Raw genomic sequence first — 51,568 nt, forward strand, 5'->3', positions numbered from 1 at the left:
GAAAAAAGTACCTGGCTGGTTCAGACGAATCTTTTTTTAAGAAAAATAGACAATCAAATCTTATTAGTTCCAAGTCTGGATCGTAATAATATCTATCAGAATGTATTTGCATCTACTTCTAAAGGAATTGAAGTGGCCGGAAGCTGGACTTCTAAAAACGACAGACTTTCATTTCACGCAAACAGTACGTACCAGCATTTTTATAATGACTCAAACGAAGGAATATTTGCCGCTTATAAAGGAGACAGAGTACCAAATCAGCCTTATTTTTTTGCTAACGGAGGCGCAGCTTATTCTTTTCATAACCTAATTGGCAAGTCTGATAAATTATCCTTTTTCCTTGATGCAAGATATGTATATGAATTTTTCAGAAGCTGGGAAAGTGCTTCTGTAAATCCGTTTGTAATCCCGAGCCAGAAGACTTTTGATTTTGGATCAACGTATCATAACAGCTTTAACGGAGTTAAATATGCCTTAACCGCAGAAATACAAAACTTAAGCAATGAAAAAAATTATGACTTTTTTGGAGTACAAAAACCGGGAAGATCATTCAATATAAAATTAGTAACCCAATTTTAATTTAATTATATAACCAATCAGTATGAAAACAAATCGATTTTTTATAAAAAATGCTGCATTAGCCATAATGTGTTCTTTATTTGCATTAACATCGTGCAGCTCAGATGATAACAAGACAGATGACGAAGGTCAGGGTAATAATCCTGCAGTTATTGCATCAGTTCGTGTAAAAAGTCCTAGTGGAGAAACTATTTTTTATTTAGGAGCATATGACAAATTCCCTTCAAATCTTGATTATAAAACAATGACAGAGATTGGTCCGGGTGCTACAATATATTCGTATGGCGAACATCCTTACGTATGGAACGGCGCGGCTTCAACCTTAACCAAATACAATGTAAGCAATGAAATGAAAATTTCGAACGCCGATGCTTTAAGTTTAGCAGGAACAGGAGTTAGCGGGACCTTTGGACCTCCAGCTTTTGTATCTGAAACGGAAGCTTATTTTTTCGCCTTAAATGATGGAAAAATTATCAGGTTCAACCCAACAAGTATGACAATAACTGAAACTATATCAGTTACTCCATTACCTTTAAGTAACGATGCTGGTGTAAAAACATCAACTTATATGAGTTACGTTACTTCAGCTAAAAAAATCATTTTACCAGTAGCAGCAACTCCTACTGATTTTAATAAGTTTCCGCAATATGCTCAAATTGCAGTTTTTGATATAGCATCAAAAGTAGTTACTTATGTTAATGATTCTCGTATGTCAATGGGGTATGATACTTTTGCTAAAGGGAATGATGGTAGTTTATACTATAGACCTTCACGTGCTACAGCCCTTTCATTGGATTATAGTACCGTAACTGGTAATCCGACACCAGGAGGAATGTTAAAGGTAAATTCTAATGGAACATTTGATCCTAATTTTTTTGTAGATTTAAAAGCAGTTCTAAATGCGCATTCAGTAAATGTGGTTTCATATGTTCATGATAACAAAGCACTTGCTCAATACTTTGATAATACTTTTACTCCACCTGCAAAACCTGCTGATTGGTATAAAGTTCCAACCAAATATGCACTTGTAGATTTAAAAACTGGAGAAATAGTGCCATTTACATCATTTGAACAATACGGAACAGTATATACAGTAGGAACAATTGATGGTGTTGAATATTATGGAAACATTCCTACTGATAATAATAATTTCAAATATAGACTTTTGAAGCAAAAAGGAGCTGCAGAATTTGAAGCAATTTCAGAGGCTAGCGGTAGTTTGATATTTGTTGGAAGATTAAGATAATATAATTTAACAACATTATTTTTGAAATAAATTTTTCTTCTAACAAAATGCTATCTTAGTTAATTTACTTATAGTTTAAAACGGGTTAAAATAATCATGATAATTATTTTAACCCGTTTTTTAATTAATCTGAATCAATTAATAACTTAAATAAAATATATTTCGAAAAACAAACTTCTTATTAATTTACAATCATCGAATTATTATTTTACCTGATTTAACTTTTTTATTTCCTGAAAGAATCTTATAGTAATAAAGCCCTTTTTGATAACCTGCGGGAATATTCCAGTTGACAACTTGATTAGGCTCTACAACTCCTCTAAATACTGATTTTTCATTTTGCAATTTATCTGAGTAAACTACAATATCAATTTCTTTGTCTGTAGAAAAATTACTTGTAAAATTAACGAATTCTGATGTTGGGTTTGGATATACAGTCATAATTTCATCTACAAGTAATTCATTTTGTAAGTTTGTTTCATTAAGAGATATTCTATTACTATTTAAAAGTGGAATCTCTACCCAGTTACTCTCTGAAGTTTTATTTCCAGATGTAACTCGTCTGTAAATATACATTGGCCACTTAATATTTTCTGCTTCCCAATATTCATTGTGCAGCCAAGAAGGAATTTCTAAATTTTGTCCACTCCCTTCTATAATAAATCCATCAGGCGCTGGTATTTCATCAATATACACTGCCCAAGAATACACGTAGGCACCATTTCCTCCTGTTGGCAAACTACCCGAAATAGTATTACCATTTAGAGTAATTAAATTATTTTCTATAGCTGGAGCAGAAATTACTGTAACAGTTTCTTCATTACTGGTACTGGTAATTGTACCTGCTGCTGATGAAACAATTCTTCTGTATGATGTTGTTGAAGTAAGTATCCCTGGTGAATAATTAATGCTATTAGTACCTGAAATAGTAGTCCATGAACCATTTCCAACTTTTTTTTGCCATGTGTAAATAAAAGTTCCGTCACCTCCAGAAGGAATAGAGCCGCTTATTGTACTTGCAGATTGCCCCTCATTAATTGTTTGATTTCCTGAAATAACATTGTTACCAATTGGATCTGAAAGCTTAGTAACAATTATACTACTGCTTTTATAATTTAACAAACTATTCCCTGGAGTATCATATTGAACATACACCTGACCTCCAGTATTATCAAAATCAGATCTATATAAAGTAATTTTAAAAGTTTTAGATTGAGTTGTACCATTTATCATTTGAAAACTTCCATCAAATCCATTTGTAGGAATTATAGGTGATGCGTTTCCATTTCGTTTATAATAAACCGCAATTTTTCCTTGAGCAGCAGGGTCTGGATTATAGGATGTAGTAACACTTGCTGTTATAGATACATTAACAGATTGAACATTTGTGCCAAAGTTTATTGTTGTGGCATTTACATTTAAAACTTTTAATTCTGTTACAATGACCGAAACAGATTGCCCAAATGAGACCATGCTTAAAAAAAATAAAATACCTAAAGTAATTTTTTTCATAACTAATTTAATTAATGATTAATATTCTTACAAAGAAATACATTGTTTTTATTAATTCCAAATAAAAACAATGTGTTTTATTATTTTTTTATTAAGAAAATTATTTTAAAAAATATTGCCTTAGATTAGTTTTCTTAGTTAGATGGTGTTGAGTATTATGGAAATATTCCAACTGACAGTAATAATTTTAAATACAGACTTTTAAAACAAAAAGGAGCTGCAGAATTTGAAGCAATTTCTGAAGCTCTGGGCGGTAGTTTAATCTTTGTTGGAAAATTAAGATAAGCATTCTTCCCTAATTTTGTTTTTTTAGAATATAAATGGTGTTTTCAATTATAAAATTTAAACACAGATAATTCATTGAAAAAAAGAATCTGCCCGAGAAAGGACAGATTCTTTTTTTTTTTTAAACTTAAATGAATGATTTTTGATTTAAATTACTAAATTACAATTATTTAATTTTATCTCATCATCATCTATAAAGAATCATTTACTCTAATTAAATAATAGAAATAATGGCAAACATCAAGCCTTTCCTTACAGTGAATAACGGAATAAAAGCGGTTGAATTTTACATTGAAGCTTTTGGAGCTGTCGAATCACAAAGATTTGAACTGGAAAACAACAAAATATCTTCAGTAATACAAATTGAGGATGCTGAATTTTATCTTAGCGATGAAGAAGCATGTGATGGGAGTCAAATTATAAATCAGACACATAATACGCTCATTAGGATAATTCTGGAAACTAAAAATGCAGATAAGATATTTGAAAATGCAGTAAAATTTGGTGCAACAGTAATTTGCCCCATAGCAACTGAAGAAGACTGGAGAATTGGAAAGCTAAAAGATCCGTTTGGGCATATTTGGGAAATTGGCTATCCCTTGTAAACCAACCTTCAAAATAAAACATAAACAAATTTTAAAAACTTTAAAGTCTTTTGTTTCTTAGGTTCGTTTTTTTTCAATCTGATATACAAAATTCAATTTCGGACTTTCGCCAAAGTAAGCTACTACTTCTTCATCAATCTTCTCGGCATTCAATCTTGAAATTGCTATTTGTGATCTAATATTTTCTGAGCCAATGTGAAATTTTACTTTTGAAACATAATCAAAAACATAATCCAGCATTGTATTTTTTACACTTTGATTAAAGCCTTTTCCCCAGCAGGATACAGCATAAAAAGTATATCCAATAAAAATACTATCGTCAGCCTCGCTGTAATCATAAAATCGTGTGCTTCCAATAACTTTTTCGGTTTGTTTGTCTATAATTTTAAAAGCGCCCCGGCTTTTTATGGCACCTTCAAAAAACTTTTCAAAAACCTCTTTTTTCCATCGGTCTTTATTAGGGTGCTGTTCCCAAATTTTCGGATCTGAAGCCGCTTCGTATAGAGCATCAAAATCTTTTTCCTCTAAAGGATATAGAACACAAAGATCATTTTCTAAAATGGGTTGTAAATTAAAAGTCATAATGTATAATTTTAATTCCTAAAATTAAATTCTTTAATACTGAGTATTTCCAACAATTCTCTTTAACAAATCAACAACAATCGATATTCTCCATCATTTTCAACTGGCGCCCTATGGATACAAGGCAGTACTTTTTGTTTTGGATGATCTACAGCCAGACGCCACAGATGCATCAATCCTAAATTAATAGGTTCTGCATCGGTATTTACCTGATAATGCAAATCAAAATAATTCTCTTTTAAAAACTCTTCAAATTCTTCTTCTGGTCCATCATGAAGTTCTTTTAGCTTTGCTCTGATTTCTGGAATTAAAATTTTCTGCTCTGCCTGAGAATTAGAAACAATATCACTTGCTGCTCCGTGATAGGTGCATAAAAAAGTATCTGTTGCAACAGGCGAACGATCAACATGAAATGAATATACATCAGTAGAGATAAAATCAAATTCATCATCACGCTCATAACATTTCAATAAATTAAGAGAAGGCGAAGCTCCAAAATCAGTTAATAACTGCAAATCATTTAAGATTATTTCTCGAGCTGTACTGCCTTTTTCTGATAGCTGGAGCGCAAGTAAATCTTTTGGAAAAACTTCTGTAATATTTTCTTTTAAACGCAGTTTGGTTACAATCTCATTAAAATCGCCATCCAAATTTCTGTACCAGCATAATGCATTTATTTCTCCCTTGAAATCTGTATGTACAAGTTCAGAGAAAGTAGAAACGATTCCTATTTGACTGCTGGAAGAAAATGTATTACTCATAGTGAAATCAGTTAATTTATGTGCAAAAATATAGAATCATAATCAGCTGACGCATTCTTAACAGCTTAATTTTTGGTGTTATTCTTATGCTGCCTTCATTGCATATTTCAATACTGCAATTAGTAACGATTCATCATAAATTATTACTTTTAAAACAATTAACTAATAATCAAAGAACTAAAATGACGCAGACTGAAAATTTAGAAATCCCAAAAATCAATTTTGATGCAGATGGAGAATTAATAATTACCGCCTCTCCCACTTCATCTAAAAATGATTTTGATTTTTTTGAAGGAAAATGGAAACTCCGTAATAAAAAACTCAATTCCAGATTGTTTAATTGTACAGAATGGACAGAATTTGAATCGACACAGGAAATGTACAAAGTTCTAAATGGAATTGGCAATATCGATAATTTTCTTGCCTCTTTTGACGGACAGCCATTTGAAGGAATGACGGTAAGATTATTTAATCCGAAAAGCAGATTATGGAGCATTTATTGGGCAGATTCTAATGAAGGAAAATTAGATCCTCCGGTATTAGGTTCTTTTGAAAATAATGTAGGTCATTTTGTTACTAAAGACATCTTTAATGGAAAAGATATTCTGGTAATTTTTCGCTGGGATGCAAGAGACAAAAATAATCCGGTATGGAGTCAGGCATTTTCTGCAGACAATGGAAAATCCTGGGAATGGAACTGGTATATGTATATGTCAAAGTTTGAGCAGGAAGACTAAATTAAAGAACTGCACATATCATGTTTGTAAAATTGTAAAGCAGAAATTGAAATACTTATTCTACTTTTTTAATCATTTTGATATAAAAAAATTTATCGATAAAAGGAAAGTCGTGTCAAATTTTATAATGACACGGCTTCGCTTTTTATTATATTTCTTTTAAATTCACTTCCTTTTTTTCTCCGTCTTTATCAATCGTTACACGCTTTTCAATATTGGCCTTATCAGTATAAGATTGTCTTGCTGTTCCGTAATTTGTTGTAGAACCTTGATAGCCAAAATAATTATAATAATTTGTATAACCAGATACATATGAATAATTATAAGAATTAGAAAAATCGAAGCTTACCATAACAACGTAAGTACCCGGCATAAGATCAGCAAACTCAAAATGTCCTTCATCGTCATAAACTTTCGCTTTTTTAATAGAGTATCCAAAATCGCTGTTTAAAGGAACTTCAGGCATTTTTTTCTGTTTACGGATTTTTTTATTCACTTCCAGCCACTCTTCATAATAAGCAGAACTTGGAAAAAGTGTAATCTCTGTACCTCTTGGAGCATACTGTTTTTTGGCAGTATTAACTAAACCGCCCAATCTCTTACCTGAGTCTGATCGTGCATAGGCTGTACCAATAATTACACTATTACCACTGCTAATCTGACGTGCAGCATCTTCTTTATTAAATTTGTTTTTAATAGGCTGATAGTCTAGCTCTTCGTTAACTGTAATTTCCCACATTCCGTTAGCCATAGACATTTCGCGCTGCCACAGGCGACGGTCTTTTTTGTCAATGATATAATTGTAAAAAGCACCAGTGCTTTCTTCTAAAACGGATACAATCCATGTTTCATGTTTACCGGTTCTTGGAGAATTGTAAACATAACTTTTTACCTCTTTAATGGTATAATATTCAACAAGTACATTTGACTCATCATTATAATAAAACTGTGGAAAACGAGCTTTATATCCTACATCTAGCGGTAATGTTCCAATTAAGTGATCAGTCCAGTTAAAGTCAAAATATTCTACCTTAGGATTCAGTTTTAGTTTTTTATCTTTTTTGGTTTTCTTCGAATAGAAATTACCTGTAATAGTTTCACCAAAGTTAAGATTTAGTTTTGCGTTCTTCGTTTCGTCAGTATAGCTGATGGCTTTAAGCGTTTGAGCATCTGCAGTACTTATACGCGTAGTAGGTTTTCCATTGTCTTTTGGAGTAAAAGTATTGTCTAAAGTCAATTGGTTATTAGCAGCAACAATATCATAAGTCAATGCGCCCATATTTTTCCATTCTGTACCTTTAACATAATATACGGTATAGAGTGACTTTTCTGGTTTAATATACTTGGTATTAATATCCTTATTGCCGGGAGCTATTTCTTTTTGGCTGAATGCAGTAAATGGCAGCAGAATCAGTGTGAGAACGAGTGCATATAATTTCATATTTCTAATACTATAATTGGGAAACAAATTGGTTTTTATCATTTTGGAATACTTTGTCTTTATGGGTTGATTACGTCTTTATAAGATTAAAAACTAATACATGAAAAAGCTTAAAAAAACGATTTCATTACCAGAATAGCTGTCTGAAATGTTAACTTCCTTTAGAATTTATTTCGTTAGTAGCAAATTTACTGACGTAAAACACAAAAAACAATACCTGATATCATGGTACTTTGCTATCAAAAAACAGCTTTTTAGAATCGAAAACTCTTTAAATAGTAACCAAATTAATACCTAAAACTTATTCAGAAAAGATTATTTAATTGTATCTCTTTTTCTTGAATTTGAAGAAGAATGGCCTAAAGAATCTCTTTCTCTTGATCTTCGACGTTCTTCGGGCTTCAAATTTTTAAGTTCACTTTCTTCAGAAAAAGTTGTGTCTTCTTTGAATTTTCCAGTAGAAATTTCGAAATCGTCTGCTGTACCCGTAATTTTCATAGGGATATTGATAAGACCCATTGGCGGTAAACCTAACCTGAAACCAACATTTATTTTACCATCCATTGTAACCTGCCCTTCCAGTTTTCCTCTAAAACCAGCCATTTTCATAGTTGTAGGCGTTATAGTCATTACATTATTTTTTATGACAGAATGTATTGCAATTTTATTAAATGAAGCCTTTTCTAAGTCGGCGGCATCTGCTTTTTTGGCTACATGATTTAAAAGCTTAAAGTTTTTAAATTTAATATCTTCAAGAGTCAGTGTTCCTTCTCCGTCAATAGATTTAAAATCAATATTCATATTTTGGTCAATACTTCCGCCAAGCTGATAATCAACAGATACCAGACCATAAGCATCTTTAGCCATACTGACTAATTCTGCAAAAATTGGAATTTCTGCGTAAGCACGCTGAATATCAAAATTGCTGGCTTTAAAATTTGCATTGTATTTAGCTAAAAGACGATGCTGGGCTTTATAATCACCTGTCATCTCTATTTTGGTTCCCGCCATATTAAAAGCGGCCTGATTGACCTGAACTTTTCGGTCATTAACCGTCAGGATTCCATTAAAATCATTAATCTTATAAGTATCAAATTGAAGATTATTGACTTTTGCCGTAATTTTCAAATCGGCTGTACTTGGAATTCTTATAACGTAATTTTTATTTTTAGCACCAGTATTTTTGACAGCTGTATTTACAGACACAGAATCTGTTTTCTGCAATGCTTCCTCCTCTGCTTTTTGGTCTGTATATTTAGCAATCATGTCAAAAAACTCGTTTGCATTAATATGATTACTAGAAAGTTCAATGTCGGCCTTAAGCTTTTCATTAGATTGGCGTAAATACTTTCGGTTAAAAAGGTATCGCAAAACATTATGAATGTAACCGTTTAATACAATATCAGATTTGCCATATGTAGCATTAAAATCTTCAAATCGCATTTTATCTTTAAAAAACTTAAATGTTCCTTTAGAAATTTGAAACGTTTCCGGAAACATGGCGCTCTTGATTACTACGTTTTTAGCTTCAAGCTTTCCGCCATTTTTGATATTGTCGTAATTTTTGGCATCTAAATCTTTTTTAGAACCTTTAGCGATAAGATTGGTCTGAATTATTCCGGAAACAGTAACATCCTTAATTGGGAAAATCTGAGTTAATTTACCAACATCTAAAGTTCCCTGAGTTTTGATATTATAAACTAAATCATAAAGATTATTGACTTCTCCCTGTACTTTAAAAGGTGATCCTGCCAAAACAAATTCAGCTGGCTGTAATTTTACATTTAAATCTTCTCCTGTTCCTTTATTACTGGTTAAAGCAGCACTAACATTTATATTCTCAATAGGAATATTAGGAAACTTAAGCGATCTTAAATATCCGTTTTTAATATTTACTATTGTTTTTGATGATGGATATTTTTTCTGCTTACGGTTTAAAATTCCGTGCATGCTTACTTTTAAATTTAAATCACCTTTTACTTCCAGACTGTCTAAAGGATAAAATTTATGTATCGCAGCTAAGTCAATTTTTGATTCTAATTCTGTATCTACGGTAAATGGATACAATTTATGAAGTTCAAAACGTCCGCGGACAAAATTATCAAGGGCTTCTACATTCAAATTGGTTATTTTACCCGTAATATTTCGTAAAATACTGTCTTTAGCCGTTAAGCTTAGATTTAGACTTACATTTTTTACAGCGTCTATTTTTTTGATATTTTTTAAATACCCATTTTTTAAACTTACGTTTAGCTGAAATTTTGGAATACTTTTAATGATTGTATCTATTTTATTTAAGCGCTGGCTGAAACCTAAATCGCGCAAAAATATTCCATCGGCTTTTAAGTCAAGAGCAATATCACCACGAATATCATTCTTGTTGAGATTTAAGGCTTCTTTAAATTTAGCTGCATCTAGATCTGCTTTTACAGCAGTTTTAATTTTTAGCTTTTTAAAACCTTCTGAATGAAAACTGGCTGTTGTTTTCTTTTTATCCAGATTAAAAGACAGGTTGTCTAAATCAAATTTTAATTTATTGATATCTAAATCCCTAACCTGTGCTTTGGCAGAGATATTAATATCTTTTAGCGGTTCTTTAATTTTTTTATACGCAATGGTACCGTTATTAATTTGCAAATCTGCCGAAACAACTGGCTTTTCAGATTGATCCTGCATGTATTTACCGCGTGCAAAAATTCTAAAATCAATATTACCGGTAATTGTCATTTGTTCACGCCATTGGTCATAAGCCGGAGGTACAAGTGAAAGCATTTCTTCTAATGTAGAATTTTTAGACTGCATGCGTAAATCAAAATCATATCCGCCTTTTATAAAGGCAAAATGGCCATTAAACGAGAACGGAAAATTTTTAATGCGAATAACATTTCTCTCAAACTTAAACTTAAGTGCCTTTGCATCTATATATGTTACAATTTCAGCATTTATTGGTTTGCTGCGGACATAATCAACTCCATTTAAGCTAAAATCGAATGTTTTTATTTTTACATTAGAATTAAGATCAAAAATATCGGCACTTAAATCTCCTGTTCCTTTATAGTTAAGATCCTGAACTTTAAATTTTAAAAGCGCACTTTTATCATTGTAAGATATATTGGTTTTGTTTACCACGACCTTTTTAATTTTAAATTCGGTTTGGGTGGTATCAGAAGATTTAGAGGGTTTTATAATATTAAAATTTGCATTTCCTTTAGGATCTATTTCCAGGTTTAAATCTGCATCATCCAAATAAACAGCATCCAAAATAATTTTACCTTTTAATAAACTATAAAAATTAACTCCAACAGCAGCTGTTTCGGCCTTTACAATATTTGAAGAAGTAAATTGAACTTTTTTGTTCACTATATTGACATTTTTGGCATATACAATTAATGCCGGAAAATGTTTAAAAACAGAAAGTCCAATTTCATCAAAACGCACTTCTGCATTCAGGTTTTCATTAGCGATACTTTCTATTTTATCTGTTATTTCATCTTTAAAAATATAGGGAACAATTGTCAGGACTAATATTAAAAGTAAAAATAGTGCTGCAAAAACAATTGCAGCTTTTTTTAAAAACTTCTTAATCATTATTTGGGGGCGTATCTGTTAAAAATTTAAAAATAGAGATTTAATAATAAAGGATAAATATTGACTATAATATTAACTCAAATATAACAATTCTCAATTACTACCTACTGAATAAAGCTCGTTAAGCAGCTTAAAAAAATCGTTTAAATGCAGGGATTGGATTTTTACGTACGTAAAAACGGACTTTATTACTCCTTATGTAAATTATTATTAATCAATTTTACATTAGCAAATTAATCGCAAAAAAAACGTACAAAAATAACAGGACTATCTGCGGTTAAATATTCATAATAAAATTTTTGAAAATTAGAAAACGCTCTCTTTTTCAACACGATAATAACCACAATTTATTAACTATTAATTATTTACTAACCTTTAAAATTAAAACAATGAAAAGAATCTTCAAATTAGCAAGTATGCTGTTTATTACGGCTTTAGTGTTTAATTCCTGCGAAAAGGAACAAGATCCAGATGCGTCACAAGCTCTTAACAAAGAAATTGCTGAAGCGGTAAAGGATGAAGCTCCAATTGTGAACAACGTATCTGAAAACGCTTCTACGGCAAAAGGCAGTACCGGTGCCAGAACTATCACTCTGCAAACCAACACATTATCGTGTCCTGGCGGTTTGTGCACATCGTACGGCGTTTGGTCAACAGGCGTTTACACGGTTTGGTTTACAATGAAATTTAATAATGGATTTTATTGGAGCCGAGGCGGTAAATGCGGCTACGGTATATTAATTGGTGACCAGAATACGGGAGGCGATCCGGGATGGGATGGTAATGGCGGAAGTGCCAGATTTATGTGGTACTGCCCTAATGGATCTAACAGCGCTAAAGGAAGCGGAGCTTATTTACAGCCTTATGTTTATTACAAAGACCAGCCGGGACAATATGGTAACGATTTTGGGAAAAAATACTACATTCAGGAAGGAGTTACATACAACTGTCAAATATCTGTTAAGTTAAATACAGGATCAAATACAGACGGATACGTTAAGTATTATGTCAATGGTACTGAAATCTTAAATGAAAAAATCCGCTGGGTGACTAACGATGCTAAGCGAAATGTTAATGCAGTAAGTCTTCATACTTTTAGAGGCGGCAGCCAGGAATACTGGAAAGCTCCTGTAACAAGTTCTATTTACTACCCTAGTGCATCTTGGGACGCTTTGTAAATTATAATATATTTTTAATTCTATATGCCCGTTTCTTAAAGGAACGGGCATTTTTATTATAAAATCATCTAATAAAAAAATGACAATTAATTAACGCAACTATGTTTCATTAATTCCAAATTAAAAACTAAATTGCTGAAAATTTAAATGAAGCAAAATGAACAGACGCAGATTTCTTAAAGGCTCAACTTTATTAAGCGGATTGGCAGTTATGAGCCCAACGGTTATCTTTTCAAATGATTTGGAATCCATTTCAAAGAAAAATAAAAAAGCCAAAAATATTATATTTCTAATCAGTGACGGAATGAGCACTGGAACTCTGCAAATGGCGAATTTATATTCGCAGAATATTTTAAATAAAAATGGAAACTGGATGAATCTTTATGCAGAAAATAAAGTTTCCAGAGCCTTAATGGATACAGCTTCTGCAAGCTCGGCAGTAACTGATTCTGCTGCGGCAAGTTCTTCTTTTGGAGGCGGATATCGTGTTCGAAATGGTGTTTTAAATGTTGGACCAAATGGCGAAAAATACCTTCCAATCTGGCAGAAATTCAAAAATGCAGGAAAAAAAGCAGGCTGTGTTACCACAGTTACTATTACACATGCAACTCCGGCAGGATTCTGCGTGAACTCTGACAGCAGGAATGCTGAAAACGAAATTGCAGAAATGTACGCTGGTTTAGGATTAGATGTACTGATGGGCGGCGGAGATGAATTTTTTAATCCCGATAAAAGATCTGATAAAAAAGATATTTATAAAATCTATCAGGAGAAAGGGTATCAAGTAGTAAAAGATAAAGCTGAACTGGGAAATTTGAAAAAAGGCGCAAAAACTCTTGGAGTATTTTCTACAGGCGCATTACCTTATTCTATTGACAGAACCAATATTCCGGAATTACAGCATACACCAACGCTTGCCGAAATGAGCAAAGCTGCAATTGACCAAATGAAAGATCACAAAGACGGTTTTGTTTTACTTATAGAAGGCGGAAAAGTAGACTGGGCAGCACATGCAAATGATATTGCAGCACTAATACACGATCAGCTGGCATTTGATGAAGCTGTAAAAACGGCCATTGATTTTGCTGAAAAAGATACAGAAACGCTTGTTATTATAACTACAGACCACGGTAATGCCAATCCGGGGCTTATTTATGGCACAGATGCAACAAAAAAGTTTAACAGCATTGCCGATTATAAATACACTAATGAATACATTTTGAATGCTATTCACAGTAATTTTAATTTACAACAGATAAAAGACTGGATTTACCAAACCAACAAAATAAGTCTAAGCGATCAGGAAGCACAGCATTTACTTGATTTTTATTCAGGTTTGGAAAAAATGGAAGACGGATTGTACAATTACAAAAAACTTCCTTTTAAAGCTTACTCAGAAATACAAAAAAAGCATAATAACATTGGATGGATCAGCATGGATCATTCTGGTGATTATGTAGAGTTAGCTGCTTTTGGTCCCGGAAGTGAACTTTTAAAACCTTTCGTAAAAAATACCGATATGCATTATTTAATGCTCGAAGCCGCAATGCAGGATAAATTATAAAAGATTAATTTCGAGATATAAAACAAACAGCCGGACAAGTTTTACGGCTGTTTTTTTATTTATCAAAAAAACGAAAAATCTTTTTTTGTTTAATAACCTTATCCAAAATTGTATTTTAGCTTTTATTTCTAATTAAAATGACAATTTATAATGTCATTGAATCTATATTAAACAGCAGATAATGGAACTTAAATTCAGCCACATCGATATCTTGGTTAAAGACCTTCAAACCGCTTGTGATTATTACCAAAAAACTTTGAACGCCCAGATTTCAAAGACATTTACATGGATGAGAGATGATCTGCATGTTATGTATGCTGTTGTAAAAATGAATACAGAGCATTTTATGCTGGTGCAGCCTTTTTCCGGAAACCTTAAAAACCTGCTGGATACAAAAGGAGAAGGCACAATTTATAGACACTGCTACTCTACTCCTGATATTGAAAAAGCTTTTGACGAATTAACTGCCAATGGTGTTCAGCCTGAAGATGAAAATGGAAATCTCATTTTAAGAGAAAATCTAAATTCTCCAAGCGGCATACGCATTATCTGGCTTCCAAAACGTTTTGGAGAATTTTCAATTGAAATACTGGAAGAACAAGGTTTAAAAGAATTTATGCACGAGGCTTTTCAATAAAAAACAGTATTTTATTTTTACTTCATTTCTTTTAAAATGCTTTCAGCAACTTTAGCATAATCATTATTATAGTGATGTGAGCCTGGTATTTGTATCGTTTTTATATCCGATTCTGCAAAACGCTTACGGGTTTCAGGATCTTCTTCGGTTCCAAAAAAACAAACAGGATTATACGCCTTAATTTTTTTAATTTCAGAAATCACATCGTAGTTGTCTTTTGAACTTCCCAGACTCAGCATATCGGCAATATGAATTTCAAAATCGGCTTTTACATCTGGCGATAAGGAATACACACCTTTTAATTTTTCTTTTAAAGGTTCAGGAAAATTAGCTGCCGCAAATGGAACAACAGAAGCTCCAAACGAATAACCGGCAAGTATAAACGTCTTTTTATTCCATTGCTGTAAATAATGTTCTACAGCTTTAGAAATTGCCGCAGAAGTTTCTAAAGGCGTTTTGGCAGTCCAAAAATATTTCTGAGCGTCGAGTCCTATTACAGAAATTCCTTTCTCTGCCAAGGCTTCACCAACCGACTGATCAAAGCTTGTCCATCCGCCATCGCCTGAAATTAAAAAAGCAATAGGCAGATTTTCATCTTTATTTTTTGCAGGAATTAAAGTTAAAGGCATTTCAAACGGAAGCGGCGCCAGGTTCTGCTCTTTCAATACAGGATTTTGTTCTGCTTTTTGTCTGGCGTAATTAGGCGTATTTAGAATTTCTTTGTAAGCCTCAATAAACTGCGGCAGCCAGTTTTTGGTAACAGAAAAACCATGCCCAACTTTTGAAAGTGTAATTAATTTTCCTTCTTTCAGCCCGTCCATATATTTTTTAGTATCTGCATAATTGCAAACCTGATCTGTTGCGCCCTGCAAAACGATAAAAGGTGCAGTTAGTTTTTTTGTTTTATCAAGATAATACGCTTTTCCTTCTTTTAAAACATGAGAAGTCAATCCGGAACCATCACATAAAGTTCGGTCAGTTTCTATGTCAGGACAAAATCCTAAAGCCACCGCACCGCTAAACGTATTGGCAGGAGCTTGTGCCAGCATTCCGTATACAAGAGTTGCTCCGGAAGAATACCCAATTAAAACTGGTTTAAAATATTGTTTCAGCTTTAATTTCTTTTGCAAAATAAGACTCAATTCTTCAAAATCTCCTGCCGGATAATAGCATTTGGTTTTTTCTTTTTTAATAGCTTTAAAATAATGCTGAATATCAATACCTGCAACCAAAGCACCCTGATCGACTATGTTTTTAGCCATTTCGACAACGCCGCTGTTCCATCCTCCATCACCGGAAATAAACAAAACAACAGCATTTGGAGCTGTTTTAGGTTTATAAAGAGTTACTTTTCCAAATGCTCCCACACGAATAGTGTCTTGCACAGAAGCAAAAACAGCCGTGCTGCAAATAAAAATCGACAAGATTAATATTATCTTTTTATTCATCTTACTTGGTTTTAAATATTGAACAATTAAATGCTGTTATTTAAAAAATTATGGTTTGACTACTTTGTTTAAAACCAAAGGAGCCTGCAGTAAATCATAATCATGAGAATACACTAAATATTTATTATACCATACGGGAGAGAATTTTTCTTTGTAATCTCTTAATCCTTTGTAATGTGAGAAATATTTAATTCGTTCGTAGGCAAATTTCATTGATTTTTCGGGAAAAGTATTTGCTTCTTCAATGCCGCTCATAGCTGCTAATCCTAAATTTACAGCAGTACATTCCTGAGATTTTAAATACGTAAATAACTCTATCAAAATAAAATCGATGATTCCGTTTGGTGCATCGTCAGTTTTACGAATTAAGTCGTATGTTCCTTCGTTTTTGACATAATCCGGAATTACGTTTAAAAAAGCGACAATTTTTTCTTCGGGATTTTCAACTGTAATAATGGTCTGGTTTTTTAATTCTTCCCATTCAAATCTGCCTTGCGAAAAAACAAGCTCACTTCTTTCTGTACTTTTAAGCCATTCATCACTCACAGCTTTTATTTTTTGCAGCAGTCCGTCTTTTATTGGCGCAGTATAAACGGTGGTTTTAAACCCTTTTTCTTTCACTTTGTTTATGGCGTTACGCAGTGTTTTTTTTGCGCTTCCTTCTAAAGTAAATGCTGCTAAGTCAACAACACCCTCCTGCCCTATAAACAAACTTTTCTTTTGCAGAGAAGTAAATACATCCAGGTTTTCTTCGGGAACACGATAATATATACTTCTTAATCCGTTGTTATAACAGTATCTATCAAATTCTATAATACATTCCTTCATTTCAGCAGCAGATTCTGCAACCGGATTTTCTAATACTACAGCAAAATTATCGGCGGTACGATAAGCTAAAAATGCTTTTCGGTTTTGAGTAATAAAAATAGTTTTGTCGTCGTAGGTTTTAAAATAATCTAAAGCAGAAGCTCCGTATTGTTCTAAAATAGCATTTGCGGTCATGAAGTCATCTTCAACCGCTTCTTTTTTAATTGTATACGGACGAACTAAAGCATAAACCAAAAACCCTAAAGATAAAAACCCGCAGATGTTTATAGAAAGTAAAAAACGTTTGGCAAAACGATCTAAAGGAACTAAATCTGAGTTTCCCATTAAAAAGTAATTCTGCAGTCCGTATTTTATAGATTGAAGCCAGTCAAAATCAATATTAAAGTGTTTTTTATCCAGAAAATAAAACCCTAAAATACTGTAGATTAAAACAGCTGCAATGCTTATTAAAACTGTTTTTAAACCTATGCTCTGCAAATGTGCATTGCTTTTTATGTAATATTCTTTTCTTGTTACGATTAGACTAACCAAAACCATAAGCGCAATTAATGCCTCTTCATAATCGATTGCTTTTGTTATATTTCCCACAACAGAAATACTTGTCAGTAAAATAGCAGACCACCAGGCAGTTCGTAATCCTTTGAGCAAAAAAGCAGCATTAACAAGCATGAATAATCCGGCGGTTATTACAAAATAATTGGATACTTTGATAGCCGAGATTGGTATTATATTTTCTAAAACATGCAGACGTTCAGAGATTGCGGGTGTTAAAACCGAAATAATATTAATTAATCCTAAAGCAAAAAGAAGAAATGACGGTACTATACGCATTAACAGCTTATTGGCACTGAATATAAAAAGCGATGCTCCGGCAAGAAGCGGAATCCAAAATTCAAAAAAACGATATAAAAAAGTAATGGCTATAGCATTAACGTTTGTAAAACCAAACTGTATCAAGATAAAACTCATCGATATTTCTATAGCGCCTAAGCCGCGAAGAAATGGCGAAACAATCAGGAAAATAACAGAAATAATATAGCCCATTATCGCTGCAGTTAAAGACGGTGTAAATCCCAGAGCAATCATTGCCACATACAAATGCGCTATTCCAACAAACTCAATCAGCACCGAATTAAAAACAACCTGCAGAAATTTACTTTTTACAATTCTGTTGTTTCTTAAGTCCTCCATAAATACTTCTGCAGATGGAAAAAACTTAATGATAAATCTGTAGATGGATCCTTTCTTTAAAACAGAATCATAAATAAAATACAGTATAAGACTTAATCCTGCAACGGCCCCAAATGCATACCATTCTCCTGATCCGGTGGTTCCTTCAAAAAGTGAATACAACAAAGCCGGAATTGCCACTATTATTACAGACAGAATTCCAACGAAACCGTATACAATTGACGCAAAATGAATTTGAGTGGGTTTAACACCCTTCTTTTCGATAGGTTTGGTAAAAAAAGCTAAGGAAGAAATTCCTCCTGCCGGAAGAAAAACGCTTATAAAATTTCGTTTCAGAAACAAAATCACAGCATCTTTAAAAGAAATTTTACTTTGTACAGCCTTAAATGATGCATAATACATGAATGCCTGAAGCAGTATATAAACAGCAGCAAGTATAACACCGCATAAAACCCAGAAACTGCCGGCATTTGCAATTACATTTTTTACTTCTTTTAATTCTGAATTTTCGTGTTTGATAAACCAAATTCCAATTCCGATAAAAAAAATAGTAAAAATAAATTGTCTGATAATTTTATCATTTTCGCGAAGAAAAGAAATGCCTTTTCTTTCTTTAAAAAAAACAAGAAACCGATTCGAAATGGCTTGTACCTTCATATAAATACTAATAAAATAAGCGAATGAAAATCAAATCTTAAGGTATATAAATGTACGATAATTATTGCATCGGTTTCTTCTTTTTACAAAATATTAAGAGCTTTTACAAAAGTCTGCCAGCCGCGCATGGTATCAATAAAACGTTCACAGCTCTACAGAGATACAATAGGTTTTAACAGAGGCGCATCCTGATTTAAAGTTAAAAAGCCAGACGTTATGTACGCTGGCTTTTTAAAACTGATAAAATTGAATGGGTCAATTATTTCTGATCTACAAAAACGTATAATTTCTGTACTTTTCCGTTTTCAATTACAAACAAATCCATACCGCTTACAACAGCTGGTTTTTCTTTTGAACCAAACTGCCAGTACAATCGAACAATGTTATGATTTGTCTCTACTGATTTTGCAGTAAACCTGAAATCCGGATTTTTAGTTTGAAGTTCTACAATAAACTTACTGATATCTTCAATTCCTTCTGCAATAAAATGACGGTCGACCATTTCAACATTAACCGCATACACTTGATTTAATAGAGCTTTGCGTTTTGTTTCGTCTTTTTCATTCCAAATTTTAAGATGATTTTCTACTATTGCCGTGTTCTTTTTAGAATCGAAATCGTCTGGAGAAACTTTTTTCACTGACACATTTTTTGGCGACCATAATATAGTTTTAGGATGTGATTTTTCATATCCTTTTCCGTTTGGATATGAAACCAGTTCCATTTTAGACCCCCAAGGTGTTTCAAAATAAACCCAGGTTTCTCCTGCTGTATCTCCAGAAGGCATTGTAAAAGGTTCTCCTAAGATTTTTACGTCTTTACTTTTTAAATACTGCACTGCGGCATTAATATCATTTACATAAAAAGCAATATGCGATGCTCCAATATCATCTGTATTAGGATGCGTTTTACTTCCTTTATTATCTGCATATTCAAACACTTCGATGCTTGCTCCGTTTCCTGCATTGATCATTTTTATGGTAACGGCTCCAGTATTAGGATTTATATGATTTAATTTTTTCCAGTCGGCATCAAGCGGAATTGGTCCTAATTGTGTTACGGGTGTAAAACCCAGTACATCGTTAAAAAATGTAACGGCTTTATTGAGATCCGGCACATTAATGCCGACATGATCAATTCCAACGATTCCTGCAGTAGTTTGTGCGGCTGTTTTTTCTGAAGCAGAAAAAAGCAGTATTAAATTAAGTATTGCCGCTGCTGAAGTCTGTACTTTTTTATTTGATTTTTTATGAGTTGTTTTCATGATTATTTAAATGTCTTGTAAATTATTAAATGTGTTTAAAAGGAAAATTAATTAGTGTAAGCAGCTACCCATTTTGCTTTAATAGCAGCACGGGCTTCTATAAATTCTTTATCAGTTCCCTGAGCAATGGCATCAAGCGGAAAACGAAGCGGTCTCTCTCCTTTTTTCATACTTACCAATTCCAGAATACCATCGGCAATAGTCTGCGGATTCATATCGAACTGTGCCATTTTGCCAAATAATGCTGTGCCCAATGCGTTGAATTTTTCTGTTGCAGCTTCGCCGTATTGTTCTATAATTTCTGTTTTATCAGCATAAATACCCGCTTTCGATCCGTTATTCATTTCTGTTGGATAAACTCCAGGCTGGATGCTTACATTTTCAATTCCGTAATCAGCAAGTTCGTCTTGCAATCCTTCTGTAAAACTTTCTACTACAAGTTTTGATGCGATATACGGAACCATAAAAGGAAGTGTGTGTCCGCTTGCTCCGGTTGTAATATTAATGACAAGTCCGTTTCTTTCTTTTCTCATAGAAGGAAGCACCGCCTGATACATACGAAGTACGCTGTAAACGTTTACATCGAACATTTTACGAACCTGATCGATCGAATAACCTTCAAGCAGACCAAAACCGCTTACTGCTGCATTGTTAATCAATACATCAATTTTGCCGTATTTAGTAATTACTTTTTCGATGGCTTTGTTAACTGATGCATCATCAGTAACATCGATATCTACTACTTCAATGTTTTCTACTGCTCCCAGTTCTTTTGCGGCTGCGGCATTTTTATCATTTGTGTTGCGCATTCCTGCAATTACTGAATGACCAGCGTTTGCTAATGTTAAAGCTGTTAATTTTCCAAAGCCTGTACTTGTTCCTGTAATGAAAATTGTTTTTGACATGATTTCTAATTTTTAAATGTTTATAATGTTTGTTTCTTTTGAACATTACAAAGTTGCGACGAATGCAAAACCTGTACATTGATTAGAAATAAGTAAAAACTTGATCTAGATCAAGAGTTTGAAGCAGGCATAAAAAAAGGAGCTTTAAAAGCTCCTGATGATATTATTTTTTTGCGGTTTGTTTTCGAATACGGCTTAGCGTTTCTGGTGTCATGCCCAGATATGAGGCAATCATGGTCTGCGGAATCCTCGAAGCAAATCCCGGATATTTATTTATAAAATTCAAATACTTTTCTTCCGCCGTTAAAGTCAGTGAAGCCTGAATTCTGTTTTGAGCGGCTATAAAACTTCTTTGCAAAATAGTATTGACCATATTATTAAATGCCGGAATTTCTCTGCACAGCAGTTCAAAATTCTCGTGAGTAAAAAGAACAAGCTCGGTATCTTCTATAGCATCTATATTAAAACGTGACGGCTGCTGCATCATTAAACTCTCCCGGTCGCCTGTCCACCAGTTTTCTATACTAAAACTGTTTACATGCTCGCTTCCTTTATCATCAACAGTATAAGTTCTAACACAGCCCTGAGTAATAAAGGCGTCATATTTCCAGACATCTCCTTCCTGAAGCAGATATTGTCTTTTACGAAGTTTTTTAATAATAGCAAATGATTGTATACGTTCTGATTCTGCCTGTGTCAGTTCAGTTTTATCTTCAAGGTATTTTTGGAATATTTCATACATAGCATGTAAAATTATATAAAAGAGTCTTTATCGGCAAATTTGATTTTATGAGAAGAAGAGATATTGCAAGAAAGTTAATTCTAGGAATTTTCGGCACAATAAAAACCTTTACTCATCGTTAAATATCTGTAGTGCTAATTAAAAAAAATGTGCTGTATTAAATTTACTGCAGCAAATGTTAAATATCAGTAAAATCAAGGTCTATGTAAACCTTTTTGATTATATTTGTGTATAACACTGCAGAAAAACCTACTCTGATATTTTTTTAAAAGTTCTATTTAAAATAAATGTTCACTTAACGGTTGCCGAAGGTCAAAAACAGCTGTATTGAATAAAAGCTTCGTTCTGAGATGTTTAAAAATTGTATAATACCTAAATAGCCCCCAAGACTATGAAAAAAATTACTCTAATGATTTGTTTACTGCTGACAGCTGCCGGCGTAAACGCACAACAAGAAAAAGGAATTATTGGTTACAACAACTGGCTGGACAACTGGACAGAATTTAAACCTCACAAGTCCGAATCTAAAGATGCAAATCAAATTTTAGCTGGAAACATTACTGAAAACACAAAACTGATGAAAAGAAACGTATACATTCTTCAGGGAAATGTTTATGTAACAAACAATGCAGTTTTGACTATTGAGCCAGGTACAACGATTATTGGCGATGTAAGTACTAAAGGTGCTTTAATCATCACTAAAGGTGCTAAAATAATGGCAGAAGGACAAGAAACTGATCCAATTGTGTTTACCTCAAACAGCAGCATGAAAAAAGCTGGAGACTGGGGAGGTTTAGTAATTCTTGGTGATGCTCCAATTAACAAATTTGGAAGCGTTGGCTCTTACAACATGGATCTTGATCCATCTCTTACTGTGTATGGTGGAAATAATACAGCATCAAACTCAGGAGTTTTAAAGTTTGTAAGAATTGAATTTGCTGGTAAAAGAGTAAAAGGTGCTGATACTTTTAACGCATTGACTATCGCAGGTGTAGGTAACAAAACCGTTATAGAAAATATCATGGTAAGTTACTCAGGCGGTGATTCGTTTGCTTTTTACGGCGGAGATGTAAATGCTTCTCAGTTAGTTTCATACAAATCAATCAATGATGATTTTAAATTTACACAAGGTATACAGTGTCGTTTGTTTAATTCGTTAGCAGTAAGATCTTCTTACTTATCAAGTAACAAAGACGGATCTAGATGTTTAGAGGTTAAAGCATACGAAAAGAAAAGCGAAACTGACTTTACTAAAAAATCTACATTTGTTTCTGCTACAAACATTACAATGCTGAATGACAGCGAAAAAATTAAAGCTGATATTCAGGCTGGTTTAGTAAAAGAAGCTGTTTATGTTGCTGAAAATGCTTCTTTAGAATTAAAAAGGAGTGTAGTTTCTGGATTTAATCCTGCGGTTTTAATTGACAGCAAAACTGAAATCAATGCTGAAAACCTAAAGAAAATCAAATTTGAAGAAATGTTTTTCAACCAATGCAGCGGTAACATTTTTGCAGAAAACAAAAGCGACAATTCAGATTTAGAAAACTGGTATGGAAACAGCGTTTTCTTTAACGTTTATTCACAAACGGATAATAAAGAAACTTTTGTTGACGTATACAATGCAAAAAGACCAGATTTTAGACTTCAATTAGGAAAAATTACTGCTTCAAGCGGAAAATAATAAAGCTTTTTAAAAAGCAATAAAAAAGGAACTGAAATATCAGTTCCTTTTTTTTATTTACTACTTTCCTGCTCCTCTTTAATCCTTTCGATTCCCTTTTTATAATTTGTTATTTCAAAATCCGGAAAACGCTTTCTAAATTTCGAATCATCAAAAATATTATCATGTTCATATCTCGGCAGCAGTTCCTGTAACTCTTTCATTCTTTTATTAAAAAGCGACCCTATTTTAAATACAAACTTAGGAATAACAGTATATTTTAATTCTCTGCCATAAATATTAGAAGCCAATGCGATGAACTCTTTATAACTAAGATGACTTTCATCGACAGGCAAATGCCAGGTTTGATAAAAAGCATCTGGAGTATTTCCTATTAATGCTGTCGCCCTGCTTGCATCAGGCGTCCAAATAAGGCTTCTTTTCTTCGCATCGCTCAAAGGTACTTTTAGCTTTTTATGTTCCTTAACTGCCTTGAAAATTAATGTGTTCGTGATACTTTGTGTTTTATCAGGTCCATAAAATTCAGGTGCACGGCAAATTACAGCTTCTAACTGACCTGACTGCATTTCACTTAAAACCATTTCAGCCATCTCTTTTCTAATTTTCCCTTTCCTTCCCACAGGATCAAAAACTGTTTCTTCTGTAAGGACTCTGTCATCCTGCGGATACATATATGTATTATCAAAAAATACGAGTTTTGTTTTGTTTATTTTACAAGCTTCAATTGTATTTTTTAAAATCAGCAAAAATTGTTTTTCCCATAAATCAGAATCCATAGGAAGTCCCAATGTAAAATAAGCAATTTCACTTCCCTTAACAGCTTCAACAGCCTCTTCCCGATTGATTAAATCTGCTGAAAAAACAGTATCTGTATCATTAACTTTTTGAGCTTTTCGACTTACAATTCTAATATCTGAAGTAAAATTCCTTTTTAGTTCTCTTGCAAGTTCTTCTCCTATCTGCCCGCTGGCACCTAATATCGTCTGCATCTTATATAGTCTGTTTTATTTATGTTAATTCAGTATTGCAATCAATTCCGTAATAGTCCGTTTATATCCAAATCTAACGAGCTTATCAATATTTTTTGGAAATTAAATGTCAAATTTTAAGCAGCATATAAAATAAAAGCCCTCATTTAAATAGAGGGCTTTTTACTTTATTTTTATAAAACTATCTCCAGCCTAATGCAGGAGCAATATGTTCTAAAATTGAAGACAAAATATGTACATTATAATCTACACCCAAAGTATTAGGAATTGTAAGCAGTAATGTATCTGCTTCCTTAATCGCTTCGTCCTGACTCAGTTCTTCGATTAGTTTGTCTGGTTCGGCTGCGTAGCTTTTTCCAAAAACAGCTCTTTTATCACGTTCGATATAACCAAAACTGTCAGCTCCTTTGCTTTGTCCGCCAAAGTAATACCTGTCCTGTTCATTAACTATTGCAAAAATGGAACGGCTTACCGAAACTCTTGCTTCACGCTGATGTCCTGCTTTTTCCCAGGCTTCCTTATACAATCTAATCTGTTCTGCCTGTTGAACATGAAAGGGTTTACCGTTTTCATCGTACTTAAGGGTAGAACTTTGAAGATGCATACCATTTTCAGCAGCCCAAACGGCAGTTGCATTCGATGCAGCTCCCCACCAAATTCGTTCTCTTAATCCTTCAGAATGCGGTTCAACACGTAACAATCCCGGCGGATTTGGAAACATTGGATATGGATTAGGTTCTGCAAATCCTTCACCTTTAAGTCCTTCTAAAAAATCCAATGCTTTTTTTCGTCCCATATCGGCATCAGTTTCACCAGCCATTGGTTCGTAACCAAAATAATGCCATCCATCAATAACCTGTTCCGGTGAACCTCTGCTTATTCCCAGTTGTAAACGTCCCCCTGATATCAAATCGGCCGCGCCAGCATCTTCCACCATATACAATGGATTTTCGTACCGCATATCGATTACTCCTGTTCCTATCTCAATTTTGCTTGTTTTTGCACCAATTGCAGAAAGCAAAGGAAAAGGCGATGCCAGCTGCTGCGCAAAATGATGCACACGAAAATAAGCTCCGTCTAAACCAATTTGTTCTGCAGCTACCGCTAAATCGATAGATTGAAGCAGTGTATCAGCAGCTGTACGAGATTGATATGATGGATTATTTGACCAATGCCCAAATGATAAAAATCCTAGCTTTTTCATAAATGCTTCCTTTTTTTACTATATCAAATATACGCATCAAAAATCAATTTTGTTACTAATTTTTACAGCAAACACGGAGTCTGTTTTATATTTGAAAATTTTTTGGATCATAAAGCATTGCAGTGCATAAACAGTTTTTTCTGTCCTTACTTTTTAAAATAGGACAATTGACACAGGTTTTGCAATTATCCCAAAATTCTTCGTCACTGGGGAGTTCTGAATATGTTACAGGTTCAAACCCCAGTTCATGATTCATTTTCATTACCGCAAGACCAGTTGTAAGGCTGAATATTTTAGCATTAGGATATTTTTGAATACTAAGTTCAAAAATCTTTCTTTTAATTTTTTTCGCTAATCCGGTATGCCTGAAATCTGGCGCAACAATCAAACCAGAATTTGAAACATAACGGCCGTTTTCCCAAGAAGAAATAAAGGAAAAACCTGCCCATCTTCCGTCTGCTGTAAATGCAATAACAGCTTCTCCCTTTTTCATTTTTTGTTCAAGAAGTTCCGGCGAACGTCCGGATATACCCGTACCACGTGCTATGGCCGATAGTAATGTTACTTCACAAATTTCATTTATCCATAAAATATGAGCAGGTCCGGCAGTTTCAATACTAAAATCAACTGCTTCTTTAGATACCGTATAAGGCAAAATTGCAACGGTTTCTTTTTTACGCTTTATAGTTTTCATATCAGTTTAGAAAATTTCTATTTGTAATACTACTCTATCGAAATTCAAATGCGAAACTCAAAACAGCTAAACTATTTGTGAGATCAGCAAAAGAGCGATAAAGAAAACTATCGTAAATACCATTAAATTGATAATTCTGTTTTTATGCTGCAGAGATTTATTAGATAGATACGCTTTTGTGATCTCTTTACTTCTGGTTTTATTCCCTTTCATAGTACTATTATTTTGCTTTTATTTTTAAAATAAAAAACAAATGATATGCCAAAACATTTTAGGGTAACAAAATACATTGATTATCAATATAATAAAAAAGACAGTTTATTTTCTATTTATAAAAGCCTATCAAAATGATAAAACAGCTGCTCAAAATGAAAAGATAATTGAAAACAAAAAGTAATTTATTAATTTTCACAACATGAAAAATACCATTTTACCCTTACTTATTATCGCTTTAATTTTTAGTTCATGCAATACAAAACAGAAACCAGATACTGATATTTCAATTTTATTTAAATATGAAAAATGTGTTGCTTTTGATTTTAAAAATAAAACAGTTAGAACATTTTACCGCGGACAAGAAAATCTGGACACTATTTTATTTACTAAAAACGACAGTATTAAACTGCTCAGTTCTATCTCTAAAAACAAAATAGATGAAATTAGAGGTGATTACAGTTATCCTGAATGTTATTGGCTTATGCCGAGTTCTGAAGATCAAATTGAATTTTTTAAAGAAGGCAAAATCTTAAATACTATTAGAATTAATTACAGACCGAATTGTTCTGATACTAAAGCACTGTCAAATAAGGAAATGAGAAATAGAGCTTTTGGAATTGATATCAGAAATTTAGTTTTAAACAAACCTTGTTTTAAAAGAGCGATGGATACTTTAAAAGTATATCGAATTAGAAAAAAAGGAATAATTTAATTTTCAAAAATGACGCGGAATGATGTATAAAAAAAGAGAGCTGTATAAGCTCCCTTTGTATTTGATATTTTGTTTTAGCAGTTTCTGCTAAAAATTGCATTCTGATTTTTAATAATAAACTGAAAGCATGATTTTAGAATCTGAGCTGTCAATTATTTTTTCAAGTCTTTTAAAGAAAAGTTCACTTACCATTGGGCAGCCGTGACTGTTTATTATGTAGTATTCTTTTTCATCGTCTGGAACTTCTTTGTAGCAATGCAGTACGATAGCTCTTTTTAAAGCATTGCTGTTCGTTTCATCCATACCGCTCAATCTGAATGCTTTTCCGAAAACACCTTTATAAGGTTTTTCTACACAATAACGGCCTAATGATGTGCAGTTAGAATTTGGGGCATTGCTAAATTGAAGAATATCACCTTTTATTCCGGTTTCTGACCCTGAACCATGTGCAACTAGTCCTTGATCGATAATTTGGTTATTTTGTAAGTCGTATACAAAAAAACGATTTTTACCTGATTTGATTTTCATATCTACAAGAAAAGCAATTTTCTTATTGTAGCCATGATTTGAAGCAGTAAATGTTTTGATTTCATTTACATGCTCTGTAAGTCTTATCATTTCCAGTTCAGATAAAATTTCTTTATTGTCCGCAGTCTTGTAAGTGGTAAACGAACTTAAAGAAAAAAGCAGTGCCATAAAAAATATTCTCATATTAAGACAGTAAAATTAAAGTTAAAAGCAGTTTGGGACTCCTATCAAGTTTTTTGACATTGCAAAATTATGCACAAATTTTACAGAATTCCCATGTTTGCAGTGTTAAATATATTATAAATATTTGAAAACTTGACGTTTACAGCAACTTTTAACACTTTTTATGTGATATTTTGAAATTTTGAATCAAAAAATCTTATAAAATATTCTTCAAAAAACATTTTTTATATCAAATTCTAATTACTTCATACACATAGACATATCAAAAAAATCAATCTTCTTTTGGCTTAAAACTGCCTTCTCCAGGGTATTTAATACTGTCTTTTATTTCTTCAACACGTTTAGGATCAAATTTAGGCAGCTGCAACTCATTTTTTTCTTTCCATTTTTTAACAGTTTCTGCAACTGCAGCGGCTTTTTCATTTGAAGGTGAACTATCTTGAGCCATATACAATGTTTGAGACGGATAGGCTAATGATGTTCCGCTTGCTTCTATAATATCCATCATTCTAAGCAAGATATCTTCTTGTACTTCTTGAGAGATATCAAAATTTAATGCTTCTATATATGCCGTAATTTCAACTTTTAAAGCATCTGCTGTTATTCCTGTAAAACGAACTATAGGCGGAGAATTTAAAACTGCAGGATGAGCATACAGCAAAGATCTTAGTTCTACTAAAAGATAACGCATTTGGTCAGGAGTTGTTTCCATCCTAAAGGTAAATACCGGATTAAATATAAAACGGTCGCGATGGGCAAAATTTTCTATTTTACTAGCCGATAATTGTCCGTTAGGAATAGTTACAATAGTTCTAGCAGAAGTACGAAGTGTGGTAGACCGCATTCCAATAGACTCAACTGTTCCTTTAATATCATCAACCCGGCAGTAATCGCCTACTCTTAATGGCTGATCTGCAATAAGGCTGACGCTGCCAACAAAGTTTTCTATAGTTTTCTGTGCTCCCAAAGCCAGGGCGATACCTCCAATACCAAGTGCCGCAAGTCCTGCCGTAACATCTACACCAATAATTCCGAGAATTGCAATAATTCCAACAAAAACAATGGCAGCTTTAGTAGTACGGCTCAAAAACAAAATCGCCGATATGGCAGAAATTCGGCCTTTCCTGCTCATTCTGCTTCGCGCAAACATGCTTACAAAATCGGTCATTCTCCAAAGCAGTATTAAAAAAGCTACGATTCCGATGGTGATTATAATAATACTAAAACGCTGGCGGACGACTATGGAAATTCCCATGCGCTGTGTAAACGCGACAAACAAAATCACGGTAAGATACATGTGAACCGGCAGTGTTAATGCCTCTATAATTGCTGTTCCGTTTTCTGTATCGGCTTTTTTCCATAGTTTTTGGATCACAAAACCTATTACGAAAATTAATATTCTGGCCAATAAATAGGACAAAATCGTCATGACAACTACTACTGCCCAATGACCTATAGGAACGTTTCCTAATTTTCGTTCCTTTAAATAATGCGGAAGAATACGATCTAAAAAAGTTTTTTCTCCTCTAATATCAGCTGAAAGTATTGATTCTACAGTTTCTGCAGAGAAAAGCCATAATGCGGGCTGGCTGTCATCTGATTGATTTTCTAAATAGAGCTGTATGGTTTCTTTACCCGTAGAAATATTTCCTACAAGATCTACACCCGTTGCCAGATCATCGTCTGTCCGTCCGGTTTCTTTATTGCTAATAATGGATGACGGCGAAAGATTACCGCCCTGATCTAAAAGCTGTTGAAATGTTTTTACTATGCGTATTCTTTCGGTTGCTTTGCGGTAAGAGCGTTTACTTAGTACAAGATACTGGCTGGCACGCAGGTAATTCTGCTCGCCAATAGCTTTAATAAATCCATTAACTGTTCCTTGAGGTGTTCTTCTTCCCAAAGAATCTTCCGGGACTTTTACCGGTTCTTCTGTTGTAGTTTTTGCTGAACCCAATAATTGGGCTGTAACTGCATTAGAATTTATCAGTAATGCTGCTAATAAAAGCAAAGAGGACAGTAAACGCTGGACACTTAAAATCATGCTTTCTTATTTTAGAATACTAAAAATAAGAAATATAGAAGAGAAAAGAAATCTTTCTACAGGAAAAAGAAGCAATACTTTTTTTATTCTAAACTTTAAAATAAAGGTTGTTTTGAACTCTTTTACAAATGAAAAATGTATTTTGAACCACTGTTTTGCAGATTATGTAAAGCATCACTTAAATCTGTTCCCTCATTAGAGGTAATAATTTTGAGCATACTTTTTAAATCATTAAAATCATTTGGTTTTACAAAATAACCTAGTGCTCCCAGCTTAGAAGCCGTCTCCATATCATTTTTATGTGAAGATGTTGAAATTATGATCACGGGAATATCCTGATAATTTTCATCTTTTTTTATTAATTTCAGACATTCCCATCCATTCATAATAGGCATATTAATATCCAGAAAGATAAGCTGCGGTTTTTCATTCATGTCGTTTAGCATACGCCATGCCTGATCGCCGTTTTCTGCACACTCGCAGATAACATTTTCATTAACCATTTCTAAGGCTTCGCAAAACATTTCTATATCATCCCTGTCATCGTCAGCCAGCAAAATTATTTTTTTATTCATATTTAAATATCATTTTCTTCTTGTTTCAAAGGAAGCACTATAGTAAATACTGCTCCATTATATGGACTTCCCGATGCAGTTATAGTTCCTGCATGGCGTTCAACTATTTTTTTACAGAGCGATAATCCCAGACCTGTACCTTCGTAAGAATCTTTAGAATTAAGTCTTGTAAAAGTTTCGAATATTCTTTCTGCCTGATTTTCGTTAAAACCAATTCCATTATCTTCTACAGTAATAACGGCAAAATCATTATCCTGTTGTTTTATTATTTTTGAGGATAATTTTACTTTAACCGGAACATCATCTTTAGCGAACTTAATAGAGTTATTAATCAGGTTGTAAAAAAGCTGGTACAATAATACCTGTGCGCCTTCCAGCACAGGAAGATTATCGTAATAGATTTCACCGCCTGTTTTTTGTAAAGAAACTTCTAAATCGGTTTCAATATTTTTTAAAACTTCATTTAGATCCACTACTGTTGGTTTCTGCTGATCTGCATTTATTTTAGAATATGCCAGAACACCTTCTATCATGTTAAACATTCGATCTGATGCGACGTGTATTCTGTCAATGAATTTCTTTGCCGAGTCATCGAGTTTTCCTTCAAGATTATCTTCAAGCCTGCTTATAAAAGTTTTTATTTTTCGTACCGGTTCTTTTAAATCATGGGAAGCGACATGAGCAAACTGCTGCAAGTCTTCATTAGAACGCTGTAGTTCCCGTGTACGTTCGTTTATCAGGACTTCTAATTTTTCGGTAGCAGTTTTTTGTTCATGAATATCTGTACATGTACCAAACCATTTTGTAATAGCTCCTGATGCATCCCTGATAGGAACAGCTTTACTTAAAAACCAGCGATACTCTCCTGTAACACTATCTTTTAATCGAAATTCAAGCTGATAAAAATTACCAGATTGGATACTCTCATACCAATTATCTTTAACTAATTCTACATCATCCGGGTGTAATACAGAAATCCAGCTCGAATCACCATATTCATTTTCTTTCAAATTCGTATACTCGTACCAGCGCTTATTATAATAATCAATAAAACCATCCGGCCTGCTTGTCCATATAATCTGAGGTACCAAATCGGCAAGCTGTCGAAAATTTTCTGCACTTTCATTAATAATCTGCTGTACTTCTTTTTGTGAAGTAATATCACTTGCGGCACCAAACCACTCAATGATAGTATTATTATCGTCTAATATAGGAACTACTCTGGAAAAATTCCAGCCAATAGTACCATTTGCATTTAGAACTCTATGTTCTAATTGGAAAATACTTTTATTATCTATTGCTTCAGATATAAGTTTCAAAGCCTTTTTCCGGTCATCAGGATGAATATAACTGTTAATCCAGTTAGAAACCGGTTCGCCTTCAGATGCATAAGAATCCAGTGTTTCTAAACTTCTCATTACAGTCCAGTCTGCATTCATACGATACACAAAATCTGAAGAAGCATTTACTAAAGCTCTGAAACGCTTTTCGCTTTCTTCCATTTTATTTCTTGCCGTAACCTGTTCTGTCACATCCTCTGCTACCTGAATCATTCCTGTTATCACCCCATCCTGAACTAAAGGACGATAGGCCAGATTATAATAATAGTCGCGCATTTCTCCTGTTCGGTTATGCTGAACAAGCACTTCTGCCTGATCAAAAGGAATTCCTTTATTGTAAACGTTCTGCACCTGTGTCCAAACATATTGCCCGTTTAATTCCGGAAGAACATCAATCAACCGCATGCCTATAATTTCTTCCCCACGGCCAATTAAAGCAAGCATTTGTCTATTAATCTGCTCGATTACCAAATCTGCTCCCATAAGCACCAATGTAGCCGAAGGTGTCTGGTGAATCATAGACTGCAGTCTGGATTCACTTTCTTCTATCCTTTTTCTTGCTAAAAACTGCTGTTCTTCCGCCAGTTTTATTTCTGTAATATCGCGTGTTGTTCCGGCTATCGCTTCTACTTCTCCCTGCTTATTAAAAACCGGAGCAAAAATGTAGTCATAAACTCTTCGTCCTAATTCTGCGTGAGGAAAGGATACGGTGCCTCTAATCATTTTTTTATTAGCAACAACGTCGTCTATTTCTCTTTCATGCATCACTGCGTGCCATTCTTCGTAACCGTTATCTCTTAAGCCTTTACCTATAGCATCTTGCGCTGACTTACCCCACATATCCAGCAAAGCTTTGTTGGCATACGTAAAATTATATGCAAGGTCAAATACATACACTAAATCTGGTGTGGTATTGGTAATGGAATTATAAAATCTTTCCTGCTTTTCAATCGCTGTTAGTGCGGCAATAAGATTGTTTCTCTTTGTTTTATATTCAGTTATGTTTTCAACAGTAACGATTAGTAAACCGTTTTTTTCTTCTGCTGTAAAGCGAAACCAATATAATTGTTCTCCAATTTCAAAACTGATTTCAAAAGTAGAGTTTTTTCTATTTACTAGAGTTTCGGTGAATTTTTCGATGAGAATATCTGCATCATAACGTTTGAAAATATCTGTAAAAAGCTGGTCTTTACATTCTTCAACTTCAAAATATTCTTGAATACGGGAATTGCAGAACAGTAGTAAGAAATCTTCAATTTTTTCTTTATTGTATACTGGCCGCAGTGCAATAAGACCGTTTGCCGCAGAGTTAAAAATTGTATAAAAAAGTTCATCATTACCTGTTAACCCCATTGCTGTAGAATATCTAAAAAAGCTTAATTGCCTTAACTGCTAATTGTCAAATATACTTTATTACCGTCGAATATTTTAAAAAAAAACAGACAGTATAAAAATTAAAATTATTACAAGCCGCCCCGTATATTCTATCAAGTCTTAAAGCTGAATACGTATGAAAAATGAATGCTTTAAATTTAAAAATATGAAGTATTCAAATCTCTTGAAAATTCTTTTTAAGGTGAACAATTGTTCTGAATGATTTCATTTGAGCTACAGATAACAAATCAAATATAAATTACCACTTTTGGTTTACATTTATATAATTACCATTAATATTTACAAAATTTTATGCTGGCTGTTTATTTCGTTTAAAAAAACAAAACCCTTATGCATGCTGCATAAGGGTTATTGGATTTATTTAAATTAAAAAAATATTAATGCAAATTATTTCACAATCAGTTTTTTAGAAATATTTAAAGCATTTGAATGAATTGTAACAACATAAATTCCAGAAGCCAAATCATGATTAATTTTTGCTGACGAATTCAGTTTCTTTACTAAAACTTTTCTTCCGTTTATATCTGTAACCGTTATTGTTGCTGTATCGTCTGGGCTTAACTCAGGTAATGCAATGTTAAATTCATTATTAACTGCCGGATTCGGATAAATACTAACTGCAGTATTATTTTCGGCTGTTATTTCAGCTTCATTGATTTTTTTTGATGCCGAAGCTGCCTGAAACTGCCATTGTGCACTTTCCCAGCTATTTTGAGCTCCTACATATTGAGCAGAACCTGTTAGGTTTTCAATATGAATCATACTGCCTGTCTGCCATCTGTTTTTGATTCTTACCCAGGTTCCGTCTACATTTTCGGTTGACCATTGTGCGCTCCACCAGTCAGAACCTGCTGCTGTACATTGTACAGATCCTGTTAAATTTTCAATATGCATTACATCTCCTGTACCTACATTTTTCAAGATAAAGTTTGTGGCATCTACAGCTATTTTTTCCCATTTGTAATTGTTATTTGCAACAGTTGCACCATAACCTACATTAGCCCCTGCATCATATAAATAATTATTCGTCCATTTGTTTTTAATGGTAAAATAACTTCCTGTAGCTGTACTTACCGTAATTAAGGCTGTACTGGTTTTGTTTCCATCTGCTGTGGTGACTGTAATTGTTGCTGTTCCGTTAGCAACAGCCGTTACAAGTCCTGAAGCATTTACTGTGGCAACACCTGTATTGTTTGAACTATAACTTACCGATTTATTTGTCGCATTAGAAGGCAGAACAGTTGGTGTTAATTGTTGTGTTCCTCCCACTGATAATGATGCAGCATTAGGACTTAAACTAATGCTTGTTACAGCTACAGCTGATGAATTTACAGTAATTACCGATGATGCTGTTTTAGCTCCATCTTGTGTAGTAACCGTTATTGTGGCAGATCCGGATGCAATCGCAGTAACTAAACCAGATGCATTTACTGTTGCCACGCCAGTATTATTAGAGCTATACGATACATTTTTGTTTGTTGCATTTGCAGGAGCAATAGTCGGCGTTAATTGTTGTGTTGCGCCAGCGCCCAGAGTTACTGTTGTTGGCGCAATTGTTACGCCTGTTACCGGAACATTTGTTACAGAACAGTTACTGCTTTGTGTCCATGAAAAATTGCCAATCGCACTAATTTCTTCATTAGCTGATGCATTTCCTCCTCTGTTAGAATAATTCATATTACAATACGTTCCGTTTCCGTTTGGAGAACCCGCAATAAGTACAAAATAACCTCTGCCCCAATTTCTGTTAAGAGCATTGTTGTTTGGATATTCTTTCCCTGTTCCGTTAACTGTAATGTTTTTAAAACTAAGATTGTAAATACCGTCTCCAGATCTTTTGCTTATAGAAATGGCATCGTTTCTTGAATCTAAAATATCGATATTATACAACTGAACGTTCTTAACCTGAGTTCCGGCATTACTGGCGCTGAAAATATCTACCGCCGCAACAGGATTGTTATACGTATCATTAAAAGTACCGCATGTGCTTACTGTAATATCATGTATTTCATGGCTTCCGTCATTGTTAAATGGTGCGCCGTCAAAATTATTGCTCACACGAATACCTGCTTCCAGATTGTCTTTAATAATCAGGTTGTAAGCTTTATTATTTTTTCCGCCATAAATAGCCAGTCCGCAGGCACGCCAGCAGTTTTCTGACGTATTATATCTAAAAGTATTGTTGATACATTCCTGTCCGTTAGCAGACCAGATTGCCTGATCGTCGTCACCGTTATTTCTAAAATTACAATGTTCAACAATAGAATTTGCCGTTCCTTTGCAAAGGTTGATCCCATCGGCATAATTATTTCTAAAACGGCAGTGCGATAAGGTAAATCCATCTGCAATTGCAGGTCCGCCAACATTATATTGAGCAATCCATGCACCGCATTCAAAATGTTCTGCCCAGATATTTTTTATTGTAGAACCAGACGTAAATACACCATTTATCGCTTTATAAGAATTACTTCTTGAAGCAGAATTTGTGGTTAAATACAAATCTGAAAAAGAAATGTTACTTGCATTGGCTCTCAATCCTCCGTTACCGCTGCTGGTATTGGTAAAATTAATCTGCGTGTACCACATTCCCGCTCCAACTAAAGAGGTGTTGGCAGCACCAAAATACAATTCGCGGTTGACATTATAAACCCCGCTTGGAACAAATATTTTTTTACCGCCGTTGGCATCAATAAAAGTTTGAAGATCGCTCCCGTTTCCTGTATAAGTAACAGAACCTGAAGGTGCTGTTACTGCAGCAGGAATTGGTTCCATTTCAGCAAAATCCAAGTGAATATTACCCGTTTCTCTTACCAAACGCAATGTTCCGGATACTGGTATTTTACTTGGAAGTTTATAACGTACTTCGTCAAAACGCATTCTTGGATTTTGGTTTGTAATTCCGTTGTTATTTGGATTTCCATTACTCCACAAATATTCCCATGACCATGTCGAAGTCAAAGTAAGCGTTGTAATTTTTGTACTGCCATTATATACGCCTATTGTTCCAGACTGACCGTCAGGAACGCTATATCGAATAACGAGTCCGTCTGCAGCCTCAGTTAACGTCCATTGAACTGCTGCGTTTGATGCAGACATATTCACACAAATTTGATCTGAAGCTTCCGACTGTAAATCAGCTTGATTATACGATTTTGCAGTTACTGAAGCTCCATTAGACAATTGTCCTAAGTTTGCTTCGTATCTTTTATAAGCTGCATCATAATAACCTCGCTGCGCATACAAATTTGAAGTTAAGAGAACGAAAAAAATCCACATTATAAAGTGGCGGCTTTTTTCTCTTTTAAATAAAATACCATGTAATTGTTTTCTCATAATTTTCGGTTTTTTAAATAGTTAGTTCCTAGAAATAGGATTATAACGAAACTAGACCTAAAAAAAAGATTACAAAAAAAGTGGAATAAAAATCAAGATATCTAAAACGTTTTCCAATAAATAAAATACTGAAAATCAAGTAAATATAATTTTAATATAAATAAAAAATCAAGAACTTATCTAGATAAGAAGTTCATAATTTTTATTCAAATTAATAAGAATATGAAAATTTTTAACATCATAAATTATAATATTCTCTTTTCTTAAAAATAAAACTGAGTATTATTTATTCTAATAAAAATTAATCCGAAGCATTAAATTAAAAATGTACTTTCATAACTTGCAAAAAATCTTAACCAATACCAACAATGACGCCATTGCATATAGAAACGCCCCGTCTAATTATAAGACATCTCAACATACATGATTTATCTAACTTTATTATTTACCGCTCGAATCCTGAAGTTACAAAATACCAGGGTTTTGATGTTATGAATTTAGAACAGGCAGAAGAGTTTATAACAGAAAACGCTGCTAAATATTTTGGAAAAGCCGGTGAATGGGTGCAATATGCAATTGAAAATCGCGAAACCGGACAGCTAATTGGCGACTGCGCCATTAAACTTGATCAATACGACACAAGAATTGCCGAAATTGGAATTACAATTTCGCATCTGGAACAAAGAAAAGGGTTTGCAAAAGAAACTTTATTGGGCATTTTGACTTTTTTGTTTAATGAAATAAAATTACACCGTGTAGTCGAAATAGTCGATGCAGAGAATACTGCTTCTATTAAACTATTGCAGAGTGTCGGTTTTAAGCAAGAAGGTCATTTTATAGAAAACATATTTTTTAAAGGGAAATGGGGAAGTGAATTTCAATATGCAATGTTAAAAAGAGAATGGGAAGAACGAAAGTAATCAAGGCTTTGAATGGCAAACGATTAATAAAAGTTTTTTTTCGTAATTTTGTAAAAATTCAATACTCCCATGAAACGTTCCGGTACAGCAGATCTTCCATTACATTATGGACAAGTGCCGTTATGGCTTTCTGAACGAATGTCTAAGCTTGGCCTGGCAATTGTAGAAACGATTGCTTTAGAATTTTCTACTTCTGAAGTGATAAGCAAACTAAGCAATCCGTTTTGGTTTCAAAGTTTTGGAGCTGTTATGGGAATGGACTGGCATTCATCCGGAATTACTACTTCTGTACTTGGTGCCTTAAAAAAATCTGTCAATCCGCATTCAAAAGAACTTGGAATTTACATTTGCGGAGGAAAAGGCAAACATTCGCTTTTAACTCCTCAAGAACTTTTATTTGTAGGCGAAAAAACAGGGCTTGACGGAAATAACCTTGCAAACTGCAGTAAACTTGCTGCTAAAGTAGATAATACAGCCATTCAGGATGGTTTTCAATTGTATCAGCATAATTTTATTGTTGATAATATGGGACAATGGGCTGTCATTCAGCAGGGAATGAACCCCGATTCTAAAACTGCCAGAAGATATCATTGGCATTCACAGGATTTAAAATCTTTTATTGAAGAGCCTCATACCTTTATTTATGGAGAAAATCAGGGAACAATTTTAAACCTTACCGCTCAGGCTGCCTCAAAATCCAGAGAGGGAATTTTAGAATTATCTAAAGAATCTCCTGCAAAAATCATGAAGGAAATGCAGTATCTTTCTATGCCTGCTCATCATGACGTGAGAATGGAAGATGTAAATATGAAAAGACTTGGTGCAATGCTTTGGGCAACACACGAAAATAAACCCGAGGATTTTGAAGAATTACTTCTTTTAAAAGGAATGGGACCAAGAGCTTTACAATCACTCGCATTAGTGAGCGAAGTTATTTACGGCACTCCTACCCGATTTGAAGATCCTGCGCGCTTTTCATTTGCACACGGAGGTAAAGACGGACATCCGTTTCCGGTTCCTGTAACTATATATGATGAAACTATAAATACATTACAGCGGGCAATTAACCGAGCTAAAATTGGCAATGGCGACAAGATTGAAGCAATTAAAAAATTATCTGAAATATCCAGAAAAGCGGAACAGAGTTTTACGCCCAATTCTAATTTTGATGCTTTGATTCAAAAAGAACGAAACGAATCGTATAAATATGGAGGAAAAACTGTTTTTGGCGATGCTAAACCTCCTAAAAAAAGACCTCCAAATACAAATAATCAGCTTGAATTATTTTAAGATTTCAAAAAGCTTAATCATAAAAAAACCTTCAAAATCAACTGACTTTGAAGGTTTTATTTTTGTTTTATAAAAAATATTACATTTCGTTTAATTCATTAAACTCGTGTAAAGATTTTAATGTGTTTTCGTAGAATAAAATCGCCGCGATAAGGTTTCCTTTATCAGAGTAAGGCATCATTTTTCTTTGAAACTCTACTGTAGTATCTAAGAAAGTTGATGTTCCAACCGCTTGATTGTCTAATATTTTTTTGTGATCTCCATCGTCTGGAATACCTAAATCTGCCATCGTAACACCAGGTTTAGTAACCAAAGCAATATAAGGAAGCGTTTTAACTAAAACTTTAATACGCTCAATGTACAATTCCAATAGTTCTCCTTTTTGCATACCGCTCAATTCTTTTTGATCGTGGTATTTACGGATTAAGGCTGTTGTACTGATGATACTTCTTGGGGCGTTTTTTGCCTGTGCCGAAACAGCTGCCGTTGTCAAGAAGAAAAGGACACTTAAAAAAATAATTTTGCTCTTCATTTTCGTAGATCTAATAGGTTCTTGGTTAGGGCAAAAATATGCAAATTAAGTTAAATTGCAACTTTATTATTTTCTTTTTTTTAGAAAACTTTAACAATTGGCTTTTTTCTGTCTTTTTAAGACTTAATTATTCTAAAACGGCCGGGATATTTAATAAAAATACTTTTTTTGTTTCCGTAATAATCCATAAATTCTTCACATACAAAAACTGCATGTGCTTTTGACCATGCTACTACGCCGCAAAATTCACTTCCCTCCTGTCTTCCTAATTTTTCGATTTGTTTTCCCAGCTTAAAACCCAAATACTTATAAATTGTCGGCGTATAAACTGTACCATCTTCTAAATCTTCCAACGCTTCATCAAAGGTTTTCTCTTTATCAATGATTTGTTTGTATTTTGCCATTACAGCATAAGTCAAAACAGCATAGTCAGTTATTTTTTCGCTGTCGCAGTTATCCTTGATAAATACAAATCCTGCAGAAATCTTAGCTTTGTTTAGTTCTTCACTTTTTAAATTAAATGAGGCATTATTTTTTAATGTTATCTTTTGCAGATTATCATCTATTTTTTCAGTTTCAAAAAGATTATCTAATCCGTAAACATTTAAAGAGGCTTTTATAAAAGCAATTGATGAGCAGTTAGTACGTTCTCCCTGCTTAAAGCTTTCGAATATTTTATCTGAACTTAATTGAGAATACGAGGTTGAACAGATGAACATTAAAAATAAAAATAGTGGAGTAACAGATTTCATTGTAATAAAATTTTATAATATGGTTCTCAACTTTTTTTAGAAAAAATCTGAGAGTTTACAAATCTATAAAAATCAAATCATAGTTTCTTTTTACTTCTTCATTTTTGTCAAAAATTATAAAGAATCTTCTAATTAGTCCTTTTCTATCATCGAAAATAAAAAAGTCTCAAAAAATTGAGACTTTTATTTTATTTTTTTTCTTCGTTATTCAACTTATCGTCAAAATCTGGCTCTTCGCCTTTAAATTCATGAGTATCAACATCATAATTTTCATCATTTGTTAAAATTTCATCATGATCTCTATATTGATGTTTTCTCGTATCGCTTCGATTATCTGATCCGCTTGGTTTAGCAGCATTCGGATTTTGATTATTTGTGCCCATAATTTGTAGTTTTAAATTTTAATAAAATTACTTCAAATACAAAAAACGGCACTTACATAATCATATGTAAAAGTTATAAAATATACTTTCAAAACAAAACACAAATTATTTAATATTAAACCATTACAAGCAGAATACAATCTAAATTCCTAAATTTTGAAGCCTTTTTTGACAAGCCCATCTTTTGTCATAAATTTGCACACCTGAAAACGCAGAAAAATTCACGTTTTAAAGTCCGGTAAAATAAGAGAAAGTGGAAAAATCAGAAAACGAAAAAACAAGCTGGACTATTTGTAAAGAATGCCAAGGAAGTGGTAAAAAAAACCGCGGACTAAGCAATAAAGCCCGTCGTGATTATCAAACAGCATTAGATTTATTTCAAAAAAACAACAGCCAAGGCAAAGCTCCTGTTCGTCCAAAAGCACACTTATACACCTGCACAAAATGCAACGGATCTGGTTTGGTTTCTTCGCTAAATTTTCCTGAACCAGACAATAAAAACCTGCCTCATATTGCCATTATTGGTGCTGGTATTGGCGGTACGGCTCTCGCTGTGGCTTGTTTGCACAGAGGAATTCCTTTTACACTTTTTGAACGTGATGCTGATTTCGAAGCCCGTTCTCAGGGTTACGGACTTACTTTACAGCAGGCTAGTAAGGCAATCGAAGGTTTAGGTATTTTTTCGTTAGATGAAAAAGTTATTTCGACAAGACACTTGGTTCATACTACAGAAGGAAAAGTTATTGGCGAATGGGGAATTCGAAAATGGCTGCAGTCTAATGCAAAAACAACTTCTAAACGAACTAATATGCATATCGCCAGACAGTCTTTGCGTTTGTCTTTGCTTGAACAGCTTGGCGGACATGATAAAGTTCAATGGGGACATCAATTAATTGATTTTAACCAAAATGATAAAAATGTTGACCTCAATTTTCAGGTAAACGGCGAAACTAAAAATTGTAAAGCAGATCTTGTTGTTGGTGCTGACGGAATTCGCAGTTCTATTCGAAAATTGCTGATTGGCGATGAAATTACGCCTTTACGTTATTTGGACTGCATTGTAATATTAGGAATCTGTCCTTTGAGTGCTCTTGAAAATCTAGAAAGCCCTTTGCTCGACGGTGCAACGGTGTTTCAAACGGCAAACGGCAATGAGCGTATCTACATTATGCCTTACAAATCAGATTCTATAATGTGGCAGCTTAGTTTTCCAATGTCTGAAAACGATGCAAAAATATTAAGTGCAAAAGGTCAAAAAGCACTCAAAGAAGAAGCCTGCCGCAGAACACAGTGGCACGATCCTATTCCGCAGATTTTAATGACAACCCAAGAAGCCCAGATTTCAGGATATCCTGTTTATGACCGCGAATTGCTGCAGTCAGATTTATTAAAAAATGCCGGTTCAGTAACTTTAATTGGCGATGCTGCTCACCCAATGAGTCCGTTTAAAGGACAAGGAGCCAATCAGGCATTATTAGACGCGCTGACATTAGCAAGAGGAATCGTAAAAGCATGCAGAAATTCTCAATGGAAAGAAATTGGAATCAGGGAAAGTGTATTAACAGAATTTGAAACTGAAATGATAGAACGCAGTGCTATAAAAGTAAAAGGCTCTGCAGATGCAGCTCAGTTTTTACATTCGGAAATTGTACTCTACGAAGGCGACGAACCAAGAGGCCGCTGTTTAAAGAAAAAAGGAATATAGAAAACTCATTATATAAAAAAGCCCATTCCTGTTTAGGTTTGGGCTTTTTTAGTTTTACAACTGAGGTATTTTTAAAGCTGATTCAAATAATTAATTATTAGCCAGCGCTTTTAAAGCAATATATTTTTCAAGACTTTTAAAATCATGCCCTTTTGCACGTATCGATTTAATATAAGCCGGAGTTGTACCAATTGCTTTTGCTCCCACAATTTCTTCGAGATCAAGATTGTCAAACCCTAGACTTTTGTATTCTTTTACTAAATCTGGTGAAATATTCTGAGATTTTAAAGCCATTAGATTTTCTGCCGAAATGTTTTTATAACCCGCATTTTGAAAACTTTTAACGTATTCTGGAGTTACATTTAATGATTTAAAACCAATAAGATCACCGTTTGAAAGATTATTATATCCTAATACTTTAAAAGTATCAATAAAAGCTTTATCCACATTTAATGCTTTAAAAGCAATGATATCATCATCGTCGTTGTCATCATTATTATTTCTGTTGTTATTTTCAACGTTATCGCTTTTTTTACCTGAACTGCGGAAATCATTGATATATTTTCCGTCAATACCCTGAGATTTTAAGGCAATAATATTACTTGGACTAACATTTTTATAACCTGAACTGCGAATTTCTTCAATAAAAGCTTTGTCTATTCCTAATGATTTAAAAGGAACAAGATTTTCTAAATCAATATCCGGAATAGCTTTTTTGATTGAAGTTATATAAGCTTCATTTACATCTAAAGCTGCAAGGGGAATAACCTGATCTTTATCTAAATTATTAAAGCCGTTTTTCTTAAGCATCTGCACATAAGAGACTTTGATATTAATTAAAAAGAACACCATTAGATCATTATCTTTTTTAATATCTAATCCCTCTTTGTTCATAGCAGTGCTGTAATCTTTATTTGCAGTGAATTTATAAGTCCCCATTCCTTTGTCGCCTTCAAATTTCCCATTAAAATTCATAGTTCCGGCTTCACGAGTCAAAGTAAAATCGCCTTGTTTATCTCTCGGAATACCGCTTAATTCACGTAATTGAAAAGTATGCGAAGAATTGCTATGTTCATCGCTTTTAAAGCTGATTTCTATAGAATCGCCTTTGATAACGGCAAACCAGTTTCCATCGGTTTTCATTTCATCTTCAACGATAACATTTTGTTTCGATTCGCCTTTAGAATTTAAAGACTGGCTCTGCGCTGCCGGTTGATTAAAAAGGCAGGCAAAAAGCACCATTAGCGGCACAAGGAAAAAATATTTCCATGTGGTGTGCACATTTGATTTTTTTGAGTTCATCATGATGATTCGTTTTTTTAATAATGATTGATTATAGTTAGTTGTAAGACTCAAAGGAAATTGCGGCGCAGCTACTTTTAACAGACTAAACTGATAACTTTCTCTTTCAACCGTATCGTGCTGCAGCATTTGATCATCGGTTAAAAATTCAAGATTAGTTTCGAGTGCTTTTCGCCACTGCCAGGCAAACGGATTAAACCATTGAAAAACCAAAACAACCTCTGCAAGCAGAAGATCTATAGTATGTTTCTGTTCAATATGGATTTTTTCGTGAAGCAGAATTTGGTTGTAGGTTTCCCATTCGTACTTTTCAGGATTGATAAAAATGTTATTACCAAAAGAACACGGCGCTTTATCACCCGTTATTTCAACAATACGAAACTTTCCATCCTGAATTACAGATCCTGAATAGGATCTAAAAAGCAATATAACGGCCTGCATTAAAAAATTAAGACCAAATATTACCACGCCAAACCAGTATAAATAAATTATACCCTGCAGTAAGACATCAACATTGATTACTTGTTTTGTCTCCTCAACAGGCGCCGGCTGAATAGATTTTTCTTTTGATGTTTGAGTCGCAGCAGTTCCTGTTGGGATTTTTGCAGTCTCAATAGACTTTTCTGCTGCATTTTTTCTAAATGATAATTGCTGCGGCACCGGAATTAAAGGCATTGTAAATGCCAATACCATACAAAAAAGCAGTACATATCTGTTCAAATGAAAAAAGGTTTCTTTTTGCAGCAGCAGCTTGTAAAACAAAAAACAAGCCGAAAGAATAAGCGCGGTGTATAAGATATAAGGTATCATATTTTTTCTTTTTTAATGATGCTCACAATTTCATCTAATTCCTTATCTGAAAGCTTTTGTTCTTTTGCAAAAAAAGCTAACATTCTCGGATATGAGTTATCAAAATATTGGCTGACAATATCTTTAAGAGCAAACTGCTGGTACTCTTCCCTGCTTATTATTGGAAAAAAGCAATGCATATTTCCGGCAGTTTCAAAACTTAAGAAACCTTTTTCGGCCAGAATCTTTACTATTGTGGCCACACTATTGTAATGTGGTTTCGGATCTGGAAGCAGCGGGATTATATCTCGTATAAAAGCTTTATTTAAATCCCAAAATACCTGCATGATCTGTTCTTCTCGTTTGGCTAATTTTATCATAGTTGAAATATTTTGATGCAAGATACTACTAATTAATTAGTAGACAAACTAATTTGTTAGTTTTTTAACTAATACGTTAGTAATACTATTTAATTCGCTATTAAATTTCAAATTTAAAAACCACATAAAATATTGATTACAAAATAATTAACACAAAAATTTTAGAATAACAATTTCTAATAAACTAAAAATCCTGTTTAGATTAACTAAACAGGATTAAAAGCCAACCCATTATATTTAATATTTTATTTAAAACACAATTCTAATCAGCACCGCCGTCAACGCTGTCAAAAGTTTCTCTTTCTTTTGGTCTGATACTGTATTTTACAGAAACCATAGGCCCGTAATACACATCAAACTGGGTTCCGTTTGTGCGAAGCTGCATCTGCCCTATTATTCCAGCCAGAAAATGGATATTTGGCGTTATCCCTGCACTATAATACACAGACAATCTAAAAATATCAAAATGTTCTTTCGCATAATCTTTAGAAGCAAATTTCAGCATCAGCTCTGTATAATATCCTAAATTGGGAGCCAGAAACAATGGTTTTTCTTTGGTTTGACGCAGATAATGATTTACGCCGAATCTTGCTCTTATTCTTGGAATTGTTTGAGGAGTTCCGGTTCTGTCATCAAAAAATTTAGTTTCAAAACGAACCTGCTCAAAAATAGATCCTTTGGGCATTTCCTGAGAAAAAGTTCCCATTACAATAAGTCTGTTTTCGAGAGTTTCGTAGTTTCCGGCTTCTTCTACAGCATATTTTTGATTGTGCGCATAACCCAGCCATAATTTGATATTTTTAAATCCGGAATATATCAGCCACGGTCTTACTACTACTCTTTGTGTATATTCAAACGGATTTCCATTTGTGTAAGCACCTTGTGTAACCAACTGTACATCGGCCTGTCCGCTTAAATGCCATTTGTCATAAATAGGAAACGCAACATCGATTTCTTCAATAGAGGCCGGTATAAAACCTATTGAATAAGGCGCGTCCTGAGCTTTTAAAATTTGCAAAGCCAAGACACAAAACAGTATAATACAACCTTTTTTAATCGTGCTCATAAATTTCGATTTACACATCTAAAAAGAAAAATTCCTGATAGAAGTGTAACAAAGATAAAAGCTGCAGATAGTATGTATTGAAATTTACAGGTTGCAGATTATAACATGAAACAAAGTTTTCGATGTAATTAATATTTCCCAGTCAGTTTTCGCTGGTATCTTTAGTTTTCTTTTTGTAGGTCAGTTTGTCGATCTCCTTAAGAAATTCAGAATCGAATTCAGAATAAGCACGCAAAGTATATTTTTCGTCTCTCTTTTGCATTACCAGACGTATTTTCTGCACCATTAACCAAATAGGTTCGTAGCGTTTGTGACCTAATAAATACTGAATCTGCAATATGGAAAATTTTCTTTTAGAAAGCGTCATCAATTCAATACAGATCATCCAGTATTTTATAGGCAGATTTGAATTTTCCATCACGGTTCCCGACCGCAGACTCATTCTGCTGCCGCATTTTTTGCATTGAAATTTTAAATCAACTCTTCGAAACGAATGCTGATTATGTGAGCATTTCCTGCAAGACAAACCATTTTGCAGCCGTTTGTCTCTTAATTCTTCAATGCAGGTTTCTTCGTCGTGGTATTTTTCGAAGTACTTCCGTAATTCCATTTACTAAATTTGTTTACGGACTAAATATAAATCAATCTTCGCAGACAAAAAATGGTATAAAATAAAAAAGAGGAAATTCAAAATAGAAAATCCTCTTTTAAAATTATAAATTAGGCAATTACAGTTTTTGGGTAATCTCTTTTTTGTATTTATTCAAAATCGATTTTGTCATTCCAAGATTTGCTTTTGTAGAATCTACAGCCAGGTAGATAAAATAATCACCATTGTCTGAAACGTCAAGAATATGAATTTGAGATGTAAGCGTAATCATGATATTATCAATAGCCTGATCGGTTATTTTTAAAGCCTTAATAGCATTCATTTTTGCCTTAACTACTTCAAGGTTATAAGCCGAAGCTAGTTCCGGATCAAAATCACTTACAGTTGAAAGTGAAAAATACGACATTCCGCTTTGAATTTCTGCTACAGAAACTGCGATGAAACCTGGAATATTTTTTTTAAGGTCTTCTCCAAATTGTTTTAAAAAATCAGACATATGTTTTTAGTTTTATTTAGGGTTCAAGAATCTTTTTCTCTTAGATTTTACACAAAATTATAGATCTCATTCTATTTAATTATCCGTAATGCGTACCTAAATTTATTTTTTTTCAGTAATTAACTATTCCTAAAAAATCAGATTAATTATTTGGGTCAAATCAGGAAATCCGGCATTTTTTTGAAGAATAAAGTACGATTTTGATAAATGTCAATGTTTATAAAATTCATTTGGAATAATTTTGCAATTAAAAAAAGCAAATTGAGGAAATGAAAGAGATACTTGCAGCATTAATCCAAAAGAAAACCACGATAAAAGAAGAACAGCTCAACGAAATTCTGGCCTGTTTTAAACCTGTCAGCGTTACAAAAAATGAATTATTATTAGAAAAAGATGAAACGGCAGACCGTATATTCTTTATCAATAAAGGCTGTCTGCGTTTATACTACAGTAACAGCGATCATAGTATTTCGACCCGATTTATGGCTTTTGAAAATACATTTCTGACTTCAATAGTCAGTTTTATTTCAAGAGAACCTTCACCTGAGTATATTGAAGCCGTAGAAAACTCCGAATTATTGGTTATTTCCTATAATGATTTTTTTCACCTTAGAAAAACAATACCGGAATGGGATAAAATGTATATCTATATCCTTGAATACGGTTTAACGGTAATAACCTCTAAACTCAGCAGTTTACTAACTCAAAATGCTGCCGAACGCTACCGTAATCTTCTTAAAAACAATCCAGAACTTATACAGCGATTATCAAATGTAAATCTGGCCGCTTATCTTAATATTTCTCCGGAAACATTAAGTCGCATAAAGTCGCAGATTTAACTTTTTATACTTCGGTACACCAATTCAAAAAACAAAAAAACATATAATGAGAAGCGATGAAGTAAAAAAAGGAGTTCAAAGAACCCCACACAGATCCTTATTGAGAGCAACAGGATTAAAAAATGAAGATTTTGGAAAACCATTTATCGGCGTTGCCAATTCGTTTATTGAAATTATTCCGGGGCATTTTTTCCTGAATAAAGTATCTGAAATTATTAAGGAAGAAATCAGGGCAAACGGCTGTGTTCCTTTTGAGTTCAATACAATTGGAATCGACGACGGAATTGCAATGGGCCACGACGGAATGCTGTACTCACTGCCAAGCCGTGAAATTATCGCCAACTCTATCGAAAGTGTTATGAATGCACATAAACTCGACGCTATGATTGCCATTCCTAACTGCGACAAAATCGTTCCGGGAATGATTATGGGCGCTCTGCGGGTTGATGTTCCTACTATTTTTGTAAGCGGCGGGCCAATGTCGAAAGGATATACAAAAAATGGTACTCCAATTGATCTGGCTACAGCCTTTGAAGCCGTTGGAAAACATGAAGCAGGAAGCATTACAGATGAAGAATTATACGATATTGAATGCAATGCCTGCCCTAGCGGCGGAAGCTGTTCTGGAATGTTTACGGCAAATTCTATGAATACTTTAATGGAAGCCATGGGAATTGCACTGCCCGGCAACGGAACTATTTTGGCTCAAACTCCGGAAAGAGAACAATTATACCGCAAGGCAGCACGAAGAATTTGTGCCATTGCAAAAGACCAGCACGATATTGAAAAGTTTAAACTAAAGAACATTCTAAACGAAAATGCGGTACGAAATGCTTTTGCGGTTGACATGGCTATGGGTGGCAGCAGCAACACCGTTCTGCACATGCTTGCCATTGCAAATGAAGCCAATGTAGATTTTAAACTAAAAGACATTAATACCATTTCCGGCAATGTATCGCATATTGCTAAAATATCACCAAGCTTAAGCACCGTTCACATGGAAGACATAAACAGAGCCGGAGGCGTTAATGCGGTTATGAAAGAAATGAACAAAAGAGGTTCTGGTGTTTTAATTGATAACCTAACTATAAGCGGCGAAACTTTACTGGAAAAAATTGATAATGCAGAAATTAAAGACACGACAATTATTCATACCATAGATAATCCGTACAGCAGTGTGGGCGGACTTGCTGTTTTATATGGAAATCTTGCAGAAGAAGGCGCTGTAATTAAAACAGCAGGACTTACAGGCGCAAGAGTTTTTACAGGGAAAGCAGTTTGTTTTGACGGTCAGGCCGAAGCCATTGCCGGAATCATGATGGGAAAAGTAAAAGCCGGAAATGTAGTTGTTATTCGATATGAAGGTCCAAAAGGCGGTCCCGGAATGCAGGAAATGCTGGCTCCAACGAGCTTAATTATGGGTATGGGACTAGGAAGTTCTGTAGCTTTAATTACAGACGGAAGGTTCAGCGGTGCTACAAGAGGCGCTTCTATTGGACACGTTTCTCCCGAAGCTGCAGAAGGCGGTATGATTGGCCTGCTTAAAGACGGCGATGAAATTCATATAGATGTCGATCAGTATATCTTGTCGGTTAACTTATCTGATGAAGAAATTAAAACCAGAAAAGCCGCTTTTCAACCCATAAAAAAAGTATTAAACTCAAAATGGCTTGGGCAGTACAGAGCTTTAGTTACCAATGCAAGTAATGGCGCCATTTTAAAAACTGATTTATAAGATTTTAAATACTATTGAAAACCGAAAACTTCTCGTTTCTTATGGGAAGTTTTTTTATTTTAAGAAATATCGTAATCTAAAAGTTTGCAAAAAAATCTACTATCACACTTTTCAATTGAGTCTTACTCTAACAAACAAAATTTCCTTTCTGCTTCAAAAAATACCTTATTCTGTTATAAAAATACCTTTTAGGGGCTAATTAACAGTTTCAACCAGGCATATATTTACTAAACTATCAAACCAATTTAAAGTAATTATATGCAGTCTCAGGAATTACTCCAAAATTTACTAAGCCAAAAGTATCGAAAACCTATTGTAACTAATGGTGACTATAAAACCCGTAAAACTGCTGCTATTTTAGACACAGACAACGGTACTCTTTTTAATGTCTCCGCAGATTTTCTATTTTATTTTAAAGACAAAAATGATAATGTCTGGCTGACCATTCCCAAAGAATTAATTATAAATGGTAAAATCTATTATCCAAAGCCTGGAGATTCATTTACCAGTCATGGCACAACTCATTACTTCACTACAAAAGAAGCCGTAATAGAAATGGCATACAGCTATTTTAAACAATTCGAAAACCCTCATTACGGAATTGAGAGAGTAACAAACGGCATGTATTTTTTTGAAAACAGCGGCGATAAGACCGATAAATATTTTGTTGTTTTTCAAAAATTCAAATCCTCTAATCATCCTCAGATAGAAGCATATATATCCAGTAATTAATTAAAACAACCAGCATGGCATTACAAACAATAACCACCATTAAAGTAGGCGAAATCAGGATTACCAATTTCAATAAATTAAAGATATTTCAAACCATCCACGATCATCATACTTTTTCATTTGAAGTACGACAGGATTTATTAGTTGACGAGTTTAAAAGTGTGATGCCTTTTTCACAAAAACTGTACGGCGAGAAAATCAGCATCGAAATAAAACCTATAGACGGTCTGGAAGATCTCATGATTGGCGCAGACCTTAAACATTACACCATGCAGTTCTATGGTGTGGTAACCAAAGTAAAACTGAAGAAATCCCGTGTAAAAGATATAGAAGAAATTATCGTAATAAAAGGGAAAAGCTCCACGATAGCACTCGAAAACGGTCCCGAATGCAGTTCTTTTACCAATATGACCCTGAGCGATATTGTAACCAAAGTAAAATCAGGCTGTGATATTGATATGGATGTAAGACCATTTTATTTAGAAAACCTGCCTTATACGGTGCAGTATAACGAAAGTAATTTCTCTTTTCTAAACCGTCTGGCAAAAAGAAACGGACACTGGCTGTATTATAACGGACGCACCACTGTTTTTGGAAGCCCCGGCGGTGTGGGCGGACAGCCCCAGTTAGTTTACGGGGTAAACATGCAGGATTTTGATTATACCATTAAACTCATGCCGGCAATGTTTAAAGTAATAGAAAATGACAACCGAGACGGCAGTTACAGAACCGATGAAACCTTAAAATACAGAAGGGAAGCCGATGGTTTTCAGCAGAACTTTTTAAATAAGTCTAATGAGTTCTTTAATAAAGAAACCATAATACAGCTTAACCAGAATCCTGCCGGAGGATCTGCACGACGTTCCTCAGAAGAATATGCCAAAAACAAAATGCGTGCTATTTTAAGCCGTTTAACAGAAGTAAAAGCCTCCAGCGAAGTTCCGGGAATTACGATAGGAAACGAAGTCAGGATAGCGGGTGTCGACGTACAGCTGGAAAGCTCCTACCGCGTAACACAGATAACCCACATTTGCGACGACGGAGGCGGTTATGAAAATTATTTTACAGCCGTAAACTTTAACGGTTCTGTATTCTCTCCCCAGACCGATCCTGATTTAGTGCCGTTCTGCAGAAGCCAGACTGCTGTTGTAACGGGCAATGCGGACCCGGACGGACTCAGCGGCATACAGGTGCAGATGCCGTGGCAGGAAGCCAAAGGCGAAACCACTCCTTATATTCCCTTCGTGCAGAAATACGGAGGCGATGCCAGAGGAAACCATACGCTGCCGGAAATTGGCGATACAGTTTTTGTAGATTTTCAGGGCAATAATGCCGAACTGCCTATTGCAATAGGAACCATAACCAGCAGAAAAGAAAAAAGCGGTTTCAGCAC

General features: G+C 34.0%; 41 protein-coding genes and 1 pseudogene (1 of these 42 cut by a window edge). 16 read left to right on the forward strand and 26 right to left on the reverse strand.

Going from position 1 to position 51,568, the window contains the following annotated elements:
- Positions 1 to 579, forward strand: partial view of a TonB-dependent receptor domain-containing protein gene (locus tag ACTJIW_RS13655; RefSeq protein WP_440716763.1) — the end only. 1,788 nt of this gene lie to the left of the window's left edge; the window shows 579 of its 2,367 coding nt (coding positions 1,789–2,367); its start codon lies beyond the left edge, outside the window; the stop codon is at positions 577 to 579.
- A 22-nt stretch (positions 580 to 601) separates the two neighbouring features.
- On the forward strand, positions 602 to 1,825 hold the full coding sequence (locus tag ACTJIW_RS13660; protein ID WP_121361398.1) for a hypothetical protein: 1,224 nt from the start codon (positions 602 to 604) through the stop codon (positions 1,823 to 1,825).
- A gap of 192 nt (positions 1,826 to 2,017) precedes the next feature.
- On the opposite strand, the gene ACTJIW_RS13665 is transcribed toward ACTJIW_RS13660, so the two are convergent.
- Complete coding sequence (locus ACTJIW_RS13665) at positions 2,018 to 3,337, reverse strand: hypothetical protein (RefSeq protein WP_121361399.1); 1,320 nt, start codon at positions 3,335 to 3,337, stop codon at positions 2,018 to 2,020.
- A gap of 515 nt (positions 3,338 to 3,852) precedes the next feature.
- On the opposite strand from ACTJIW_RS13665, the gene ACTJIW_RS13670 reads away from it, so the two are divergent.
- Positions 3,853 to 4,227, forward strand: coding sequence for a VOC family protein (locus tag ACTJIW_RS13670; RefSeq protein WP_440716765.1), 375 nt, complete (start codon positions 3,853 to 3,855; stop codon positions 4,225 to 4,227).
- Between the two features lie 57 nt (positions 4,228 to 4,284).
- On the opposite strand, the gene ACTJIW_RS13675 is transcribed toward ACTJIW_RS13670, so the two are convergent.
- Together ACTJIW_RS13675 and ACTJIW_RS13680 are read right to left on the reverse strand one after the other, a co-directional pair.
- A complete protein-coding gene (locus tag ACTJIW_RS13675) occupies positions 4,285 to 4,809 on the reverse strand; it encodes a GNAT family N-acetyltransferase (protein WP_440716766.1) in 525 nt (174 codons plus the stop codon).
- A 62-nt stretch (positions 4,810 to 4,871) separates the two neighbouring features.
- On the reverse strand, positions 4,872 to 5,570 hold the full coding sequence (locus ACTJIW_RS13680; RefSeq protein ID WP_440716767.1) for a DUF1826 domain-containing protein: 699 nt from the start codon (positions 5,568 to 5,570) through the stop codon (positions 4,872 to 4,874).
- An 86-nt stretch (positions 5,571 to 5,656) separates the two neighbouring features.
- Between ACTJIW_RS13680 and ACTJIW_RS13685 the strand changes: the two genes are divergently transcribed.
- Positions 5,657 to 6,307 (forward strand): hypothetical protein, encoded by a 651-nt coding sequence (locus ACTJIW_RS13685; RefSeq protein ID WP_440718456.1) that lies wholly within the window; start codon positions 5,657 to 5,659, stop codon positions 6,305 to 6,307.
- A gap of 148 nt (positions 6,308 to 6,455) precedes the next feature.
- Here the strand turns inward: ACTJIW_RS13685 and ACTJIW_RS13690 are convergent, their stop codons facing one another.
- Both ACTJIW_RS13690 and ACTJIW_RS13695 read right to left on the reverse strand, forming a co-directional pair.
- Positions 6,456 to 7,790 (reverse strand): DUF3108 domain-containing protein, encoded by a 1,335-nt coding sequence (locus ACTJIW_RS13690; RefSeq protein WP_440716769.1) that lies wholly within the window; start codon positions 7,788 to 7,790, stop codon positions 6,456 to 6,458.
- Positions 7,791 to 8,063: 273 nt separating this feature from the next.
- Positions 8,064 to 11,336, reverse strand: coding sequence for an AsmA family protein (locus tag ACTJIW_RS13695; RefSeq protein WP_440716770.1), 3,273 nt, complete (start codon positions 11,334 to 11,336; stop codon positions 8,064 to 8,066).
- Between the two features lie 389 nt (positions 11,337 to 11,725).
- Here ACTJIW_RS13695 and ACTJIW_RS13700 point away from each other — a divergent pair, with 389 nt between their 5' ends.
- From ACTJIW_RS13700 to ACTJIW_RS13710, 3 genes are all read left to right on the forward strand, one after another.
- Entirely contained in the window at positions 11,726 to 12,514 is a 789-nt protein-coding gene (locus ACTJIW_RS13700) for a polysaccharide lyase (RefSeq protein WP_012025172.1), read from the forward strand.
- A 157-nt stretch (positions 12,515 to 12,671) separates the two neighbouring features.
- Complete coding sequence (locus ACTJIW_RS13705; protein ID WP_440716771.1) at positions 12,672 to 14,078, forward strand: alkaline phosphatase; 1,407 nt, start codon at positions 12,672 to 12,674, stop codon at positions 14,076 to 14,078.
- Positions 14,079 to 14,259: 181 nt separating this feature from the next.
- Positions 14,260 to 14,715, forward strand: coding sequence for a VOC family protein (locus ACTJIW_RS13710; protein WP_440716772.1), 456 nt, complete (start codon positions 14,260 to 14,262; stop codon positions 14,713 to 14,715).
- 17 nt (positions 14,716 to 14,732) lie between these two features.
- Here ACTJIW_RS13710 and ACTJIW_RS13715 read toward each other — a convergent pair whose 3' ends face one another.
- The 5 genes from ACTJIW_RS13715 to ACTJIW_RS13735 form a co-directional block, all read right to left on the reverse strand.
- Positions 14,733 to 16,163 carry an AcvB/VirJ family lysyl-phosphatidylglycerol hydrolase gene (locus tag ACTJIW_RS13715; RefSeq protein WP_440716773.1) on the reverse strand — a complete coding sequence of 477 codons (1,431 nt, stop codon included), beginning with the start codon at positions 16,161 to 16,163 and terminating at the stop codon, positions 14,733 to 14,735.
- A gap of 48 nt (positions 16,164 to 16,211) precedes the next feature.
- Positions 16,212 to 18,839, reverse strand: coding sequence for a bifunctional lysylphosphatidylglycerol flippase/synthetase MprF (gene mprF / locus ACTJIW_RS13720; RefSeq protein WP_440716774.1), 2,628 nt, complete (start codon positions 18,837 to 18,839; stop codon positions 16,212 to 16,214).
- 259 nt (positions 18,840 to 19,098) lie between these two features.
- Positions 19,099 to 20,103 (reverse strand): VOC family protein, encoded by a 1,005-nt coding sequence (locus ACTJIW_RS13725; protein ID WP_440716775.1) that lies wholly within the window; start codon positions 20,101 to 20,103, stop codon positions 19,099 to 19,101.
- 47 nt (positions 20,104 to 20,150) lie between these two features.
- Positions 20,151 to 21,008: an SDR family oxidoreductase gene (locus tag ACTJIW_RS13730; protein WP_012025178.1), complete on the reverse strand. Its 858-nt coding sequence runs from the start codon at positions 21,006 to 21,008 to the stop codon at positions 20,151 to 20,153.
- Between the two features lie 163 nt (positions 21,009 to 21,171).
- Positions 21,172 to 21,750, reverse strand: coding sequence for a Crp/Fnr family transcriptional regulator (locus tag ACTJIW_RS13735; protein WP_073409510.1), 579 nt, complete (start codon positions 21,748 to 21,750; stop codon positions 21,172 to 21,174).
- A gap of 391 nt (positions 21,751 to 22,141) precedes the next feature.
- On the opposite strand from ACTJIW_RS13735, the gene ACTJIW_RS13740 reads away from it, so the two are divergent.
- A complete protein-coding gene (locus ACTJIW_RS13740; protein ID WP_073409508.1) occupies positions 22,142 to 23,431 on the forward strand; it encodes a hypothetical protein in 1,290 nt (429 codons plus the stop codon).
- A gap of 53 nt (positions 23,432 to 23,484) precedes the next feature.
- Here ACTJIW_RS13740 and ACTJIW_RS13745 read toward each other — a convergent pair whose 3' ends face one another.
- The 3 genes from ACTJIW_RS13745 to ACTJIW_RS13755 all read right to left on the reverse strand — a co-directional run bounded on the left by ACTJIW_RS13745 (position 23,485) and on the right by ACTJIW_RS13755 (position 26,318).
- Positions 23,485 to 24,420, reverse strand: a complete 936-nt coding sequence (locus ACTJIW_RS13745; protein WP_440716776.1) for an NAD-dependent epimerase/dehydratase family protein — start codon at positions 24,418 to 24,420, stop codon at positions 23,485 to 23,487.
- A gap of 181 nt (positions 24,421 to 24,601) precedes the next feature.
- Entirely contained in the window at positions 24,602 to 25,624 is a 1,023-nt protein-coding gene (locus tag ACTJIW_RS13750; protein ID WP_440716777.1) for an LLM class flavin-dependent oxidoreductase, read from the reverse strand.
- An 85-nt stretch (positions 25,625 to 25,709) separates the two neighbouring features.
- Positions 25,710 to 26,318 carry a GNAT family N-acetyltransferase gene (locus tag ACTJIW_RS13755; RefSeq protein ID WP_440716778.1) on the reverse strand — a complete coding sequence of 203 codons (609 nt, stop codon included), beginning with the start codon at positions 26,316 to 26,318 and terminating at the stop codon, positions 25,710 to 25,712.
- Between the two features lie 415 nt (positions 26,319 to 26,733).
- On the opposite strand from ACTJIW_RS13755, the gene ACTJIW_RS13760 reads away from it, so the two are divergent.
- Entirely contained in the window at positions 26,734 to 27,246 is a 513-nt protein-coding gene (locus ACTJIW_RS13760) for a hypothetical protein (protein ID WP_012025184.1), read from the forward strand.
- A gap of 108 nt (positions 27,247 to 27,354) precedes the next feature.
- On the opposite strand, the gene ACTJIW_RS13765 is transcribed toward ACTJIW_RS13760, so the two are convergent.
- The 5 genes from ACTJIW_RS13765 to ACTJIW_RS13785 form a co-directional block, all read right to left on the reverse strand.
- Positions 27,355 to 27,957 carry a murein L,D-transpeptidase catalytic domain-containing protein gene (locus ACTJIW_RS13765; RefSeq protein ID WP_440716779.1) on the reverse strand — a complete coding sequence of 201 codons (603 nt, stop codon included), beginning with the start codon at positions 27,955 to 27,957 and terminating at the stop codon, positions 27,355 to 27,357.
- A 271-nt stretch (positions 27,958 to 28,228) separates the two neighbouring features.
- Complete coding sequence (locus ACTJIW_RS13770; RefSeq protein ID WP_440716780.1) at positions 28,229 to 30,001, reverse strand: mechanosensitive ion channel family protein; 1,773 nt, start codon at positions 29,999 to 30,001, stop codon at positions 28,229 to 28,231.
- 122 nt (positions 30,002 to 30,123) lie between these two features.
- On the reverse strand, positions 30,124 to 30,576 hold the full coding sequence (locus tag ACTJIW_RS13775) for a response regulator (RefSeq protein ID WP_440716781.1): 453 nt from the start codon (positions 30,574 to 30,576) through the stop codon (positions 30,124 to 30,126).
- Between the two features lie 2 nt (positions 30,577 to 30,578).
- Positions 30,579 to 33,269, reverse strand: a complete 2,691-nt coding sequence (locus ACTJIW_RS13780) for a PAS domain-containing sensor histidine kinase (RefSeq protein ID WP_440716782.1) — start codon at positions 33,267 to 33,269, stop codon at positions 30,579 to 30,581.
- 429 nt (positions 33,270 to 33,698) lie between these two features.
- Positions 33,699 to 36,644 carry an Ig-like domain-containing protein gene (locus ACTJIW_RS13785; protein WP_440716783.1) on the reverse strand — a complete coding sequence of 982 codons (2,946 nt, stop codon included), beginning with the start codon at positions 36,642 to 36,644 and terminating at the stop codon, positions 33,699 to 33,701.
- Between the two features lie 368 nt (positions 36,645 to 37,012).
- On the opposite strand from ACTJIW_RS13785, the gene ACTJIW_RS13790 reads away from it, so the two are divergent.
- Entirely contained in the window at positions 37,013 to 37,564 is a 552-nt protein-coding gene (locus tag ACTJIW_RS13790; RefSeq protein WP_012025190.1) for a GNAT family N-acetyltransferase, read from the forward strand.
- A gap of 69 nt (positions 37,565 to 37,633) precedes the next feature.
- Positions 37,634 to 38,854 (forward strand): DUF763 domain-containing protein, encoded by a 1,221-nt coding sequence (locus ACTJIW_RS13795; RefSeq protein WP_012025191.1) that lies wholly within the window; start codon positions 37,634 to 37,636, stop codon positions 38,852 to 38,854.
- Between the two features lie 79 nt (positions 38,855 to 38,933).
- Here ACTJIW_RS13795 and ACTJIW_RS13800 read toward each other — a convergent pair whose 3' ends face one another.
- The 3 genes from ACTJIW_RS13800 to ACTJIW_RS13810 form a co-directional block, all read right to left on the reverse strand.
- On the reverse strand, positions 38,934 to 39,386 hold the full coding sequence (locus tag ACTJIW_RS13800; protein ID WP_012025192.1) for a hypothetical protein: 453 nt from the start codon (positions 39,384 to 39,386) through the stop codon (positions 38,934 to 38,936).
- Positions 39,387 to 39,502: 116 nt separating this feature from the next.
- Positions 39,503 to 40,138, reverse strand: coding sequence for a hypothetical protein (locus ACTJIW_RS13805; protein ID WP_440716784.1), 636 nt, complete (start codon positions 40,136 to 40,138; stop codon positions 39,503 to 39,505).
- 188 nt (positions 40,139 to 40,326) lie between these two features.
- Positions 40,327 to 40,521, reverse strand: a complete 195-nt coding sequence (locus tag ACTJIW_RS13810; protein WP_440716785.1) for a hypothetical protein — start codon at positions 40,519 to 40,521, stop codon at positions 40,327 to 40,329.
- A 253-nt stretch (positions 40,522 to 40,774) separates the two neighbouring features.
- Here ACTJIW_RS13810 and ACTJIW_RS13815 point away from each other — a divergent pair, with 253 nt between their 5' ends.
- Positions 40,775 to 42,226: an FAD-dependent oxidoreductase gene (locus ACTJIW_RS13815; protein ID WP_440716786.1), complete on the forward strand. Its 1,452-nt coding sequence runs from the start codon at positions 40,775 to 40,777 to the stop codon at positions 42,224 to 42,226.
- Positions 42,227 to 42,316: 90 nt separating this feature from the next.
- Here ACTJIW_RS13815 and ACTJIW_RS13820 read toward each other — a convergent pair whose 3' ends face one another.
- From ACTJIW_RS13820 to ACTJIW_RS13840, 5 genes and pseudogenes are all read right to left on the reverse strand, one after another.
- The gene (locus ACTJIW_RS13820; protein WP_440716787.1) at positions 42,317 to 44,338 is read right to left on the reverse strand and encodes a M56 family metallopeptidase; all 2,022 of its coding nucleotides are present in this window, start codon (positions 44,336 to 44,338) and stop codon (positions 42,317 to 42,319) included.
- Positions 44,335 to 44,697, reverse strand: a complete 363-nt coding sequence (locus ACTJIW_RS13825) for a BlaI/MecI/CopY family transcriptional regulator (RefSeq protein ID WP_012025197.1) — start codon at positions 44,695 to 44,697, stop codon at positions 44,335 to 44,337. The genes ACTJIW_RS13820 and ACTJIW_RS13825 overlap by 4 nt, the downstream gene beginning before the upstream one ends.
- A 262-nt stretch (positions 44,698 to 44,959) precedes the next feature.
- On the reverse strand, positions 44,960 to 45,763 hold the full coding sequence (locus ACTJIW_RS13830) for a DUF2490 domain-containing protein (protein WP_440716788.1): 804 nt from the start codon (positions 45,761 to 45,763) through the stop codon (positions 44,960 to 44,962).
- Between the two features lie 148 nt (positions 45,764 to 45,911).
- A pseudogene (locus ACTJIW_RS13835) lies at positions 45,912 to 46,373 on the reverse strand (IS1595 family transposase); the annotation flags it as partial.
- 118 nt (positions 46,374 to 46,491) lie between these two features.
- Complete coding sequence (locus ACTJIW_RS13840) at positions 46,492 to 46,869, reverse strand: hypothetical protein (RefSeq protein WP_012025202.1); 378 nt, start codon at positions 46,867 to 46,869, stop codon at positions 46,492 to 46,494.
- 269 nt (positions 46,870 to 47,138) lie between these two features.
- On the opposite strand from ACTJIW_RS13840, the gene ACTJIW_RS13845 reads away from it, so the two are divergent.
- The 4 genes from ACTJIW_RS13845 to ACTJIW_RS13860 form a co-directional block, all read left to right on the forward strand.
- Positions 47,139 to 47,708 (forward strand): Crp/Fnr family transcriptional regulator, encoded by a 570-nt coding sequence (locus tag ACTJIW_RS13845; RefSeq protein WP_440716789.1) that lies wholly within the window; start codon positions 47,139 to 47,141, stop codon positions 47,706 to 47,708.
- Between the two features lie 46 nt (positions 47,709 to 47,754).
- A complete protein-coding gene (ilvD, locus tag ACTJIW_RS13850; protein WP_012025204.1) occupies positions 47,755 to 49,443 on the forward strand; it encodes a dihydroxy-acid dehydratase in 1,689 nt (562 codons plus the stop codon).
- A 258-nt stretch (positions 49,444 to 49,701) separates the two neighbouring features.
- A complete protein-coding gene (locus ACTJIW_RS13855; protein WP_440716790.1) occupies positions 49,702 to 50,175 on the forward strand; it encodes a hypothetical protein in 474 nt (157 codons plus the stop codon).
- 14 nt (positions 50,176 to 50,189) lie between these two features.
- Positions 50,190 to 51,568: contractile injection system protein, VgrG/Pvc8 family (locus ACTJIW_RS13860; RefSeq protein WP_440718455.1), on the forward strand; the 1,379-nt coding region annotated here is incomplete at its 3' end.

Origin of the sequence: Flavobacterium sp. 22659, from assembly GCF_052044235.1 — a bacterium.
GTDB lineage: Bacteria > Bacteroidota > Bacteroidia > Flavobacteriales > Flavobacteriaceae > Flavobacterium > Flavobacterium johnsoniae.

Excerpts from the sequence above, each read along its gene's own strand:
- ACTJIW_RS13785 (WP_440716783.1), bottom strand. The coding sequence starts at position 36,644 with ATGAGAAAACAATTACATGGTATTTTATTTAAAAGAGAAAAAAGCCGC.
- ACTJIW_RS13700 (WP_012025172.1), top strand. The coding sequence starts at position 11,726 with ATGAAAAGAATCTTCAAATTAGCAAGTATGCTGTTTATTACGGCTTTA.
- ACTJIW_RS13820 (WP_440716787.1), bottom strand. The coding sequence starts at position 44,338 with ATGATACCTTATATCTTATACACCGCGCTTATTCTTTCGGCTTGTTTT.
- ACTJIW_RS13790 (WP_012025190.1), top strand. The coding sequence starts at position 37,013 with ATGACGCCATTGCATATAGAAACGCCCCGTCTAATTATAAGACATCTC.
- ACTJIW_RS13770 (WP_440716780.1), bottom strand. The coding sequence starts at position 30,001 with ATGATTTTAAGTGTCCAGCGTTTACTGTCCTCTTTGCTTTTATTAGCA.
- ACTJIW_RS13810 (WP_440716785.1), bottom strand. The coding sequence starts at position 40,521 with ATGGGCACAAATAATCAAAATCCGAATGCTGCTAAACCAAGCGGATCA.
- ACTJIW_RS13780 (WP_440716782.1), bottom strand. The coding sequence starts at position 33,269 with ATGGGGTTAACAGGTAATGATGAACTTTTTTATACAATTTTTAACTCT.
- ACTJIW_RS13675 (WP_440716766.1), bottom strand. The coding sequence starts at position 4,809 with ATGACTTTTAATTTACAACCCATTTTAGAAAATGATCTTTGTGTTCTA.
- ACTJIW_RS13740 (WP_073409508.1), top strand. The coding sequence starts at position 22,142 with ATGAAAAAAATTACTCTAATGATTTGTTTACTGCTGACAGCTGCCGGC.
- ACTJIW_RS13735 (WP_073409510.1), bottom strand. The coding sequence starts at position 21,750 with ATGTATGAAATATTCCAAAAATACCTTGAAGATAAAACTGAACTGACA.
- ACTJIW_RS13680 (WP_440716767.1), bottom strand. The coding sequence starts at position 5,570 with ATGAGTAATACATTTTCTTCCAGCAGTCAAATAGGAATCGTTTCTACT.
- ACTJIW_RS13760 (WP_012025184.1), top strand. The coding sequence starts at position 26,734 with ATGAAAAATACCATTTTACCCTTACTTATTATCGCTTTAATTTTTAGT.
- ACTJIW_RS13725 (WP_440716775.1), bottom strand. The coding sequence starts at position 20,103 with ATGAAAACAACTCATAAAAAATCAAATAAAAAAGTACAGACTTCAGCA.
- ACTJIW_RS13690 (WP_440716769.1), bottom strand. The coding sequence starts at position 7,790 with ATGATAAAAACCAATTTGTTTCCCAATTATAGTATTAGAAATATGAAA.
- ACTJIW_RS13765 (WP_440716779.1), bottom strand. The coding sequence starts at position 27,957 with ATGAGAATATTTTTTATGGCACTGCTTTTTTCTTTAAGTTCGTTTACC.
- ilvD (WP_012025204.1), top strand. The coding sequence starts at position 47,755 with ATGAGAAGCGATGAAGTAAAAAAAGGAGTTCAAAGAACCCCACACAGA.
- ACTJIW_RS13670 (WP_440716765.1), top strand. The coding sequence starts at position 3,853 with ATGGCAAACATCAAGCCTTTCCTTACAGTGAATAACGGAATAAAAGCG.
- ACTJIW_RS13800 (WP_012025192.1), bottom strand. The coding sequence starts at position 39,386 with ATGAAGAGCAAAATTATTTTTTTAAGTGTCCTTTTCTTCTTGACAACG.
- ACTJIW_RS13665 (WP_121361399.1), bottom strand. The coding sequence starts at position 3,337 with ATGAAAAAAATTACTTTAGGTATTTTATTTTTTTTAAGCATGGTCTCA.
- ACTJIW_RS13685 (WP_440718456.1), top strand. The coding sequence starts at position 5,657 with ATGCTGCCTTCATTGCATATTTCAATACTGCAATTAGTAACGATTCAT.
- ACTJIW_RS13825 (WP_012025197.1), bottom strand. The coding sequence starts at position 44,697 with ATGATAAAATTAGCCAAACGAGAAGAACAGATCATGCAGGTATTTTGG.
- ACTJIW_RS13805 (WP_440716784.1), bottom strand. The coding sequence starts at position 40,138 with ATGAAATCTGTTACTCCACTATTTTTATTTTTAATGTTCATCTGTTCA.
- ACTJIW_RS13705 (WP_440716771.1), top strand. The coding sequence starts at position 12,672 with ATGAACAGACGCAGATTTCTTAAAGGCTCAACTTTATTAAGCGGATTG.
- ACTJIW_RS13845 (WP_440716789.1), top strand. The coding sequence starts at position 47,139 with ATGAAAGAGATACTTGCAGCATTAATCCAAAAGAAAACCACGATAAAA.
- ACTJIW_RS13755 (WP_440716778.1), bottom strand. The coding sequence starts at position 26,318 with ATGAAAACTATAAAGCGTAAAAAAGAAACCGTTGCAATTTTGCCTTAT.
- ACTJIW_RS13660 (WP_121361398.1), top strand. The coding sequence starts at position 602 with ATGAAAACAAATCGATTTTTTATAAAAAATGCTGCATTAGCCATAATG.
- ACTJIW_RS13730 (WP_012025178.1), bottom strand. The coding sequence starts at position 21,008 with ATGTCAAAAACAATTTTCATTACAGGAACAAGTACAGGCTTTGGAAAA.
- ACTJIW_RS13840 (WP_012025202.1), bottom strand. The coding sequence starts at position 46,869 with ATGTCTGATTTTTTAAAACAATTTGGAGAAGACCTTAAAAAAAATATT.
- ACTJIW_RS13855 (WP_440716790.1), top strand. The coding sequence starts at position 49,702 with ATGCAGTCTCAGGAATTACTCCAAAATTTACTAAGCCAAAAGTATCGA.
- ACTJIW_RS13795 (WP_012025191.1), top strand. The coding sequence starts at position 37,634 with ATGAAACGTTCCGGTACAGCAGATCTTCCATTACATTATGGACAAGTG.
- ACTJIW_RS13745 (WP_440716776.1), bottom strand. The coding sequence starts at position 24,420 with ATGCAGACGATATTAGGTGCCAGCGGGCAGATAGGAGAAGAACTTGCA.
- ACTJIW_RS13710 (WP_440716772.1), top strand. The coding sequence starts at position 14,260 with ATGGAACTTAAATTCAGCCACATCGATATCTTGGTTAAAGACCTTCAA.
- ACTJIW_RS13750 (WP_440716777.1), bottom strand. The coding sequence starts at position 25,624 with ATGAAAAAGCTAGGATTTTTATCATTTGGGCATTGGTCAAATAATCCA.
- ACTJIW_RS13775 (WP_440716781.1), bottom strand. The coding sequence starts at position 30,576 with ATGAATAAAAAAATAATTTTGCTGGCTGACGATGACAGGGATGATATA.
- mprF (WP_440716774.1), bottom strand. The coding sequence starts at position 18,839 with ATGAAGGTACAAGCCATTTCGAATCGGTTTCTTGTTTTTTTTAAAGAA.
- ACTJIW_RS13695 (WP_440716770.1), bottom strand. The coding sequence starts at position 11,336 with ATGATTAAGAAGTTTTTAAAAAAAGCTGCAATTGTTTTTGCAGCACTA.
- ACTJIW_RS13715 (WP_440716773.1), bottom strand. The coding sequence starts at position 16,163 with ATGAATAAAAAGATAATATTAATCTTGTCGATTTTTATTTGCAGCACG.
- ACTJIW_RS13830 (WP_440716788.1), bottom strand. The coding sequence starts at position 45,763 with ATGAGCACGATTAAAAAAGGTTGTATTATACTGTTTTGTGTCTTGGCT.